The organism is Nitrobacter sp. (assembly GCF_051535235.1).
In the GTDB taxonomy this organism is placed as follows: Bacteria; Pseudomonadota; Alphaproteobacteria; order Rhizobiales; family Xanthobacteraceae; genus Nitrobacter.
On the sequence record NZ_JBPPLZ010000007.1, the window covers coordinates 1 to 56,799 of the forward strand.

The window sequence follows — 56,799 nt, forward strand, 5'->3', positions numbered from 1 at the left end:
AGTACATGTACTCGGTGCCCTTGCGATCGGTCCAGATGTTCTTGCACGCGATGCTGCAGGTATGACAGCCGATGCACTTATCCAGGTGAAAGACCATCGAAACTTGAGCTCGAATGTCCATGTGTATCTCCTTCGCGTCTTTTGTTTCTTTGTTCCCGTACCTTTGTTCGTGGCTCTTTATGATGGTATGCCTTTTCTTGATTTTGTCTCTGGGACCTTTCGTCCTTGGGTCTGTCCGCCGCTTCAAACTTTGCTGATCGCGGTCGGCCGCACGCTTTTTCTTTTGTGACAAGTTCCATCGCTACGCGGGGTTTGTCAGGGTGTTGGCGATTGTGTTTCTCTCGCGGACCGCCTCACGCGGGCCAGCGCATTTCGGCCCTAACATTAGCGTCCGCGCTTGGGTTCCTTTGGTTCCACCGAACTGCGATCACTTTTCTGAGAGGCGCGTTAGGGCGAAATTTTTTGCATCTGCGCTGTCTTAAAGGGTGACGGAAAAAATCGGAACTGACCGATCGCCAGAGGGAATCTTTTCCAGTCAGCAAGCGCAGGCGCGCAAGGAAAGCTGAATGGAATCGTAAAATGCGTTGCTGGCTGAAATTCAGAGAGATGCCATCCACGCTCTCTGCGTTGTTTGTCTCCTCGGAACAGTTGTATTGAGCGCAAACGACATCCTTATCCGAGCGTAGGATTTAAATTTCCGCGCGCAGTCAGCGAGAGATGAAATCATGATCGTACCATTCGCGTTCGATCATGACCCCGGCGATGTCCAACGCAGCGCGCCGTCGACCTTGCCGTACGGCCGCATGCGCAGCATTTGTCGGCCTACGCCCGCCTAGACCCTGCTCACGTGAGGCTGGTATGCATTGCCGGGTATGACCCCGCGATGTCGGCTGTGGCACGGTCCCGCGGGGTCTGTCGGTATTCACACAAACAGGTGACCTCCCTTCGGAGCCGGACACACTTGCTAAAGACGCCGGACAAGTTCATCTTTTTCCGGTATATCCAGATCTTGGCTACGCGATTTGCCGCCGACGGACCCCCCCGATGCGATTGACAAGTTTTTTCGACTACACCCTTCGCCTGCTGATGTATGCGGCCACCCACAGTGACCGGTTGATTACCATCGAAGAGACCGCGGGTGTCTACGGTATCTCGCGGACCCATCTCATGAAGGTCGCAAATCAGCTCACGCGCGCGGGCTATCTCAAAGCCGTGCGCGGCAGGTCGGGCGGACTGATGCTTGCCAAGCAGCCGACCCGGATCAAGCTCGGAGATGTCCTGTGCGCGACCGAGCCGGATTTTGCGCTTGTGGAATGCTTTTCAGCCAATAACCGCTGTCCGATCTCGGCGCGCTGCCGGCTGCGCTCACCCTTGAGGGAAGCGCTCGCCGCATTCACATCGACGCTCGATCGCTATACGCTCGCCGATCTGATCCTCAATCCGAAAGACTTCGGGATTCCACCGGCGGCTTGATGCAGCCCGGTCAGGCGTCGCGTTGATACGACAACAACTGCAGCATGACGACTTGACTCCGCAGTCCCTTGAGCCCGCGCACCGAGCGCTGTTGCCGCCACATCGCGTCGGCTGGTGAATTTTGTTGTTCACCGATTTTATGGACTGTACAAACATACATTTAACGTGCATGTTTATCCGTGAGTTCGATTTTCGCGGCGCGGGGCATGCGGGAAGCACCTACAAATCAACAGCAGCGTTCCAGACGCTGGTCAAAGCTGTATCTCGCTTCCTCCGTCGCTGGAGCCGCGGCCGGCATAGCGGGTGCGATCTGGTTCACGCATTTGCCGCCGCTGACGACCCATCACGTCACCGTATCGCTGAATAGCGCGGCTACTGCGCCGCCGGTGCCGCTGGAGGGCCTGTCCGATCTGCCGAAGCTGATAGCTGCGAAGGATGCAAGCCAATCCTGGGCGATCGCGGGGGGCGCGTTGCTGCAGGTTGGTCTTGCCCGGTTCAGCGTTCCGATGCTCGAGCATGCGATCAAACGTGATCCCGATAACAGCGTGCTTCACGTTGCGTTGGGGGAGGCGCTCGCGCTGGCGGACAAAGGCCTGATCTCGGATCGCGCCAAGGCGGAATTCGAGTTCGCGCTCCGCAATGATCCCAACGATCTGATCGCTCGATTCTACATAGGGCTTTGGTTGCTGCAGAACGGCAAGGCGAAGCCGGCGTTGGTCAAGTGGGTGGGTTTGATGCGAACGGTGGGAAGCGATCAGACCTGGAATGACAGGTTATGGATGGTGATGCCGGCTGCTGCGGAGGAGGTCGGTATCAACCAGCTCACGCTGCAAGCTCTCTGTGCCTCGGGAATGTAGGCTGCCCAACGCGCCAGCGATTTGGTGAAAAAAGATGTATTTAGGATGTTGCTTTATGGATCCGAAGATGGCACGAAGTCATCAGATTTGTTGGCTGGGTTTGTGCGTCATGATCACCAGGACTGTTCAGCATCATCGACGACAGCACAACTGGATGCCTGACGGATAAGAATGCCACCCGCCTCGAAGTGCCGCTGATAGCGGCCTATCAAAAAACATCAATTCGAAATGCATGTTATTCCCATGATCCCACAAACTTGTCCGCTGCGCGCATGTCTCGTCAAATTCACCTTTGCCGCAAGTGCCGCCTTATGCGTCTTCAGTCCGCCGATGGCCTCGGCGGAGACCCGCCATTTTTCGATGACTATCGACGATACGATCATAAAGCTGGTCGATAAACAGACCTTCCACACCTTCTCCTTCAACGGTCAGACTCCAGGTCCGCTGATTCATGTGCAGGAGGGGGACGATGTCGAGGTCGAGGTCGACAACCAGACGACGTTGCCGCACACGATTCACTGGCACGGCATGTTTCAACGCGGCACCTGGAAGAACGACGGCGTTCCCGACACGACGCAACCGGCTATTCCGCCCGGCGAGACCTTTACCTATCGCTTCAAGGCCGAGCCGTCCGGCACCATGTGGTACCACTGTCATGTCAACGTCAATGAGCATGTCGCGATGCGCGGCATGTGGGGTCCGTTGATCGTCGATCCGAAAGATCCGCCGCCGGCCGAAAAGGAAGTCACAAAAGACTACATCATGATGTTTTCCAGCTGGGCGTCCGCCTGGGCGAAGAAGCCCGGCTACGGCGGCGTTCCCGGTGACGTGCCGGATTTCTTTACCGTCAACGCCAAGTCCTTTCCCGACACCCAGCCGCTGCGGATCAAGCAGGGCGATGTCGTCCGTATCCGCTTGATCGGCGCCGGCGATGAGATGCATTCCATCCATATCCACGGCCATGACTTCGAGGTCTACGCCAAGGACGGCCGCCCGCTCGCCAATCCTTATCTCGCCGACACCATCCTGTTCGGACCAGGTGAGCGCTACGACCTGATCCTGCGCGCCGACAATCCCGGCATCTGGATGGTGCACGATCACATCGACAAGCACACGGTGAACGGTAGCAAGCCGATGGGCGGCATGATGACGACCATCGAATACGAGGAAATCCCGGTGAAGGACCAGGCTTTCTACAAATGGAAAAACAAAGAGTTCGTGCCCGATTTTTATTACGAGGAGTCGATGAAAAAGCCGTTCGGCATGTACGACAACCCTGCCTTCAAAGGCGATCCCGCGCCCTAGTGCCATTGAAAGGAGAGTAGATATGAAAGGGCTTTTTCTCGCCGTCGCAGGTTTGACCGCGGTTTTCCTGAGCAGCGCAATCGCTGCGGACAAACTGGATCCGAGTTGTGGAGGTTGTCATGCGCTGACAAGGCCGACCGACACGTCGCTGGACAGGCTGCTGACCCGCAAGGGTCCCGACCTCTGGTTTGCCGGCAGCAAGTTCAACAAGGAATGGCTGGTTTCCTGGTTGCAGGATCCCAAACCCATACGCCCTGCGGGTTATCCGTATTTCAAGAATATCAAGAAGGGCGCCAAGCACGATGAGATCGATCAGTCCAAGATCGCGGCGCACCCCAAGCTGAAGAAGGCGGATGCCGAAGCGGCCGCGGAGGCGTTGATGGCTTTGAAAGCACCAGCCGATCTCGTTCCGGCAGGCGCCTTCAAGGGTGACATGAAGGGTGCGCGCATGGGTGGGCTCGCGTTCATCAAGTTTCGCGGCTGTGTCGCCTGTCATCAGGGTGAAAACGGCGAAGGTGGTCTTTCCGGACCGCGATTGACCGATGCGGGAGCGCGGCTCCAGCCTGATTTCATCGCCGCCTACACCACCGACCCGCAGCGTTTCGATCCGCATATCTGGATGCCGACGTCGAATTTGAAGGATCTGGACGTCCAGCGATTGACCGCGTTCTTGGTGCAGCTAAGCCAGGGAGACAAGTGATGAAAACGCAAATGGTGGCGGCTTTCGCCGGTCTGGTCCTGCTGCTCGCGTCATCGACGAGCCACGCCGATCAATCGATCGAGCAGATCTACGGGGTCTATTGCGTGCAGTGTCACGGTCTCCAGCGCAACGGCACGGGCATCAACGTGTCTGCCCTCTCCGTGAAGCCGCGGGATCACACCGAAGCCAAGGGTATGGGCGACACTCCCGATGACGAACTGTTCAAAGCCATCAAGGAAGGGGGGCTCGCCGTCAACAAGTCGGTGCTGATGCCGACCTGGGGGCGCGTCCTGTCGGAAGACCAGATCAATGGTCTGGTCAAATATCTCAGGCAGGTCTGCAAATGCGGGAAATGAATCCAACAAGGAAGTCATATCAAATCATGAAGCGGAGAGCGATTGTGAAGGGGAGATCGATTTCAATGACGACTGCCGGTTTGAAGAAGAGCGCCATAATGGGGGGCGTTGCGTCGGCCCTTTTTCTGGCGGGCGCCGCGGTCACCGCGGCCCAGGCCAAGACGGTCAAGGTCGAACTGACGGCCAAAGAGGTCACCGTGCCGCTTGATAACGAAGGCCACACGGTCGCCGCCTGGACCTATAACGGTCAGGTTCCCGGTCCGGTGATCCGCGCGACTGAAGGCGATACGATTGAATTCACGTTGAAGAATGACGCCGCTAACAAGAAGTCGCATTCTATCGATATGCATTCCGCGCGCACCGACGTTTTGACGAATTTTGCCTCGATCAAACCCGGTGAAACCAAGACCTTCTCGTACGTTCCGGAACATGCCGGCGTGTTCTTCTATCATTGCGGTTCCGATCCGATGATCCAGCATATTGCCCGCGGCATGATCGGGGCGGTCATCGTCGATCCGAAGGACCCCAATGCGATGCCCAAGGCGGATCGCGAATATGTTCTGATCGAGCATCAGATCTTCGAGAATCCTGAAGACGTCGACAGCATGATGGCGAACAAGTGGAAGCGGGATGCCTTCAACGCGGTTCCGTTCCAGTATGATCCCGTGCATGACGAGCACGCGACGCAGACTCTCGAGGCGAAGCCCGGCGAGCGCGTGCGCATCTATCTTGTCAATGCCGGACCCAACGAGTTTTCCGGATTTCATCCGATCGCGGGCATCTGGGACAGGGTCTATCCGTCCGGCAATCCGAAAAACGTGATGGTGGGAATGCAGAATTACACCCTGGCGCCGGGTGATGCCGCAACATTCGACCTCATTTCGCCGACGGAAGGCGCCAATGCATTGGTGAACCATTCCATGCGCGCCGCACTTACCGGTGCGATCGCGGTCATCATGTTCAGCAACAAGGCCGACCCCTCGATGGGGCGCGGTGACAAGATTTTGGTGCGCTGAGACCAGCCTGACGTGGAGCGTCGTTGGCGCTCCACGTCAAAATCGAGAATGTTGAAGCGGTCAGGACCAGAGCTTGATCGGAGATCCGACGGCACCCCTGATGAAATGATCCAGTTGGCGGGGTTCAGTCCAGCCAGGTTCGATATGCGGCTGCACACGCCGCCTGACTGTTGAAAAACGCGTCCTCCGCGCGACCCCGCGGAAGGTGGCGCTGACGGTAGATATGTCACGTATCGTATTCATGTATCGGTAATAATAAGCCTGCCGAACCGGAAGTGCGGCGCCCAGTGTGGAAAGTGCTGCCTTGTTTGCGCGTTCGATTTAACCAACCTACAAGGTGCTGGAGCCTATCCTTTTCCTGCGGAAGGTCGGGGCGTCCAGTTACGTGACTTCACCCTGCCGTTGCAGACCGCGACAGCCTGAAAGTCCGGTAATTTCCCCTTTCAGAACGTGGTGAAGGTTGGGAAGTTCATGTCCGGTTCACCTGAGCGAAACGAAATTTCTGTTGTCGCGAGAGAAGGGGACCAGCAGGACGGTTTGCAAAGCGATCGGAAAGACTTTCGTTTCGACGACAATATATCTTCCAGGCTGAATTTCCTGAGCGAAGTGGTCAGATTGCTTCCGACAGGTGTGACGGTTCAGGACGAGCAGGGAAATTTCGTTCTCGTGAACGCCGCTGCCGCGGCGCAGTTCGATATGCCGGCAGACGACATCGTCGAAACGGCGTCCAGCGCGCCATTCCCCTCAAGAGAATTGAACGATCGCAGGCATATCGCTCGCCGGGCGCTTCAGTCGGCCAAGGCCAGGGTGTCCGAAGAGCTCGTTCGAACGGACCATGGGACAAAAGCCTATCTTACCACGCATGAACCCGTTCTGATTTCGAACAGAAAGCTCGTGCTTTCGAGTTCCGTCGACATCAGCCAGCAAAAGGCCATCGAACAAGAGCTGTTCCGCTGTGCATATTATGACGGGCTGACCGGTCTGCCGACCCGGCGGGTCATCGAGCAGCACGCCAACAGTCTCATCCGCGAGGGAGAGGACTCGGTCAGATTTGCGGTGGCATTTCTCGACATCGATAATTTCAAGCACATCAACGACTATTACGGCCATGCATCCGGGGACGGCCTGCTTGTCGAGGTCGCCAGGCGCCTGGGCCTCGGTCTTCGCGCCACCGATATGCTGTCCCGGATCAGCGGCGACGAGTTTCTGCTCCTTCTCAATCCCGTCCAGAGCGACGCCGAGGTTGCCGATTATATCGAATTCGTGTTGCAGCGGCTCAAGGCGCCGTTCTTTATCGACGGATCGGAGCTGTTCGCATCTGCATCCATCGGCGTGAGCATCTATCCGGATCATGGCGACAGTTATGAGGTGCTGCGTCAGAACGCCGACACCGCGATGTATCGCATCAAGAATGAAACCAAAGGCGCGGCCGCCATTTTCGATGCCGGGATGCAGCGCGAGGCGCTGGCTCGGATGGAAATCGAACAGTCGCTGCGGCTTGCGATTCTGGACAGACGCTTTTGTTGCGCGTTCCAGCCGAAGGTCGATATCAAAACCAGGCAGGTCAAGGGTATCGAGGCGCTGGTTCGGCTGCGCAATGACGAAGGCATCATCCAGGCGCCCGGAACGTTCATCGATCTTGCGGTCGAACTCGGTCTGATCGACGAACTGACGCATCTCGTGCTGGCAGAGATCATGAGGTCGATCGATCTCATCGACGATACGTTCGGAACCGGCGTCGGCATCAGCATCAACGTTGCCGCCAAGCAGGCGGGCAATGTGGCGTTCATGACGTCCTTTGCCCGGGCGCTCGAGGAGACCGGTTGTCCGACGCGTTTCATCGTTGAAGTCACGGAAGACGCATTCGTTGCGAAAACCCGTTTCCAGGCGGAGATCCTGCCGATCCTGCGGAGGCTTGGCGTCGGAATCTCGATCGACGACTTCGGGACCGGTTGCTCGTCCCTGTCAGCTCTCGCCGATATCACGGCCGATGAAATCAAGATCGACCGGTCGTTCATCGTCGATATCCACAAGCGCCCGCGCAGCCAGGGCATTCTGAAGGCGATCGAATCTCTCAGCGATGCCCTTGGAATGACGGTGATTGCGGAAGGCGTCGAAACCTTCGAAGAGCTCGCTTATCTGCAAGCCGCGACAAGGATCAAATATGCACAGGGCTTTTATTTCTCCGAGCCGGTCTTTCTCGAAGAACTCCTACCGGGCGGCCGGACGGTCAGCGACACCCGCAAGAGTCCGGTGAGCCGTCCGGTGCAGGAGAGCCGTCCGGCGTATTCTCGCGCCAACCGCTACAGGCGCTGACCGCGGCACCATGTCGCCCGTGTGGGGTTGGATAGCCATGGGCGGCGTTGCGCACCGTTGGCATTTGCCTACCCACGTGTTCCACTCACACCGAATTGTGTCCGCAAATAGCAACCGCCGGGTAAAGTGGCGAATATTGGCTAGAGCCTTTCGCTTCTGATGGGATCAGAAGCGGGTTCTTTGTTTTTTGTTGATGCGTTTTCTTCACGTGAACCGGTAGCCACTTCGCTCGAAAACGCTATAGTTCTTCCAGCCTGCCCTGCCGAGTTCGCCAATTGCCCAGCAACATCGAAGACTACGGAATCATCGGTGACGGCGAGACGGTCGCACTCGTTGATCGCACGGGATCGCTCGACTGGCTCTGCTGGCCGAGTTTCGATTCGGATGCCTGCTTTGCGGCTCTTCTGGGCGACGAGCGCAACGGTCACTGGCGGATCGCGCCTGCGGGAGAGATCGAGCGCTCGACCCGCGGCTATCGCGGAGACGGCCTCATCCTGGAAACCCGTTTCGAAACTGCCGACGGCGCCGTGACCCTGATCGATTTCATGCCGCCTCGCGGTACGACCTCTGACATCGTCCGGCTTGTCCGGTGCGACCGTGGCCGCGTGAAAATGCGCATGGATCTGGTGATCCGGTTTGGCTTCGGGAAAAACGTCCCTTGGGTTCGCCGCACCGAGGACAGGGCGCTGCTTGCGGTTTGCGGGCCGGACATGCTGGTGTTGCGCACGCCCGTCGAGACCCGCGGCCAGGATATGACGACGGTTGCCGATTTCGAGGTGAGCGCCGGGCAGACTGTTCCATTCGTCATGGCCTATGGCGCATCTCATTTCGAGATTCCCCCGCCGGTCGATGTGGCGGAGGCGCTGAAGGAGACAGAGGCGTTCTGGAAGGAGTGGTGCGGAAAGTTCGAATATGACGGGCCTTATCGCGATATCGCGATGCGATCGCTGGTCGCGCTGAAGGCCATGATCTACGCGCCGTCCGGCGGCATCGTCGCCGCGCCGACCACCTCGCTTCCGGAAAAGCTCGGCGGCGCGCGCAATTGGGACTACCGCTTCTGCTGGCTGCGCGACGCAACCTTCACGCTGCTCGCGCTGATGAACAGCGGCTATTACGATGAGGCGTCGGACTGGCACGACTGGCTGCTGCGCTCTGTCGCGGGCTCGCCTGCCGACATGCAGATCATGTATGGCATTCTCGGGCAGCGCCGGCTGACGGAATGGGAGGCCGACTGGCTGCCCGGTTATGAAGGCGCGCGCCCGGTCAGGATCGGCAATGCGGCGCATGCGCAGTTGCAGCTCGACGTCTACGGCGAACTGATGGACGTGTTTCATCAATCGAGAGAGGCGAACCTCAAGCTGAGCGAGCCGACCTGGGCGCTGGAATGCGAACTGCTCGAGCATCTCGCCAAGATATGGAATGAACCGGACTCCGGCATCTGGGAGCGAAGAGGTCCGGGCCGGCACTACGTCTCCTCGAAGGTGCTGGTCTGGGTGGCTTTCGATCGCGGCGTCAAGAGTGTGGAACATTATGGTTTCGATGCGCCGGTCGAACGCTGGCGTGAAATGCGCGACGCCATTCATCGCGACGTCTGCGACAAGGGTTTCGATCGTGAGCAAAACACATTCGTCGAATCCTACGGCTCGAAACTGCTGGACGCCAGCACGCTTCTGATTCCGTCGGTCGGCTTCCTGCCTCCGTCCGATCCGCGTGTGGCAGGAATGCTGGCGGCGGTCGAGAAGCACCTGATGCCGGACGGTTTCGTGCTCCGGCACGACCCGCGCGCAGTGTCGGATGAACAGTCGCCGATCGAGGGGGCCTTTCTGGCCTGCACGCTTTGGCTCGCCGATGCCTATGTGTTGGGGGGCGAGATTGAACGCGCCGAGGTATTGCTGAAGCGGGTGGCTGCTGTGGCGAATGATCTCGGGTTACTTTCAGAGGAATACGATACGGTTGCCCGCCGCCTGACCGGAAATTTTCCGCAGGCGTTGACGCACATTGCGCTCGTCAACACCATCCACAATCTCAACACGGCGCGAAAACCCGCGATGCAGCGGGCGAAGACGTAGAGCCGTCCAGATTCCGTGAAATCAGATGCTGGTTTTGTTATTCGAGCGCGACGATCCGGTCGATCGCCTTTGCGAAGCCGTCGTTTTCATTGGTGTCGGTGACGCAGGTTGCCTCCGCCTTCACCTCGTCGTCGGCGTTGCCCATGGCGAACGACAGGCCGCTCTTGCCGAACATGGCCAGATCGTTTCGCATGTCTCCGATGGTCGCGACATTGCGCGGAGAAATGCCGAGGCGGCTCGCCATCGCTTCCACGAATGTCCCTTTGTCCTTCCCGAACGGCGTGATGTCGAGATAGTAGCTTTGCGAACGGAAAGCCGCGGCCTTGCCGGCGAGCGCCGCCTGCATGTCGATTTCGCAACGCGCGAGTTTATCGGGATCGGCGCTGACTCCGACGATCTTGCAGGCATCATTCGTGAATTCGTCAAGATCGGAAGCGATAACGGGATCCATCCGGATCGTGCGCTGTTCGTGCGGGACGTAGCGCCCGTCGTCGCGCGTGAGCAGCCAGCGATCCGCCGTGAACAGCCAGATGTCGATCCCGGATGCTTTCAGCGCGTTGATCGCAATCCGCGCGGCGGACGCGGAAATGATGGTCCTTTGAAGGACTTCAAGTGTGGGATCGACGATCAGGCTGCCATTGAAGGCGCCGAGCGGCAATCGGAGACCGAGTGGTTCGACCAGCATCCGCATTCCGAAAGCGGGGCGGCTGCTGGTGATCGTGAAGCCGATGTTGTTTTCGTCGAGAACCTTCACTGCGTTGATCGCGGCTTCCGTCAGTTGCTTGTCAGGCGTCACCAGAGTGCCGTCGACGTCGGAGATCACCAGCGATATGCGGCTCATGGGATTTTCTGATTCAGCTTGAGCATGGTCACGATTTGGTCGGCGATGTCATCCACCGTCGCGTCGATGTCGACGATGATAGGCCGCTCGTCGGCCGTCGGCTCTTCCAGCGCGTCGAACTGGCTTTCGAGCAGACCCGGCGGCATGAAATGGGCAAACCGGGCCTTGAGCCGGCTCGCGATCAGGTCTTTGTCGCCGCGCAGGTAGACAATACGGGTGTCGCGATGGCCCTGCACGAGAATATCACGATAGGCGCGCTTGAGCGCGGAGCACGCCATGATGATGCTCGCGCCGCTTGCGCGCTTGCGTTCGATCTCGGCGGCGACGGCGTGCAGCCACGACCACCGGTCATTGTCGGTCAGTGCGATGCCGGCGCGCATTTTCTCGATGTTGCCTGCGGGGTGAAACTGGTCCGCATCTGACACGATCCATCCCAGCCGCTGTCCCAGCGCGTTCGCGATCGTGCTTTTGCCGGATCCGGAGACGCCCATGACGATCAGCGCGCAGAAGGCGGAGTCTTGATCGGCGCTCATGCTGTTCGCCCGACGGCCGCCGCATCGGTGAGCCACGTCGTGACGCCATTGGAATGGGCGCGCGCGCCGGGCAGGTCAGCTCCCGCCATGACTTTGGACAGCACGTTGCGCTTGGCTTCGCCGCTGACCAGAAACAGCATCTCGCGCGAGGATGCCAGCGCCGGAAGCGTCAGGGTGACGCGGGGAACAAAAGGCTCCACGCGCGCATGATCGACGCCGACGACCCAGCGTTCGGTTTCATCAAGCGCCTTGTCTCCCGGAAACAGCGAGGCGGTGTGACCGTCCGGGCCGAGCCCCATCAGCACGAGATCGAACAGCGGCTTCGCCGCATAAAGGTGAGGCGTGCCGTAAAAGGTCTGGAGTTCGCGCTCGTAAAGCCGGGCCGCCGTATCCGGATCGGGCGCATCGGTCGGAATGGGATGGATATTCTCGGGCGGAGCACAGCGGTCGAGGAAAATGCTTCTGGCCATCGCCATGTTGTTGCGCGGGTCGTCGGGGCTTACGAAACGCTCGTCGCCGATGAACCAGTGAACGCGATCCCAGGCGATGCGCGAGCGATAGTCCGGACTCCCCAGCAGTGCGTAGAGTGCTTTCGGACCGGAGCCGCCGGTCAGGCATATCGCCGGCCGGCTTCGCTCTTCCGCAATTCGGGCGATCAGATGCTCCGCAGCTTCGGTCGCGACTGCCTGCGCATCCGCCAGCACCTGAAACCTGCGATCGGCCTCGGCCGAAGTCATGTCAGCTTGCGCCAGTGGCGGCCGTCGCGCGCGAGCAACTCGTTCGCTTCGGCGGGACCTTCGCTGCCTGCCTTGTAGCCGACCAGGCCATCGGCGCCGGCTTTCTTCCAGGCGTCGAGGAACGGCTGCACTGCCTGCCAGCCGGCTTCCACGCCGTCCGCGCGCTGGAACAGGATGTTGTCGCCGATCATGCAGTCGTAGATCAGCGTCTCGTAGCCCGTGCTCGGCGCCGCGTTGAAGTAGTCCTTGTAGCGAAATTTCATCTCGACGCCGTCGATCGAGATGGTGGGACCGGGAATCTTGGTGTTGAATTGCAGCGTGATGCCTTCGGCCGGCTCGATACCGATAACGAGGTAGTTCTGCGACAGCCGGTCCACCGGTGTGGAGCGGAACATCGCGAACGGAGCCTGCTTGAACTTGATCGCCACCTCGGTGCGCTTCAGGCCGAGCGCCTTGCCGGTCCGCAGGTAGAAGGGAACGCCGGCCCATCGCCAGTTATCGATCGTCAGCTTCAGCGCCACATAGGTTTCCGTGGTGCTGTCGGGCTTCACCTCGGGCGTCTTGCGATAATCGCCGATCGCTTCGTCTCCGGCCTTGCCGGCACGATATTGTCCGCGCACCGAGTTGTGCAGCGCCTCCTCAAGGCTCTGGGTCTGGATCGCGGCAAGCACATCCGCCTTTTCCGAGCGCACAGCGTGAGCTTCGAAACGACGCGGCGGCTCCATCGTCACCAGCGAAAGCAACTGAAACAGATGGTTCGGCACCATGTCGCGCAAAGCGCCGGTCACGTCGTAGAAACTGCCGCGATGACCGACAGCGAGTTTTTCGTCGACGGTGATCTGGATATGGTCGATGTGGTTGCGATTCCAGATCGGCTCGAACATGCCGTTGGCGAAGCGAAGGACGAGAATGTTCTGGACGGTTTCCTTGCCGAGATAATGATCGATCCGGTAGATCTGATGCTCGTCGACGATCTTGAGCAGCTTGCTATTGAGGGATTTGGCCGATGCGAGATCGGTCCCGAACGGCTTCTCCACCACCAGCCTGCGCCAGGCGCCGTGCTGTTCGCGCAGCAGGCCGATGCGGCCGAGTTGTTCTGTGATCGGCGCAAAGGCGGCCGGCGGGACGGCCAGATAGAACAGGCGATTGCCGCACGTTCCCTTTTCCGCCTCGAGTTTTTCGAAAGCCTTGCTCAAGGTGTCGAACGAGGCAGGATCGGACGGATCGGCCTCGAGACAGGTCAGGCACCGAAGCACCTTCTTCGCAATGTCCGGATTGACGGGGCGCGTCGCGTGCTTGTTCAATCCGTCCATCAGGCTTTGCCGGAGATCGTCCTCCGACATCTGCTTGCGGACGATGCCGACGATGCAGAACTGCTCCGGTAGCAGATCAGATTCGGCAAGATTGTAGAGTGCGGGAATGACGAGGCGGTGGGTTAGGTCGCCGGTGACTCCGAAAATGACGAAGCAGCAGGGCTCCGGTTTGCGCGGCTTGTTGCTTGCGACCGTCATCAGGATCCGGTTCTCCCCTTCGCGGACGGTTCGACTTCGCCGGGCTCCTTGTGGCCGCCGAACCCTTCGCGCATCGCTGACAGGATTTTTTCGGCAAAGGTGTGTTGTTGACGCGAGCGGAATCGCGCGAACAACGCCGCCGTCAGGACTTCGGCCGGGACGGCTTCGTCGATCGCGGCATTGACGGTCCAGCGGCCCTCGCCGGAATCGGCGACGAATCCCGAATAGGCTTCGAGCGTCTCGCTGCGAGCCAGCGCCGCCGCCGTGAGATCGAGCAGCCAGGAGGGAATGACGCTGCCGCGGCGCCAGACCTCGGCGATGTCGGCGAGATCGAGCTTGAAGCGATGATCCGCGGGCAACGCTTCGCTGTCCGCGTTCTTGAGAATGTCGAAGCCTTCGGCATAGGCCTGCATCAGGCCGTATTCGATCCCGTTGTGCACCATCTTGACGAAATGGCCGGCGCCGACGGGGCCGGCGTGAATATATCCCTGTTCGACGCGCGGATCGCGGCCCTCCCGGCTCGGCGTTCTTGGAATGTCGCCACGGCCGGGCGCCATCGCGGCAAAAATCGGATCGAGTCGGTCGACGACGGTTTTGTCGCCGCCGATCATCATGCAGTAGCCGCGCTCGAAGCCCCACACGCCGCCGCTGGTGCCGACATCGACGTAATGGATGCCTTTCTCGCGCAGCGTTCTCGCCCGCCGGATATCGTCCTGCCAGAAGGTATTGCCGCCATCGATGACGACGTCATCGCGATCGAGCAGCCCGGCGAGAGTGTCGATGGTTGTCTCCGTGATCGCGCCGGCGGGCAGCATGATCCAGACGGCGCGGGGCCTTGCGAGCTTGCGAACAAAGTCCTCTAGGTCGGTCGCGCCCGTTGCTCCCTCGTCGGCGACCGTGGCGACGGTCTTGTCATTCTTGTCGTATACGACGGCCTGATGACCTCCCTTTTTCATCAGCCGACGGACGATGTTTGCTCCCATTCGGCCCAGGCCGATCATGCCTATCTGCATTGGTCCGATCCTCCATCCGCACGCCGGCAAGCGGTGCGGACATTCCACGCGCTGTCTGGAGGGTTATGATGCTTGTGTTTCAGGGTGTAGTGCAACACTGCCTCGGGAGATTCTCAGAAAGATTGGGCAGGGGCGGGACGTTCGAACGAACCGACGATCGGGACCGGACCAAAAGTATCGTGCCTACGCGCCGACGCATCATTGGTTCCCGGCGTGTTATCGCATTTGCGTGAGCATGCCGCGCTCAGCGCTGGCGTGAGCGTCCGGGAATTCGGATCAATCCAGCGCGCCGGTGACGGCGTCGCCAAGTTGCGACAGGCCGGATCGAAGATCGCCCTTGAGATGCACGCGGAGCGCGCGCCGTCCGCGACCGGTGAGCACGTCGAAATCGCCGCGCGCCTGCGCAGCCTTGATGGTGCCGAAGCTTATTTTCCGGCCAGGGATTTTCAGATCCCTTGCGTCGTCGGCGGTGATCTCAAGAAAGACACCGCTGTCGGGGCCGCCCTTGTAGGCCTGTCCGGTCGAATGCAGGAAGCGCGGACCGAACTCGGCGCAGGTGGCGACTTTTTTACGGTTGCGAATAGCGACGCGCATCCGCTGCAGATCGCCGATGTGTTCATCGTCACGCGCGAGATAGGCCAAAAGCGCAACGTAGTCGCCGGGCTCCGCGCGCGCGAAGTGCGCCTTGAGCCACGACGACAGATCGCTGTTTGCGCCCTTTTCGCGCAAGGCGCGCGCATTTTCAGCGTCTGTGTAAAGATCGAAGCCTGCGATGGAAACGGCCGGCTCCTCGTGCGGCAGCCTGCCGGTTTTCTCGAATGCCGTCGTCAGTTCACGAGTCTTGACCTTGGCGGATTCAACATCGGGCTGATCGAATGGATTGATACCGAGAATGGCGCCGGCAACGGCGGTTGCCATCTCGAACCTGAAAAACTCCTGGCCGAGTTGATCGATCGAATCCATCACGATCCGGACCACCGGATGTCCGGCATTCTCGAGCGCCTGCAATTTTTCCTCGTGAGCGTCATCCTCTTCGTCCGCGGTGCGGATATCGATGAAGAAGCGGTCGTCGCCATAAAGACTTGCATCGCCGAGTGGCTCGCCATCGATCGGGATCAGGCCCTTGCCCTCCTTGCCGGTCGATTCTGCGATCAGTTGCTCGGCCCACGCGCCGAAATCCGCGATTTTCGGAGACGACAGGATCGTGACCTTGTCGCGGCCTTCGCGCCCGGCGAGGCCCATGGCAAGGCCAAGCTGAGCGCCGGGATTATCGTGCGGAGGCACCTCGGCGCCGCAGGACCGCACCATGGCGAGGGCGTTCCTGAGCAAGTCCGTCACGTCGATTCCCGCCGTCGCGGCAGGGACCAGCCCGAAGGGCGACAGCACCGAATAACGGCCGCCGATTGCGGGATCGCCATGGAAGGTGCGCGCATAGCCGAGTTTTGCCGCTTCCTTGTCGAGCGACGAGCCGGGATCGGTGACCGCGATGAAGCGATGGCCTGCCTTGTCGGCGCCGATCGCCTTCGCCACCCGCGCGTGAAAATAGTCTTTCAGCGCATTGGGCTCGGTGGTGCCGCCGGACTTGCTGGACACGATAAAGACGGTTCTTGCGACGTCGATCGAGGCTTCCAGCGCGCGAATCTGGGCGGGATCGGTGGAATCCAGCACGTGCAGCGTCGGAAAACCCGCCACCCTCGCAAAGGTCGTCGCCAGCACCTCCGGACCGAGACTCGATCCGCCCATGCCGAGCACGACCGCATCGGTGAATTTCTGCTTCTTCACCCGTTGCGCGTAGTCCTCATAGTCGGCGGCCCGATCGAATTCGGCGGCCGGGCTCGCAAGCCAGCCCAGCCATTCACTTTCGTCCGTGCCGGTCCACACCGATTTGTCATGTTGCCAAAGTTTGCGGAGTGTGCCGGCGGCCCGCCAGTCTTCCGCCTGTTGTTCGACGGTTTTCGCCATGGCCGAGCCAAGGGACAGCATCTGCTGGCCGATGGTGGAGCCGAGGATTTTCGCGCGCTTGCGGGCGACCGCGCCGAGCAGTTTGTCGGCGGCATCGTCGAACAACTGAACGCCTTCCGTCACCAGATGCCGGGTGATCGCATCGAGCGAGATTCCCGAGCCTGCCAGCGCCGCGAGCGCCTGCCGTGCCTCGTCGAGATTTTCCTCAAGGCTGTCGCGCGATCTGCCGTGATCGCGGAAGGCTTCGAGGGTTGCCAGCGGGACGGTGTTGACCGTGTCCCTGCCGATCAGTTCCTCCACATAGAGGACGTCGCTGTAGTCCTTGTTCTTGGTACCGGTCGAAGCCCATAGCAGCCGCTGCGGCCGCGCGCCCCTGGCTTCCAGCGCCTGCCAGGAATCGCCCGCAAACAGGCGCTTGTAGTCCTGATAGGCGAGTTTGGCGTTGGCAATGGCGATCTTGCCCTTGAGCGATGCGAGACGCTGCTTTTCCGCGGGATCGTTGGCCTGAGCGATCTTCTCGTCGAGCTGCTTGTCGACGGCGCTGTCGATGCGGCTGACGAAGAAGCTGGCGACGCTGGCGACGTGTGAAGGATCGCCGCCATTTCGCGCATACTCCTGAAGCCCGGACAAAAAGGCTTCGGCGACGTCGACGTAAACCTTCTGCGAAAACAGCAGTGTGATATTGATGCTGATGCCCTCGGAAATCAGGTGGCGGATGGCCGGCAGGCCTTCCGGCGTTGCCGGTACCTTGATCATCAGGTTCTTGCGGTTGACGGATTTCCACAGCCTCTCGGCCTCGGCGATTGTCGCCTTGGTGTCGTTGGCGAGATAGGGCGAGACCTCGAGGCTGACGAAGCCGTCGGCGCCGTCCAGCCGATCGTAGACCGGCCGCAGCACGTCGGCGGCGTGCTGGATGTCCTGGACCGCGAGCTGCTCGTAGATGCTGGCGACCGATCGATCGCCTTTGTCGAGAAGCCGAGCTATCGCGTTGTCATACTCGCCGGAGCTCCCGATGGCCTTCTCGAAGATCGAGGGGTTGGAGGTGACCCCGCGCACCCCGTCATTGTCGACGAGGTGTTTCAGATCGCCCTTGGCGATGAAGCCGCGCGCAAGGAAGTCGAGCCAGATCGCCTGGCCGTGATTCTGGAGTTCTCTGACAGGGTTCATGTTGTTCTTCTATGTTTTGACGCGCGCGCCATGGGAAGGCGTTTTCCGGACCGTCGGCGAGGCTCGGCAACTTGGCCGGGAAAAAATGGCCTCATCAAGGGGAGCTTGCCACTCTAATAACGTTTTTCGCGGGATATTGATCCCGCCCGGACATTGCTGGACCGGTTCGGCGAGTCGTGGCAAATCGGACTTCATGACAAATCCAAATTCATGGCAAATCCGAGTCATGACAAATCGATGTCGTCGTACCCGCAAGCTCCGGTTGCTTCGGATCCCTTTGGCTTCATCAGGAGTTTACAAGGGGCACCAATCCTGGCGACAAGATCGCGCGGCCGACGGGTCTTGTCGTCCCATCCTGCTCTCCGATAAAGAAAATGTGTGAGAACAGCCGTTGACAGGTTTCCCCCACGCCTTTGAGGTTCGTTCATGCCCCGATATTTTTTCAACACCCGTATCGGCAGCGACCTGATCCTCGATCCGGAGGGTGAGGAGCTGCGCGACCCCGACCATGCCTGGCGCGCCGCGCGGACGACGATCAAGGAAATTCTTAAAACGGACGGCGAACAGCGCGCCATTCTCAACGCCGTGCTGGAGGTCACCGACGCGTCTGGCGAGATCGTCCTCGAATTTCCGTTTACCGAAGCCATCCTCGATTCGGTCGATCGGTCCTCGACGCGGCATTGATTTCGAAAATGGCCGGTCCCGCCATCGTCTGGTCGAAAGGTCGTCATGTCTGGTGTCTTTGATTTTTCCGCGAACACGCTGGCTGGCGATCCCTGCGCGTTGAATAGGTTCGAGGGCCAGGTCCTTCTGATCGTGAATACCGCGAGCGCCTGCGGATTTACCCCGCAATACAAGGACCTTGAGGAACTCTATCGGACCATGAAGCCGCGCGGATTTTCGGTGCTCGGCTTCCCCTGCAATCAGTTCGGCAAGCAGGAGCCGGGATCACCTGCGGATATCCAGCAGTTCTGCTCCACCAAGTATGACGTGACGTTTCCGATGTTCGAGAAGATCGACGTCAATGGCGATCATGCGCACCCTCTTTACAAATACCTCAAGCTTCAGAAGTCCGGATTGCTCGGCGCATCGATCAAGTGGAATTTCACGAAATTTCTGGTAGATCGGAGCGGCAACGTCGTCGGCCGCCACGCACCGACGACAAAGCCGAAAGCCCTGATCAACGAAATCGAGGCCCTGCTTTGACCGACCAGACCACGAACGACCAACTGCCCGATCGTTTGTCGACCGACCCGCGCAGCCCCTATTACGATGCAGCGATCCTTTCGCGCGATATCGGCATCCGCTTCAAGGGCGCCGAGAAGACCAACGTCGAGGAGTATTGCGTCAGTGAGGGCTGGATACGTGTCGCCGCCGGCAACGCCAGGGATCGCCATGGCAATCCGCTGACCATCAAGCTCACCGGTACGGTCGAGCCTTATTTCCGGACCGGAGGTTAGGCTCTACAGGGGGTGGCCGGCCTTGGTGCCTACTTTATGCAGGAGCAATGCCAGCAAAGGCGCTCGTAATTTTACCTTCGGAAATTGCGCAAAAAACAAACGGAGAGAGCGTTGGATGCGATCTGTTCTCGCCGGCTGCTGTAAACCCTGATTTTGGATTGAATCGAACAAAAATCATGAATGTGATCGATTATAACATTTCATCCCGTTCTGGCTTCGCCTGACAGCGGATAAAACTGCGAGCAATTGCCGTCTTCCCCCGGCCATTTCCGAAAGCCGAAACCATGCCCTTCACGATCCCGTCGTGGCTCCTGCCCATCCTGATGCTGTTCTGTTCGAACGTTTTCATGACCTTCGCCTGGTACGGACATCTGAAATTCAAGGAGAGCCCGCTTCCCCTGGTCATCATGATCAGTTGGAGCATAGCTTTGTTCGAATACTGGTTTGCGGTGCCGGCCAATCGCTGGGGCAGCGCGGTCTATTCGGCGGCTCAACTGAAGACCATTCAGGAAGTGATCACCCTCATTGTGTTCGCCGGCTTCTCGGTGATGTATCTGAAGCAGCCGCTGGGCTGGAATCATGCTCTCGGCTTTGCATTCGTAGCGCTCGGCGCATTCTTCATTTTCCACAAGTGGTCGTGAAGTGCAGGCGAACAGGCTAGAGTTTCAACTGCGTTGATCTTTGAGCATGATTTTTTCCTAAAACCGGTTTCCCCTTTTCGGGCTCATGCTCTGATCAACTGGACCCGCTGCAGTTCGGTGACCTCCGCTCGCTCGGCCGCCGCACCGTCGGCAAAGCCGCGCACACGCTGCTCGCAGCGCCAGGCGTCGTCTTCACGCGTGATCGAAAATAGATTGTAGGCGGCGGGCGGATACTGCCGGTAAGTTGTCGCGGACGCCGACGGCACGCCGATGGCCGGCACGCGTCCGTTGGGCCCTTCGAACCACATGGTGGAATGAATGTGATCGTGTCCATGCAGGATCAGATCGACGCGATGCCGTTTGATGAGCGCCAGCAGCGCGTCCGCATCGGTCAGCCGCTTGTACGACGCTTTTGAGGACAGCGGATGATGGATCAGCAGCACCCGAAAGTTCGGATCATCCGCGATCTGTGAAAAACCCTGCTCCAGCATATCGAGCTGGTTTGGTCCCAGCCAGCCGGTGGCCATGAACGGGGCGGTCGGCACCGCCGACGACACGCCGATCAGCGTCAGCGGCCCTCTGCGGCGCAGGAACGGAAACGAGAGCGGCGCGCCCGCCCGGGCGCCGTCGCCGTGCATATATTCGGCCCATTGGGCGGTCTGTTTTGTCGTCACGCGAACATAGGCGTCGTGATTGCCGGGCACGAGGGTGACGTCGGCAGGCGCGCCGACGCTCTCGAGCCATGCGCGTGCCTGGGTGAATTCGTCCGGGAGCGCAAGATTGACGAGGTCGCCGGTGATCGCGATATGGTCGGGCGATTGCGCCTTGATATCGGCGACCAGTGCGTCGGCGATGTCGCGCCGATGAATCCTGTAGCGGTAGCGTTTCCAGTTCACATAGCCGAGCATGCGCTTGCCCGCGAGTTCATACAGTCGCGGCCGAGGCAGCGGCGCCAGATGCGGATCGGACAGATGAGCGAGCGTGAATGCGGTCATCATGACACTGTTATCGAACGGACAAACGTCGTGGATTTTCTTGTCGCATGATCTTTCCGAGCGCGCTGCAAGTAGTGCAGGAATTTCAAGTCGGCGGTACTAGGCGCTGCCGATCAGGATTCCGGCGAGAAACACCAGCGCGCCGCCGACCGCGATCTGGAACGTCGCCTGCAACCATGGCGTATCCATGAAGCGGTGGCGCACCCAGGAGATGACGCCGAGTTCGACGATCACGACGGCGACCGCCAGCACGGTGGCCACGTAGAAATCCGGGATCAGGTAGGGCAGGGTGTGGCCGAGGCCGCCGACCGCCGTCATCAGTCCGCATACGCCGCCGCGGATCCACGGCGAGCCGCGGCCGCTCAATGTGCCGTCATCCGACAGTGCTTCGGCGAATCCCATGGAGATGCCGGCGCCGACGGAAGCCGCAAGACCCACCAGAAAGGTCTCGAACGGTTTGTGGGTCGCGAAGGCCGCCGCGAACAGCGGCGCCAGCGTCGAGACCGAGCCGTCCATGAGCCCGACAAGGCCCGGCTGCACATATTGCAAAACGAAGGCGCGGCGCTCGCTGTCGGACTCGCCGGCCTTGACCTTCTCCGTCAGATATTTCGCGGTGAGTTGGCCTGCCAGCGAATCGTGCCTGTCTTCCTCCTCGGCGAGGCCGATCAGCAATTCGCGGATCGATGCATCGCGCGTGGTTTCCGCAGCCTTGCGATAGAACCGCGCCGCCTCCTTCTCCATGCCCAGGACGTATTTGCGGACATCCTCAAGGCCGAGCGGCCGCGTCAGCCACAGCGGTTTGCGCTTGATGAAGCCCTTGACGTCATGGCGGCGGATCAGCGGCAGGTAGTCGCCGAATTTTTCGCGGTAGAGATCGAACAGTCTGCCGCGATGGCGAACCTCTTCTTCCGCCATGCCGGAGAGAACGGCGGCGGAGGCCGGAAACGGCTCGGCCAGCCCTTCGGCAAATCCGTGATAGATGCGGCTGTCCTCTTCCTCGTTGGAGATGGCGAGCGCCAGAATCTCGCGTTCCGTCAAATCCGCAAACTGCTTCACTGCTGCCTCGTGCCCCGGAATATTTCCAAGGTTTTGGCAAGAGGACCGCTTTGATGCAAGGATCATGGGGATACGAATTGCGGCGAATCGCTGCGGCGGAGGTGCGCGCGTCATGACTGTCGGGGGGGTGCGTCGCGGTTTGGAGCCCGTGCTGCGGCGGTTGTTTCACCTGTATTGGCGGTTTGCCCGCGGCATGACGCTGGGCGTGCGCGGTGTGGTGCTCGACGGCGACAACAGGGTGTTTCTGGTCCGGCACAGCTATGTGGCGGGCTGGCATCTGCCCGGCGGCGGTGTCGAAGTCGGCGAGGCGCTCCGCACGGCGCTGCAGCGTGAATTGATGGAGGAGGGACGAATCGAGATATCCGGCGAACCCGAGTTGCACGGCATTTTCCTTAACAGCCATGTTTCGCCGCGCGACCATGTCGCGGTCTATATCGTCAGGGACTTCCGGCAGGATCGCAAACCGGAGCCCAATCATGAGATCGTCGACTGCGGCTTTTTCGCCGCCAATGCCCTGCCGGCGGAGACCACGGTCGGCACGCGGCTGCGGATCGCTGAAGTTCTTGATCAGACGCCGCCGCCGCCCACCTGGCGACGCTGATCCCGGTCAGTCACCTGGACGGCGGCAGGCGATGGACCGCGCCCGTGGCAGGTGCTATCTCTCGCCCCTTCCATGTCCGATCTGTCCCTGACCATCCTGACCGAGACCGCCAACGACGCGCAGGCCATCGAGCGTCTGCATGAACGCACGTTCGGTCCGGGCCGCTTCGTTCTCAGCGCGTATCGGCTGCGTGAGCATGTCGATCACCTGCTTGAGTTGTCTTTTACCGCCCGCATCGGCACGCTGCTGGTCGGCTCGGTCAGGCTGTTGCCGGTCTGCATCGGCGATACGCCGGCGCTGCTGCTCGGGCCGCTGACGGTCGAGCCGCCGTTCCGCGGCCGCGGGATCGGCCACGCGCTGCTCGATCGCGCGCTGGGCGATGCAAAGGCGAAGGGACATCGGCTCGTGGTGCTGGTCGGCGACGAATCCTATTATGGCCGCGTCGGCTTCAAGGTGATTCCGAAAGGGCAGGTCGACATGCCGGGCCCGGTCGATCGGGCGCGGCTGTTGGTGTGCGAACTCGTCCCCGGCGCGTTCGAGGGCGTGTCCGGCATGATCCGGCCGGACTGGACGTTCGCGCGGGAGACGCCGACCGCAAGTTGAGGTCTACGCTCTTTTGCCGCCGGCAATCTGCCGTTTGTTGCTGCCGCCATGGCCCTGCTTGTCACGGGTATCCACGCCTTTAGCTAACTTAAGTAGAAAACGAAAAGGCGTGGATGGCCGGAATAAATCTGGCCATGAACAAGACGAACTCAATACTTCACGTTCGCAAACAGCCGCACGTTCAGCCCGGGCAGCAACACCTCGTCCTTGTTGTAGGCGACGGCGTTGCGCATCTGCTCATTCAGCAGATTATCTCCGACCAGACCGACGGTCACCTGCTGCGCTCCCCACCAATCGTTTTTGGCGAGAATGGTCGTGTAGCTGATCTCGGCGCGCAGCCGATTGTAGCCGGGGGTCGGCGTCTCCACGCCGCTGACGTCATTCTGCGCGAAGGCGTGGAGCAGGTTGATGCGCGCCAGCCAGTTGGCGTCGTGGTAGTAGATGCCGCCGCCCGCGCGCTGCGGCGGAATTCGCGGCACGTTGGAGCCGTCCGTGAAGGTCGCGCGAACAATATCGTACTGCCCTTCGATGCCGAACAGGCCGTTCCAGACGGGAAGGACGTCATATTGAAACTGGAATTCGCCGCCACGGAAAACGGCATCGGTCTGGGAATAGACGGCCTGGTTCAATTCCAGACCCGGCCCGGCTGCGCATCCCGTCTCGTCGCAGGTGTTGCCGGTCAGGCGCCGGTAGATGAAGCCGTTGAACCGCGTGTAATAGCCGGTCAGTTCAAAACGCAGCGGTCCGGCCGCGCGGCGCAATCCCGCCTCGATCGACTTCGCGGTCTCGATGCCGAGGTTTGGATTGCCGATGTCGAAGGTTTCTGTCGCATCGTGCGCGCCGCGTGAGAACAGTTCGGCCGGCTTCGGCGCGCGCTGGACGTATTGTCCGGTCAGGCTGGCCACCAGATTCCAGGGCAGGTCCTGGATCAGGCCGACGCTGGCGCTTGCCGGCGTGAAGTTCAGCGCCCGCGGCATTGCCGCGCCGATCGCGCCTGGATCAGTGGTGAGATCGAACAGTTCGGGGATGACGCTGGGAGTCGAACCGCTGAGGTTCACGTGTTCGATCCGGCCAGCGAGTTGCGCCTTGGTCGTCTCGCTGAACTTGAACTCGTTGAAGACGTAGCCGGCGAGCTTTGCGTTGCTGTTCGGATCCCACAGGCCGTTGAGCGGGCTGCCCGGATCGTCCGGACTCGGCGCGGTCAGGTCCTGATGTGACGCCTGCACGCCGATCGCGGTCGTCAGGGCGGCGAAACGCAGGTTGAACGGAGCGAGCTGGACTTCCATCCGGCCTTCCTGCTCCTTGTTGGTGAAGGTCTGGCGGACGCCGTCGCTGGACAGATCCGCCGCATCGGCAAGCCCGAGTTCGTTGTGCCTGTAGTCGGTTGCTCCGACCCAGAAGCGGATGGCATCGACTGCCGCCGCATCGGGGCGATATTCGCCTTTTGCGGTGAACTTGGTCTGGTGAGCGTCGATCCGGGTGCCGACCTCTTCGCCCTCGCGGCCCGGAATATGATACAGGCTGTTGTTCTGGGTGATCGCGGCGCCAACGAAACCGCCGTCGAACAGGTACGAGCCGCCGACCGAGCCTCCGTTTGAGTCGGTTGCGGAGTTCTTCTGCACGCCGCCGGGGATCGCATAGTCCTCGGTCCGGCGCGCGAAGGCGTCGGCGTGAATTGCGACGTTGTTGCCGCCCGCATCGAGCAGCACCGCGCCTTCGCGACCCTGGTCCACGCTGGACAACGCTCCCCGCGTTTCAAAGCTTGCGCAGCCGGAGGGCGTCGAGAATTGCGGCGCCTTGACGTCGTAGCCATAGGTCTGCGTCGTCAGCGGCAGCGCGCACGGCGTGGTTTCGGGAATGCGGTTATTGGTAGCACTGACGACGCCGCCGATCGCCGTCGAACCGTAGCGTAGCGTGGCTGGGCCGCGGATCACCTCGACCTGATTGGTCGAAAGCGGATCGATCGGCACGAAATGGTCCTCGCCGAGATCGGACGCGCCGTTGCTTCCGACGCCGTTTTCCACGATGCCGACGCGATTGACGTCGAGTCCGCGAATGATGGGGCGGCTCGATGCGCCGGGCGCGAACGACGAGCCGGTGATGCCCGGCTTGTTGTTGAGCAGGTCGCCCAGCGTCGCGGCTCCGTTGCGCCGAATTTCTTCGTTGGGGACCACGGTCACGGTGGCGAACTGATCTGTCACGACGGGCAACGTGCCCGGCAGATCGGCAGGGGGCGAGGGCGGCGTCGGCGCGGCGGCGACTTCGGGTTGCCCGGCGGTGGATGGAGGAAAGGTCCTGCCGCGGCGGACCGTGTGCGTGGGCTTGGTCCGGGAAGGCCGCGCGCGGTGCACGATCGGACTGGGGGCGTTGACCACGATCCCGGGCAGGGCGGTCTGAGCCGAGGCTTGATCGGGGATCGCCATGGCGAGGGCTGGAAGCGATACTGCGCCGAGGCGCGCGATCGCCAGGAAACGATTGGAAGAAACTGACATCTGTTTAGTCCTGACGTGGCCGACATTTGACCCGTAGCGGGCCGGCGGCCGTCGAAATCGATGGACGAGTGGTAAAACTCATCGGCAACGGCTGCGCCAACGCGCGGGCGTCGCCGAGTGATCGATGTCAGGAGGAGGGAGGCGCGCGCGGCTGTGAAACGATGTGCCGCGGCTTGATGTGGTTGAACTCGGCGTCGGTGGTCAGATAGAGGAAATGATACGCCTCGGGCAGCAGCAAGACCGGAGGCTCGGTGAACAGCACCGTACCTGCGAGCGCCATGACGGCGCAAATGGCACAGAAGTCGCTGTCCTGATGATGACCTGTCGCGGGCCCTGCGGGACTCTCGGCCGCCGCGCTGGCGGATTCGGTGACGGCGGCTTTGGTCGCAAGAGGCGTGGATGCGCCGCTCGGCTGCATCGCGACCGCAGGTGCCGCGAGCGCCGCAGTGCCGTGATGATGTCCGAACGACAGCACCAACTGGATCGCAAGCGCGAGCAGCGCAAGCCGCGATCCATGTTTGATGTTCGACCGGAACCACTTCATGCAGTGACAAGCCCCCGCCGCGGAATTTGTCCTCGGCGCGCCCAAGATGTTATAATGTAACATCGCCTCATTGGACCGCGGATGTCAACCGGAGTTTGCCGCGCCGAGCCCGGGCGACGTCATTGACCGGAAAGTGTGGGATCGCGGTCACGGTCGTCGAGCGTATCGGGGAGCGAATGCGGGTCGCGCCGCGTCAAGCCGGTTGCGCCGGGTTTAGCGCCCCTCGCGCAGCCACGTCGCGGCGAAGGCGCCGAGCAGCAGCAACAGGCCGATCAGCCCGGCGAACACCGGCAGCACGCCGACGCCGCGCACCACGCTGGCGTCGCGCATTCGCACGCCCATCCAGCCGTCGCCGCGAAACACGCTCGAGGCATGCACAGGAACGATGCGCGGGACGTCGATGCCTGAGCCGTCCGCGATCCGCCGGGCATCGCCGCCGCTGGCCTGCGCCAGCGGCTTGAGTTCGTCGGCGGTCGACGTCACCTCGGAGAATTCCTTCGGATTGACCGGGCCGACATTGACCAGCGCGTTCAGCGTGCCGTCGGTCGCCTGCCACAAACCGAGTTCGTCCGCTGTCAATGTCGCCTTCCACAGGCCGGGTTCGGAAGCATCCAGCGTCAGTTCGCGTTTCTTGCCGGAAGGCGACGTCACGACGACCGGTGTAACGCTGTCGGCCATGGTCTGGCGTTGCACGATGAGGTCCTTGCCGTTGACTTCGAGCCGCAGCGCCTCTTCGTCGAGGTCCGGCTGCTTCATCAGCCAGTGGGCGGTCCGCCGCAACAGGTCGAGATATGGACCGCCGCCCTCGTAGCCGCGCGCCCACAGCCAGATGTGATCGGAAAGCAGCAGCGCGACGCGGCCCTCGTCATAGCGCGAGAGCAACAATAGCGGCTTGCCGTCCGCGCCGGTCATCACCGGCGGCACCGAAACGTTGCGGGTATCGACCTCGCGAAAAAACCGGCTCCAGTGCGGCGGATCGTTCGCTGATCCTTCGAGCGCCCGGGTGACCGGATGGCGCTTGCCGGCATCGCTCAGCCGCGCGTGAAACGGCTTTTCGGTGACGCCGACGGGCTCGGCGGGCAGCACCGAGTCCAGCGGTGTCCGCCAGATGCTGGTGTTCGAGGCGTAATCGGGACCGGCCGAGACCAGCACCGCGCCGCCCGCGCGCACGTAGCGCGCGATGTTGTCGAAATAGGCGGTCGGCAGCACGCCCTGACGGGCGTAGCGGTCGAAGATGATCAACTGGAATTCGTTGATCTTCTGCTGGAACAGTTCGCGCGTCGGAAAGGCGATCAGCGACAGTTCGTTGATCGGCGTGCCGTCCTGCTTTTCCGGCGGACGAAGGATCGTGAAGTGGACCAGATCGACGCTGGGGTCCGACTTGAGCAGGTTGCGCCAGGTGCGTTCGCCCGAATGCGGCTCGCCCGACACCAGCAGCACGCGCAGCTTGTCGCGGACACCGTCGATCGGCACCACGGCGCGGTTGTTGATCGGCGTCAGTTCGTTCTCGAGAGGCGAGGCCTCGATCTCGACGATGTTCTGTCCGGCGTGTTTGATGTCGACATCGACATTGACGGTCTGCCCGCTCAGAACGGTGCGCTCGCTGATGACCTCGCCGTCGCGGCGCACGGTCACTTTCGCCCGCTCGCCGCTGACGCCCTGATCGTCGAGCCGGTAGGTGATGGTCTGGCTCTGGCCGACAATGCCGAAACGCGGCGCCGCCACGATCGCGACGCGGCGGTCGCGCTCATCCTTGTGGCCGGTGATCAGGGCATGAACCGGCGCCTTGAATCCGAGCGCGGCGACATTGTCCGGAATGTCGTGAACGCGGCCGTCGGTGATCAGGAACGCGCCGGCGACGCGGTCGGTCGGCACGTCGGACAGCGTGGAGGAGAGCGCCGAGAACAGCTTGGTGCCGTCGGTCTCGCCGTCCGCCTGGCCCGCATCGACGACGCGGACCTCGAGTCCCTTGATCTGCTTGAGGCGGTCGACCAGCGCCTCCCGCGCTTTCGCGGTCTGGTCGGTGCGGTCGCCGAAATTCTGGCTCGGGCTCTTGTCGACGATGACGGCGGCCACCGACGACAGCGGTTCGCGCTCCTCGCGGGTGAATGACGGATTGGCGAGCGCGAGCAGGATCAGCGCCAGCGCGGCCACGCGCACCGCAGCGCCCCGCGCGCGGGCGACCATGAGCAGCACCGCGATAACGATGATCGCGGCGAGCGCGACCCATAGCACGATAACGGGAACCAGCGGGGTGAAGGCGACGCCGTAGGTCATGCGCTATTCTTCCGTCGCGACAACCTGCACACCGCAGTTCCTGTCATTGCGAGGAGCGTAGGCGACGAAGCAATCCAGCCTGCACGCATGGCGCTGGATTGCTTCGCTTCGCTCGTAATGACGAATGAACGGCTCATGTTGGCCTCTACTGCCCCAGCCGTTCGATCAGCGCCGGCGCGTGGACCTGGTCGGCCTTGTAGTTGCCGGTCAGGGTGTACATCACGATGTTCACGCCCGCGCGGAAGGCGAATTCGCGTTGCCGCGGCTCGCCCGGCGAGAGCGGCAGCATCGGCTGGCCGTCGGGACGCATCGCCCATGCGCCCGCGAGATCGTTCGAGGTGATGATGATCGGCGAGACTCCGTCGCCGCCACGCGCCGGCCGTGACGCCGCGTCGTCGTCCTCGTCGCGCGGCAGCGCCTCCACCCAGGTCTGGCCGGTGGTGAAGCGGCCGGGAAAGTCGTGCAGCAGATAGAACGTCTTGGCCAGCACATGCTCGTGCGGCACCGGCTCGAGTTCGGGAATGTCGAGCGACGAAAGGATGGTGCGCAGTTCCTGCATCCCCGGCGTTCGCGATTCGTCGTCCTCGCCCGGCAGCGCATCGATCGCATCGCGGGTATCGAACAGAACCGTTCCGCCTTGCTTCATGTAGGCGTCGATCTTGTTGAGGGCGCTTTGCGATGGCTTCGGCGCGCCCGGCACCACCGGCCAGTAGATCAGCGGGAAGAACGCCAGTTCGTCGCGCGCCGGGTCGATGCCGACCGGATCGCCGGCTTCCAGCGCCGTGCGCTGCGCCAGAAACAAAGTAAGCCCGCTCATCCCGGCTTTGACGATGGTGTCGACGTCGGCATTGCCGGTCACGACATAGGCCAGCCGTGTCTGCGAGGTGGCCTTCATCGCGAATTCGTCCTTCGCGCTGTCGGCGCGCGCGGGCGAAGGCATCATTGCGATCGTCGGCAGCGCCAGAGCGAGCAACAGCGCGGCAGGGGCGGCGCGGCGACGCAGCAGCATGGCGAGGCCGCCGCCAAGCAGCGCCACGATGACGGCGTCGATCAGAAACAGTGCAAGCGCCGCTGACAGCAGGATGCCGCGGATGTCGTGCGGTTCGGCATTGGTGAAGCTCGCCCGGCGCGCCGTCAGTGTTGAAGTATCCAGCGGCACGATCCGGTCGGTGGCCGCCAGCGTATTGACCGCAATCGGGCCGTCGGCCGGTCCGTAGAATCCGGGAGGATGTTCGACGGTGCCACGGCCGCGGTAGTTGACCGGCAGGGGTTTGGCGGTAGCTGGCGGCGGCGTGAAAGCGCCGAAGCCGTCGAGCGTCCGCAGCGGCGCAACCGTTTCAGCCTTTGTGTCGGTGTCGGTCTTGCCGGTGTTGGCGGTATAGCCGGAAGCATCGACGATCCGCCGCAGCATCTCGACGAAGGTGCCCGACATCGGCAGGTCGGACCAGCGCATGTCGGCGCTCACGTGAAACAGTGCAAGCAGGCCTTTGCCGCGACGTTCGCCGGTCACGAGCGGCGTTCCGTCGACGAGCGAAGCCCAGCTCTTCGCCGCCAGCGCCGCATCCGGTTCGGCCAGCACCTGCCGGCTGACGGTGACGTCGTTTGGCACCGCAAGGCCCGCGAACGGCCCGTCCGCGGCGAAGGCGGCGAGATGTTGCGGCTTTTCCCACGTCATGCTGCCGCCGAGGCTGCGGCCGCCGTGGCGCAATTTCACCGGCACCAGATCGTCGTCGGCCTGCGCCAGGCGCGGCCCCGCGAACCGCACCATCACGCCGCCGCGGTCGAGCCAGGCGTCGATGCGCTGGCGCAGCTCCGGCGATAATGCGCCGACGTCGGCCATCACGATCATCGGCAGCTTCTGATCCAGAAACTGGGTGACGACCTGCTGCGGCGCGCCCTTGTCGCCGAGCCGCACATCGGCGAACGGCGCCAGCGCGCGCGTCAGATAGAACGTCGAGGCGAGCAGCGGCTGCGCCGTATCCGCGCTCGATCCGCTGACCACGCCGATGGCGCGGCGGCGCCAGCGCTTGTCGAGCAACTGCACCGCGCCCGAGGAGCGTTCGCCCGCGATTTCCAGCCGCGCGATGTCGTTGCGCAATTCCAGCGGCAGGTCGAACGCGGCTTCGGTTTCGCGATCCTGCGGCGGAAACGCGAAGCGCGTCTCACCGATCGGCGAGCCCTTCTGGTCGAGCGCCCGGACCACCCCGGCTTGCGGACCGTTCGCGGTGCCCCGCAACACCTTCACTGTCATTCTGGCGGCGGCATTTTCGGCTGCGGTCAGCGCATGCGCCGGCGGCGCGCCGCCCTCGATGATGGTCAGGGAACGCTCGCCGATCACCTTGCCAAGGCCGTCGACGAAGTCCGCCCCGCGTCCGCTGTCGATGCCGTCGGACAGCCACACGATGTTGCTGTCGCCGGTTGCCTTCAGGAAGCGCTCGAGCGCCGGCAGCGTCTCGACGCGCTCGACGGCGAAGGGTTTCGGTGCGAGCTGGCGCAGCGCCACGCGCGCAGTGCCGGCCGGCATCAGCGTGATGTCATGCGCCGGCTCCGACAAGGGAACGATGGCGACGCCGCGCTGATCGCGGTCGGCCTCCGTGATCAGTTCGTCCGCGGCCCGGATCCGCGTTTCCCAACTCGATGCGGCGCTCCAGCCGTCGTCGAGCAGGATCGTCAAGGGCGCGCTCGAGCGCGCCGCGCCCGCTTTGGGATTCCACACCGGTCCGGCGGCTGCGAAGATCACCAGCGCCGCCGCCGCAAGCCGCAAGGCCGTCAGCCACCACGGCGTGCGCGAGGGTGTCTCTTCCTTCGCGGCGATATCGAACAAGAGCCGCGTCGGCGGAAAATCGATCCGTCGCGGTCGTGGCGGCATCACCCGCAACAGCCACCACAGCAGCGGCAGGCTGAGCAGGCCGAGCAGCATCAGCGGCTGCAGGAACGACAGTGGAAGCGCCGACATCATGCCATGTGCCCCGCTTTGACGGAGCCCGCCGTGCCGCTCTTGCCCGCGGTCATGCCGGCATGAAGGAACAGCAGCAATTCGGCGGCGGAGCGGTCGGTTCTCTGGGTCGAGAACAGCCAGCCGAGCGCGTCGGTTTCCTCGCGGATCTGGTCGCGATGCAGCGCGACGCGCGCGACGTAGTCGCGAGACCATCGTTCGGCGCGGCCCGCGGTGATGACGCGCCCGTCTTCGGGTTCGACGAACTCGACGCGTCCCGAATAGGGGAACGTCTCCTCGGCGGGATCGACCACCTGCAGCAGCGTGCCATGCGCGCCGGAGGCCGACAGCCCGGCGAGCATGGTCTTGATATCGGCGATCGGCGACCAGAAGTCGGACAGCACCACGATCTCTGATCGCGCCGGCGGCACGAACGATGGCGGCAGGCTGGCGCGCGCGAGGTCGTCGTGCAGCATCGCCTGCGCCATCCTGTCGATGACGTTGCGGCTGGCGGTGGGATTCAGCAGGCCGGGAACGCCGACACGCTCGCCACCGGCCACCAGCAACTCCGCGAGTGCAAAGGTCACGATCAGGGCGCGTTCGAGCTTGCTGTCGCGCGCATCTCGGGAGGCAAAGGCCATCGAGGCCGAGCGGTCGGGCCAGAGCCAGACCGTATGCGCGGCCTCCCATTCGCGCTCGCGGACGTAGAGATGATCGTCGCGCGCGGAGCGTCGCCAGTCGACATTCTGCGACGGTTCGCCGGACATGAAGCGGCGATACTGCCAGAAGTTTTCGCCCGAACCCGCGCGGCGGCGGCCGTGCAGCCCATGGATCACGTTGGCGGCGATGCGACGGGCTTCCAGCACGAGACGCGGCAGCGACGCCGCCAGCGCGCGGCTTTCACCGTCGGCACGTCTGACTGCTTCGATTTCCTGCCTGACATGCTCGGCGGCTGCGACCATCAACCGATCCGCGTTTTCAGTTGTCCGATCACGTCGGAAATGGTGCGGCCCTCGGCGCGGGCCGAGAACGTCAGCGCCATGCGATGTTTCAGCACCGGCTCGGCGAGGTCGAGCACGTCGTCGATCGAGGGCGCAAGACGCCCGTCGAGCAGCGCGCGGGCGCGCACCGCCAGCATCAGCGATTGGCTGGCGCGCGGGCCCGGTCCCCATGCGATCAGTTTTCCGACGTCGCCGCTTTCCGGTCCGGGGCGCGCCGAGCGCACCAGCGACAGGATGGCCTCGACCACGCTGTCGCCGACCGGCAGCCGTCGCACCAGCCGCTGCGCGGCTAGCACGACATCGGCGTTCATCGCGGCCTTCGCCAGGGTTTCCTCGGCGCCGGTGGTCTCGAACAGGATGCGCCGTTCCGCGTCGCGATCGGGGTAGTCGACATCGATCTCCATCAGGAAACGGTCGAGCTGCGCTTCCGGCAGCGGATAGGTGCCTTCCTGCTCCAGCGGATTTTGCGTCGCCAGCACGTGAAAGGGTTTCGGCAAGTCGTGACGCGCGCCGGCAACGGTGATGTGCTGCTCCTGCATCGCCTGCAAGAGCGCAGATTGCGTGCGCGGGCTGGCGCGGTTGATTTCATCCGCCATCAGGAGCTGTGCGAATACCGGTCCGGCGATGAAGCGGAACGAGCGCTTGCCGGCGCTGCTTTCGTCCAGCACCTCGGCGCCGAGGATGTCCGACGGCATCAGGTCCGGCGTGAACTGAACCCGCTTGGCGTCGAGCCCGAGCGTGACGCCGAGCGTCTCCACGAGCTTGGTCTTGGCAAGGCCGGGGACGCCGATCAGGAGCGCGTGTCCACCGGACAGGATGGTTACCAACGTGTTTTCGACCACCCGGTGCTGACCGAAGATCACGGTGGAAATCGCGTCGCGCGCCGCACGGATCTGCTCCGCGACCTGCTCGGCCGAGCGGACGATCACGTCTTCCAGCTTCTCGACGCCCTTGTCAGCTTCCACAGCCATCCGTCACTCCTTGCGCGAGGCCGCGCCGTTTGCGTCGTCATGTCGTCAAACATATGCGAGCGCCGTGTATTCCTGGAATTAAACTCTTGCCACAATACCGGATATTCGAGCCATCGGATCACGAATTGGCGGGTATCTTGCCGGTTCCGGCATTGAACCGCAGTTCGTGCCCGGATTTTTCGAAGTTGGCCGCGTGCGCTGCGAATACGGCTTGGCGAAGGTCAAATCCACTCCACTGGCAACTCTGGTATGGTTTGGGTTCAGAACGTCGCTTGCCCGTCGGGCATGATGAAACGAATTTCTGAACCGCCAAACGAGTGGGCCTGCGTCTCTCGTTGTGCCAGAACAGGGCGACCAAGGTCGGGGTAAACCATGGCGAAGCAAGGGCGGTCCGATAGCCGGACGCTGGACGGGTTGGCGACCGCGGCGCGTGATGCCGCGGGCCCGACCGGCAAGGGGTTGCCCCCGGTGCATCTGTGGAATCCGCCGTTTTGCGGCGATCTGGACCTGCGAATCGCCGGCGACGGCACCTGGTTTTACATGAAAACGCCGATCGGCCGGCCGGCGCTGGTGCGGCTGTTCTCCACGATCCTGAAGCGGGAGGATGACAAACACTTTCTGGTGACGCCGGTGGAAAAGGTCGGCATCCGCGTCGACGACGCGCCGTTTATCGCCGTCGAGATGATTCAGGAGGGGGGCGAAAACGGTCGCCTGCTGCGGTTCCGGACCAACGTCGGCGACTGGGTGCCATGCGATTCCGGGCATCGGTTGCGCTTCGAGCCCTCGGAGAAGGGCGGATTGAAGCCCTATCTTCACGTTCGGGCGGACCTCTGGGCGAAGGTGACGCGGGCGTTGTATTACGATCTTGTTGACATGGGTGCGCAACGAATGATCGATGGACGGATGATGTTCGGTATCGAATCGGGTGGAGAGTTCTTTGCGATGGCGGATGCGGAGCAGGTGAGGGACGCAGGTTGAACGTGCCGGTGGAGGAGACGGGCCCCGCGACCGATGACGGCTCCGGCGATTTTTTCAACCGCGCGCGGGCGCGGTTGCGCTTCGACATCCCCCCCGGGCTGACCGACGCCGGCATTGCCCCCTCGACCGGTGATCAGGGCCGCGATTTCATGCTCCAGGAAATCGCCCGGGACGAGCCGATGCGGGCTGCGGCGGTGCTGATCCCGGTGGTGGCGCGCGAGGAGCCGACCGTGTTGCTGACGCGCCGCGCCGCCCATCTCAGCGATCACGCCAACGAGATTGCGTTTCCCGGCGGTAAGATCGACGCCGCCGATGCCTCTCCGGTCGATGCCGCGCTGCGAGAGGCGTGGGAAGAGGTCGGCCTTCCCCGCGACTTCGTCGAACCGATCGGCTATCTTGACCTCTACGGCACGAGCGTCGGCTTTCGAATCCTGCCCACGGTGGCGCAGGTGAAGCCTGGATTTGACCTTCGCCTCAATGCGGGCGAAGTGGAGGAGGCGTTCGAAGTGCCGTTGTCGTTTCTGATGAACCCGGACAATCACAAACAGGGCTGGAAGCTATCCCGCGGCAGAATGCGCTCGTTCTACGAGATGCCGTTCGAGGAGCGTTACATCTGGGGCGCTACCGCCGGTATCCTGCGCGTGCTGTATGAGCGAGTCTATCTCAAATGATACGTCCGGTTCTTATGGAGATCGGAATCTTCCTGGTTCCGTTCGCGATCTATGCTGCGTATCTGATCGCTAATCGTGTGGACTTCATGATCGCCGCGTCGTGGCCGGCGCACATCGTCTTGAGGCTCTCGCTTGCCGCGCTGGTCCTGGTCGTCGTCAGTTTCATCCTGCTGGCGCATTTCTCGGGCGCGCCGCCGGATTCGACCTACATTCCGGCGCATATGGAGAACGGCAGGCTCGTACCCGGAGCCGAGAGGTGAACACGGTCCGCTCGCTGCGTGAAGCGGGCTGGCTGAAATCAGGTCCCGCGGCGCGCGTTCTTGCGCTGCTCAATGAAAAAGGCGAGGAGGGGCGCGTCGTCGGCGGAGCGGTGCGCAACGCCTTGATGGGACTGCTGGTCGGCGAGATCGACTTCGCGACCACGGCGCCGCCCGAAGAGGTGATCCGCCGCGCCGCCGCCGCCCGCATCAAGAGCATTCCGACCGGGATCGAGCATGGCACCGTCACGCTGGTCGTCGAGGGCCGGCCGTTCGAGGTCACGACGCTGCGGGAGGACGTCGAGACCTTCGGCCGCAAGGCCAGGGTCGCGTTCGGCCGCGACTGGGCGCGCGATGCCGAACGTCGCGATTTCACCATCAACGGCCTGTCAGTCGACAGCGATGGGGCGGTGCACGACCATGTCGGCGGGCTCGACGACATCGCGGCGAGGCGGGTGCGCTTCATCGGCGATCCGGACCGGCGCATCGCCGAGGATTATCTGCGTATTCTGCGATTCTTCCGCATCCATGCCGCCTATGGCGCAGGCGAGCCTGACCGGGCCGGCTATCTCGCCTGCATCCGCGGCCGCGCCGGACTTGCCACGTTGTCGGCCGAACGGCTGCGGGCGGAAATGCTGAAGCTGCTGGTCGCGGAGGGTGCCGTGGAGGCGCTGATCGCGATGGAGGATGGTGGCTTGCTGCTGGCTATCCTCGGCGGTGTCGCCTATCGCGGGCCGCTCACGGCGATGATCGCCGCCGAGCATGCGCTGGAACTCCCGCCGGATCCGGTCCGTCGGCTCGCTGCGCTTGCGGTGTCGGTCACCGAAGATGCCCGGCGGATCGCGCAGCGGCTGCGGCTCTCCAATGTGGAAGCAAAGCAATTGGATTCGATGGGCCATCGCTGGTGGCGGCTCGGCAGCATGGACGAGGCGACCGCGCGGCGGCGAATCTACCGGCTCGGCGCGCCGCGCTTCCGCGACCGGCTGATGCAGGCCTGGGCACGGGCCGGTCTCGGAGCCGATCCCGCGCCGTGGCGAAATGTCGCAACCTTACCGCAGCGCTGGCAGCCGCCCGCGTTTCCATTGAAGGCGGAGGATTTCATCGCCCGCGGAATAGCGGCGGGGCCGGCGCTGGGCCATGTCCTGACGATCGCGGAAGATGCCTGGCTGGCTGCGGATTTCCCGCTCGATTCCGCGGAGCTTTCGGCGATTGCGGATCAGACCGTCGCGCGGTTCACGCGCGATCACCGGCTGTGAGTGCGGTCTCGAGATAGCTCGTCAAGGCCACTTCACCTCGGGCGGCATCGAGGACAGGATCGACTCGACGTTGCCGCCGGTCTTCAGCCCGAAAATGGTGCCGCGGTCGTAGAGCAGATTGAATTCGGCGTATCTTCCGCGCCGGATCAACTGCTCCTCGCGGTCGGCCGCGGTCCATGACGTGTTGAAGTTGCGGCGTACGAGTTCAGGGTAGACCTTGAGCAGCGCGCGTCCGACGTCCTGCGTGAAGGCAAGGTCGGCATCCCAGTCGCCGCTGTCGTGCCAGTCGTAGAAAATGCCGCCGATGCCGCGCGCTTCCTTGCGGTGCGGCAGGTAGAAATACTCGTCGCACCAGGTTTTATATTTGTCATAGTCGGCAACCGCATGGGCATCGCATGCCGCCTTCATCGCCGCGTGGAATGCGACGCTGTCGGCATCCGCCTGCGTGCGCCGCCGCACAAGCACGGGCGTCAGGTCGCCGCCGCCGCCGAACCAGGCCTTCGTCGTCACCACGAAGCGCGTATTCATGTGAACAGCGGGGATATGTGGATTGCGCATATGCGCAATCAGGGAGATGCCGGAGGCCCAGAATTTGGGATCTGCCTCGGCCCCCGGAATCTGCGCGCGAAACTCCGGCGCGAACTCGCCATACACGGTCGAACAATGCACCCCGACTTTCTCGAACAGCCGTCCGTGCATCATCGACATGACGCCGCCCCCGCCTGGTTGGCCGGTGTGGTCGGTGCGTTCCCACGGCGTGCGCACGAAGCGGCCGGCCTCGCCGGGATAGAGCTGCGCCGGCGCGTCGTCCTCCAGCTTTTCGAAGGCCGCGCAGATATCGTCGCGCAACTGCTCGAACCAGGATCGAGCGCGGGTCTTGCGGCTCTCGGCCAGGGAGGCGTCCATTGCAAATTCCTTAACAGACTCTGTCATTGCGAGGAACTCAGGGCGACGCGGAGCGTCGTCCCGACAGCCATGAAGCAATCCAATATTGTTCGCGCTTGCCGAAGGCAAACCCAAGGTGCCCGCAGTGACAAGCGGGGGTTCAATTTCCAGGCCCGAAATAAGTGCAGCTTTCGCCGCAACTGTCGCGATGCACGCTGATGCGCGTCACTTGTCCTGCGTGCTGGACATGGTCCCAGATGAAGCGCGCCAGATTTTCCAGCGTCGGCGGGCCTAGCCCCGCGACGTCGTTGAGAAACCGGTGATCGAGCTTGCTCCGGACCTCGTCCATGCCGCGTGCGAGCAGGCCGAGGTCGAGCACCATGCCGGTGGCGGGTTCGGGCGTGCCGCGGACGCTTACCTCGGCGCGGAAGGAATGGCCGTGGATTTCCATGCTCGCATTTCCCAACGTCGTTCCAGGCAGCGCATGCGCAGCCTCGAAACGGAACGATTTCGTCAACTCCCACATTCGTCAAACCTGCTCCTGATACCCCGGACGTAATGCGGCATCTTCGATGCCGCTTCGCAGAACCGGGACCGTTCCAAGCGCTCCCTTCATAACAGCCCCGGATCAGCAGGGCGTCACGGTGCTGCAGACAGCGTGGTCCGGGGCACGGATTGAGTCGCTGCGTCTGCGCAATGTTGATGAGGCTGCTCTGCCATTCCTACCTTATTCCAAGCGTCTTGTGCGTCTGCAGGCTGAGCCGCCATTGCGGATGCCGCAGGCAATAGTCGATGGCGCGCGCGGTATTGCCGGCCGCGTCAATCCCGTCCATCGGCTGCAACGAAAAACGCTCGAAGGCGAGGTCTGCGAAGTCCTCGGGCCGGGCGTCCGCCTGCGGATAGACCAGCTTGAGTTCCTGCCCCCTGGTGACGCGCAAATCGGCGCCGGCCTTGGGGCTGACGCACAGCCAATCGATGCCGTCAGGCGGTGCTATGGTGCCGTTGGTTTCGATGCCGATCTCGAAGCCGCGGGCGTGCAGCGCGTCGACCAATGCCTTGTCCACCTGCAACAGCGGCTCTCCTCCCGTCAACACCGTGTAGCGCTGGGCGGCCGGTCCGGCCCACTGCGCTGCGACGGTATCGGCCAGCGCGTCGGCGGTGGCGTAGCGCCCGCCCAGCGTCCCGTCCGTGCCCACGAAATCCGTGTCGCAGAACCGGCAGGTGGCTGAAGCGCGGTCTTCCTCACGCCCGCTCCACAGGTTGCAGCCCGAGAAGCGACAGAATACCGCAGCTCGGCCCGCATGGGCGCCTTCGCCCTGCAGGGTCAGAAAAATCTCTTTGACTGCGTAGCTCACGAGGTTCTTTCCGGCGCCGGTCTGGTTTGCCGAAGAGCCTCGCCTACCGCCATGGCGGTGGCAATGGCGACATTCAGCGAGCGTAAGCCTGACTTTACGGGTATCACCAGACGTGCGTCCGCGGCTGCTGCGACGGCGTCCGGGACACCGGCGCTTTCGCGGCCGAACAACAGGATATCGGTAGAAAAATACCGATGATTCAGGTAGGACAGGGCTCCCTTGGTGGTGAAAAGCACCAGCCGCCCGCCATCTCCGCTACGCCACTCCTGAAAGTTCGGCCAGGAATCGTGACGCACGATGGCGACCTGGTCGAGATAGTCCATTCCCGCCCGGCGGAAATGGCGATCCGAGACCGGAAAACCGGCAGGCTCGATGATATGGGCCTCGACATCGAGACAGGCGCACAGGCGCAGAATTGTCCCGGTGTTCTGCGGGATGTCGGGTTGAAAAAGCGCGATCCGCATCACCTCTGGGCTTTCATGACGGGACTTCGCGGCAGCCGGCGGTTCGTTGCAGTGCAATAATGTGATCGATAGCGCACTTGCGCTCACTCGGCGACGATGCCAATAGAACGGCCGCTCGCAAGATGCATCCCTGGAGTGGTTACACCTATAGCAACAAGATCGGCAGCGAATAAGAAGGGGTTGGAATCGTGACGACGTCGTCTTCGGCAGGACATAGCCGCCGTGATTTCCTTTTCGTAGCAACCGGCGCCGTCGCCGCCGTGGGCGCGGCAGCCGCGGCGTGGCCGCTGGTGGCCCAATTGAACCCGGATGCTTCCACGGTCGCCGCTGGCGCGCCCATCGAGGTCGATCTCTCCCCGATCGCCGACGGGCAGGACATCAAGGTGTTCTGGCGCGGCAAGCCGATTTACATCATGCACCGCACCGCCAAGCAGATTAAGGAAGCCCAGTCGGTCAACGTATCGAGCCTGCCCGATCCGCAGCCGGATTCGGCCCGCGTCAAGGAAGGCCACGACCAGTGGCTCGTCGTGATCGGCATCTGCACCCATCTCGGCTGCATCCCGATCGCACATGAAGGCAACTACGACGGATTTTTCTGTCCGTGCCATGGTTCGCAATACGATTCCTCGGGCCGCATCCGTCAGGGCCCGGCCCCTCTCAATCTTGCCATTCCGCCTTACGCCTTCCTTTCCGATAGCAAGATCAAGATCGGATAAGGCCGAAAAGACCCGAACCGAACGCGTCGTTTCATTCCTCAGGATCGCATCATGAGCGGACCCTCCACCTACCAGCCGCAAAATTCCTTCATTAAATGGATCGAGCGGAGACTGCCGATCTTCGGCCTTGTCCATTCCTCGTTCGTCGCCTATCCGACGCCGCGCAACCTGAATTACTGGTGGACGTTCGGCGGCATCCTCTCGTTCATGCTGGGGGTGCAGATCATCACCGGCGTCATCCTGGCGATGCATTACACGCCCCAGGCCGACCTCGCTTTCAACTCGGTGGAAGCCATCGTCCGCGACGTCGATTACGGCTGGCTGCTGCGTTATCTCCATTCCAACGGCGCCTCGATGTTCTTCATCGCCGTCTATATCCACATGCTTCGCGGCCTGTATTACGGCTCCTATAAGGAACCGCGCGAAGTCCTCTGGATCCTCGGCGTCATCATCTACCTGCTGATGATGGCGACCGGCTTCATGGGCTACGTGCTGCCGTGGGGCCAGATGAGCTTCTGGGGCGCGACCGTCATCACCAACCTGTTTTCCGCCATTCCCTATTTCGGCGAAAGCATCGTGACCCTGCTGTGGGGCGGCTATTCGGTCGGCAATCCGACGCTGAACCGCTTCTTCTCGCTGCACTACCTGCTGCCGTTCGTGATCGCGGGCGTGGTCGTGCTGCATGTCTGGGCGCTGCATGTCGCCGGCCAGAACAATCCGACCGGCGTCGAGCCCAAGACGCCGAAGGACACGGTGCCGTTCACGCCTTACGCAACCATCAAGGACGGGTTCGGCCTGTCCTGTTTCATCCTGTTCTATTGCTGGTTCATCTTCTACATCCCGAACTATCTCGGCGATCCCGACAACTACATCCCCGCCAATCCGGGTGTGACGCCCGCGCACATCGTGCCGGAATGGTACTACCTGCCGTTCTACGCGATCCTGCGTTCGATCCCGAACAAGCTCGCGGGGGTCGTGGCGATGTTCAGTGCCATCCTGGTGCTGGCCTTCCTGCCCTGGCTCGATTCCGCCAAGACCCGCTCGCTTCGCTATCGTCCGCTCGCCAAGCAGTTCTTCTGGATCTTCGTCGGTGTCTGTCTCGGCCTCGGCTATCTCGGAGCGAAGCCGCCGGAAGGCGTCTACGTCATTGCCGGGCGTATCCTGACGGGGTGCTATTTCGCCTATTTCCTGATCGTGCTGCCGATCCTGAGCCGCATCGAGAAGCCACGTCCCCTGCCCAATTCGATCGCGGATGACGTGCTGGGGAAGAAAGGCGTCGTGGCCTCGCTCGCGGCGGTGTTTGCCGTCGCGGGGCTATTGGTATGGGATAGCGGTTCCAGGGCTATGGCGGCCGAGCATTCGCCGAATCCCCCGTCGCTGAACTGGTCGTTCGCGGGCCCGCTTGGCAGATTCGATCAGGCCCAGTTGCAGCGCGGCTACAAGGTCTACAAGGAGGTCTGCTCGGCATGCCATTCGATGAACCTCGTGCATTATCGCAACCTGACTGATCCGGGCGGTCCGGGCTTCACGGTGGCTCAGGCCACGGCGCTGGCTGCCGAAATCCAGGTCAAGGACGGTCCGAACGACGCCGGCGAGATGTTCGAGCGGCCGGGACGTATCGCCGACAAGTTTCCGGCGCCGTTTCCGAACGAGAACGCCGCCCGCGTAGCCAATGGCGGCGCAGCGCCCCCCGATCTCTCGCTGATGGCCAAGGCGCGGGGCTATGAGCGCGGTTTTCCGCAGTTCATTTTCGATGCCTTTACGCAGTTCCAGGAAAAAGGCCCGAACTACATCCACGCCATCCTGACCGGCTTCGAGGATTCCCCGCCGCATGGCTTCACGCTGCCGGATGGTTCGTTCTACAACAAGTACTTCCCCGGTCATGCGATGAAGATGCCGAACCCGCTGTCGGACGATCAGATATCCTACAGCGACGGGACGCCGCAGAAGGTCGATCAATATGCGACGGATGTGGCCGCCTTCCTGATGTGGGCCGCCGAGCCGAAGCTGGAGGAACGCAAGCGGATCGGCTTGCAGGTCATGATTTTCATGGTCATCTTTGCCGGACTGCTCTACTTCACCAAGAGGGCGGTGTGGGCCGACGCGCATTGAGGCGCAGCCGGATTAACTGCCGAGGCGAGACCAAAAGTTCCTGCAAAGCAGCCCCGGCCTTGGCCGGGGCTTTTTATTATTGAGGTGCCGTGTCCCCGACGCGATGCCGCGCAAGCGGTGCATCGCTGATCCCGGACCGTTACGAAGGCGGTGTCTGATGCGATCCCGGTTCTGCGAAGCGGCGTTGCACGCCGCATCGCGCCCGGGACACAGGTTCGGCCCAGCAATCAGCGCTTGAACAGGCCCATCACCGCCGATTTCGCCAGCGTGTTGAAGTGAAGCTGGAACCCGATCACCGCCGCTGAGGTGTCGGCGGTGGCGTTGATGTTGCCTCCCACTGCGTGCACGGTGAAGAAATAGCGGTGCGGATGATCCCCTTCGGGCGGGCAGGGACCGCCATAGCACGCGGAGCCGAAGTCGGTGCGGCTCTGCAGCGCCCCCCTCGGAAGCTTGCCGCTGTCGGGATTGCCGGCGTCGAGCGCAAGTTCCGTCACCGATGGCGGGATATTGATGACGACCCAGTGCCAGAAGCCGCTGCCGGTCGGCGCGTCCGGATCGTAACAGGTCACGGCGAAACTCCTGGTACCTGCCGGAGCGCCGCTCCAGCGCAGGTGCGGCGACCGGTTGCCGCCCGCGCAGCCGTGACCGAAATCCGCCGACAGGATATGATCCTTGGCGAGGTAGTCGCCGTCCTTGAAACTGTCGCTCACGACCTTGAACGCCATGTTTTTCTCCCGGTTTTAGGATGAACGGGAATCTAGAGCATTTCATGTTTTGACGGAAACGCTTCAGGCATAGCCATTCAAGGAACGCCGTCGTTTCGCTCGCCCATGACGCCGGCAATCCGTCCGCTTTGAAGATGGATGGCATGACAAAGGTGATCGTCCCGAACGCTCTTGACATCGCACCATCGGAATGATGATTTCGCGGCCATGACCAGCACCGTCCGCCCGTTCCGTCTCTGGTGGCCCACCTTCTAAGGTGGCCGGTGCGATTTTGTTTCAATTCCGATCGTCGAAGGCCGTCATGCAGAAACGACGGCCTTTTTCGTTTGTCCTGTGTGGCGCTTCTTCCTCAGGTCTCGTAAGAGGACTCCATGAACAGGACCGTCTTTTCCCTTCCCGCGCAGAGCGAGTACGCGACCGCCGGCGGTCTCGCCGTCAGCCGGTCGATCGAGCATTTTACCGGCGGCAGGCGGCTCGACGACCTGATCGACCTGCTCGACCGCCGCCGTGGCCTGGTGCTGTCGTCGGGCACCACGGTGCCGGGACGCTATGAGAGTTTCGACCTCGGTTTCGCGGATCCGCCGCTCAGGATCGAAACCACGGGTCTGAATTTTTCCATCGAGGCCACCAATGCCCGCGGCGAGGTGCTGATCGCCTTTCTGGACCAGGCGCTGAGCGAGCCTTTTGTGGTGGTCTCCGAAAGCACCGCGCTCCGCATCGCCGGCCACATCCTGCGCGGCGACGCGCCGGTGGAGGAGGATCAGCGCACCCGGCGCGCCAGCGTGATGTCGCTGGTGCGCGCGCTGGTGGCGGCGTTCGCATCAGACGCCGATCCCACGCTCGGGCTTTACGGCGCGTTTGCCTACGACCTCGTGTTCCAGATGGAAGATCTGGTGCAGAAGCGCGCGCGCGAGGCCGACCAGCGCGACATCGTGCTGTTCGTGCCCGATCGTTTGCTGGCCTACGACCGCGCCACCGGCCGCGGCGTCGTGCTGTCCTACGATTTCGCGTGGAATGGCCGCACGACCGCGGGCCTGCCGCACGACACGCCCGAAAGCGTCTACGCCAGGAGGGGACGGCAGGGTTTCACCGATCACGCTCCCGGCGAATATCAGGCCACGGTGGAGACGGCGCGCGCCGCGTTCGCGCGCGGCGACCTGTTCGAGGCGGTGCCCGGGCAGTTGTTCGCCGAACCCTGCGAACGCTCGCCGGCCGAGGTGTTTCAGCGGCTGTGCCGGATCAATCCGTCGCCCTATGGCGGTCTCGTCAATCTCGGCGACGGCGAATTCCTGGTTTCCGCTTCGCCGGAAATGTTCGTACGCAGTGACGGCCGCCGGATCGAGACCTGTCCGATCTCCGGCACCATTGCGCGCGGCGCCGACGCCATCGGCGACGCCGAGCAGATCCGCGAATTGCTCAACTCGGAGAAGGACGAGTTCGAGCTCAACATGTGCACCGACGTCGATCGCAACGACAAGGCGCGCATCTGCATGCCGGGAACGATCAAGGTGCTGGCGCGACGTCAGATCGAGACCTACTCGAAGCTGTTTCACACCGTCGATCACGTCGAGGGCATTTTGCGGCCCGGCTTCGACGCGCTCGATGCGTTTCTCACCCACGCCTGGGCGGTGACGGTGACCGGCGCGCCCAAGAAGTGGGCGATGCAGTTCGTCGAGGACAACGAGCGATCGGCGCGGCGCTGGTATGCCGGCGCGTTCGGCGTCGTCGGGTTCGATGGCTCGATCAATACCGGCCTGACCATCCGCACCATCCGCATGAAGGACGGGCTGGCCGAGGTGCGCGTCGGCGCGACCTGCCTGTTCGACAGCAAGGCGGAGCTTGAGGACCGCGAATGCCAGACCAAGGCGGCCGCGCTGTTCCAGGCATTGCGCGGCGACGCGCCGAAGCCGCTCTCGGCGGTCGCGCCGGACGCGACCGGCTCCGGCAAGCGCGTGCTGCTGATCGATCACGACGACAGCTTCGTCCACATGCTGGCGGATTATTTCCGTCAGGTCGGCGCGCGCGTCACCGTGGTGCGTTACGTCCACGCCCAGGACATGCTGAACACGCAGAATTACGACCTGCTGGTGCTGTCGCCCGGTCCCGGCAGGCCGGACGATTTCGGCATGGCGAAAACCATCGGCACCGCGCTGGAGAAGAAACTTCCGGTATTCGGCGTCTGCCTCGGCGTGCAGGGAATCGGCGAGTATTTCGGCGGCCGGCTCGGTCAGCTCGCGCAGCCGGCGCATGGCCGCCCCTCACGCGTGCAGAATCGCGGCGGACGCTTGATGCGCAATCTGCCGAACGAGATCGTGATCGGCCGCTATCATTCGCTGTATGTCGAGCGCGAGAGCATGCCCGACGTGCTGGAGGTGACGGCGACCACCGACGACGGCGTGCCGATGGCGATCGAGCACAGGACGCTGCCGGTCGGCGGCGTGCAGTTTCATCCCGAATCGCTGATGTCGCTCGGCGGCGAGGTCGGCCTGCGGATTGTGGAGAATGCGTTCCGGTTGGGGAAGGGAATGGCATGAAGAGAGCGTCGGTCATTTGTATTGATCGTCATGGCCGGGCATAGCCGTTCGAAGAACGGCGTTCTATCGAACGCCTATGGTCCCGGCCATCCACGTCTGTCCGGCATCCAACACAGCGAAGACGTGGATGCCCCGTGACAAGCACGGGCATGACGCACGATTCGTTGATAGGAAAACATGAATGACCTTCGAAGACGATCTGCAGGCTTCCGTTCGCACGATTCCGGATTATCCGAAGCCGGGGATCATGTTCCGCGACATCACCACGCTGCTCGGCGACGCACGCGCGTTCCGCCGCGCGGTCGATCAGCTCGTGCATCCATGGGCCGGCTCGAAGATCGACAAGGTCGCCGGCATCGAGGCGCGGGGTTTCATTCTTGGCGGTGCGGTGGCGCATCAGGTCTCGGCCGGCTTCGTGCCGATCCGCAAGAAGGGCAAGCTGCCGCATCAGACAGTGCGGATGGCCTACGCGCTCGAATATGGTACCGATGAAATGGAAATGCACGTCGACGCCATCGCGAAGGACGAGCGTGTCATTCTGGTCGACGACCTGATCGCCACCGGGGGCACGGCGGAGGGCGCGGTGAAGTTGCTGCGCCAGATCGGCGCCAATGTGGTCGCTGCCTGCTTCATCATCGACCTGCCGGACCTCGGCGGCGCCGCCAAGCTGCGCGCGATGGATGTTCCGGTTCGGACGCTGATGGCGTTCGGCGGGCATTGACAAGTGCGGTCCTTCGGATTCAGCCGCCCAAAGACATTTCCGAATGCATTTTATACAATTTCAATAATGCCGTGATGCGTTTGGATGAACAGCCGTTTTGAGCAATTTCACCTTTTACCGCAGCTTGTGTGGCTTTCTGGGCGGCAATCATTTTTGCCGACAAGTCTGCGTCGCTCAAATTTTGATTGCGCTCTTTTAGGGCTTGAATCGCTCTTATCGTAACGGCGTGTAGGTTTGACAGGAATTTCGGTTCCGTTGCCTTGTCCACAGCATTGCAGCCTAGAGCGGCCACGCGACTGGCGAGGAAGTTTGAGTAGATTTGTACGATATCAACGCGCCCTTGTCCGAAGGAGGCGGATAGACCGCAGAAAACCCCAAGCACTGTCGCAAATGCTAAGACTTCTTTTTTCATATTCCGCCACCTCCGCGAGAGAGTTCTTCACCCCCGCTGCTGCGCCAGTCGCTGCTCGATCTCGCGGAAACTGAAATAATTGCTGCGGACCCACTGATGCAGTTCGGTGGACGTATCCTTCTCCGTTCGCAGATAGCCGGTGAAGGAAAAAGTGGGCCGCTCGATGTAGCTCTTGAGAAACGGCGGAAGCACCGCGATGCGCACCACCTGACTGTGCATGAAAATTTCTGGCAGGTCTCCGCGCAGGACGTATTCGTTGTCGACAATGACGAGCGCGTCGGGCTGCAGCATTGCCCGCAGGGTGTGATAGCCGCGCGTGGACACGCGGTCGCTGTCGGCCACGAACAGGACAACGGGCGCCACGTTGCTCCGGGCGGCTTCCTTGATGAAACCGATTTCCGCAATCATCCCGAAGAATTCGTCGAACGCGTGGTAGCCGAGGTCGATCACCTTGGCGAGGCCGTCATCGACGATCAGGCGGTCCATCAGCGCCATCTTGCCGTAGGTGTCGTCGATCTCGGCGGTCTCGGTGAGGCGCGGCAGGTAGTCGACCAGCGACGGCTCCTGGATGTTGACGTCGAACGCCAGGACATCGCCCCGCTGCAGGCGCAGAAACTCGCTGAACTGCCGCGCGATCAGCGTCTTGCCGACTTGCGGCCGTGGCGAGCAAATGATGTAGACGGGCGTGCGGGGCATGACCGATATATCGGAGAGAGCATCCCGATCTAGCAGGATGTCGAAAAACTCTCCACCGTCATTCTCGATGCGCGCTTGTGCGTCCGAGAGGTCTACGAGGTCTGCGCTATCGGCGCGAGTGGAAGCGTCCCTCGCCCGGTTCGTTCAGACGACCGTTTACTTGGCCGAGGCGCGGCTGGCTTTCTCCTTCGAGGTGACGATGTCGGTGAGCTTGATGCGGTCGAATTCGCCCCAGACATTCGCGAGCCAGTGACGGACGTAGCCGCGCAGGACGAACGAGTAGTTCGCGGACTCGTTCTTCTGTCCCTTGTTGGCCACGAATTTGAGGAACGGCACCGAGGATACCTCGACCTGCTCGTACGCCATCTCGTTGAGCTTCGGGATGGTGATCTCGGTCGCGTCCTTGATCTTGCGGAAGTAGGCGTTGTAGGTCGCCTGGTCCCACTCGAAGAAGTTCGTGTTGTTGATGAAATTCTTGACGAGGAAATATTTCGCGCCGGACATGAAGCTCGCGGTCTCCGCGATTTCGTCGAGCGAGGCGATCGAGGGGCCGAGGATATGGAACACCGCGAAGGTGATCTGCCCGGACTTCGCCGCATCGAGGAACCCGATGTCGCGAAGCGAGGCCAGCGCCGGCGACATCAGTCCGGCGCGGACGTCGATCACCGTGACGCTGGCCTTGGCCGTGTTCAGCGTGTCGAAGATCTTCATCTGGTCCGCGGTCGTCGTCATGTCGACGATCTCGGTGATGTCAGGGTGAAAGCGCTTCAGCGTGCCGCGCGGCGATTCGGTGTCGAACGCTCGGGTTGGCACGTTGTTGGCGTTGAAATAGTCGAGCACGGTGCGCGAAACCGTGGTCTTGCCGACCCCGCCCTTGTCCGCACCCACCACAATCACTGCTGGCTTGGCCATGAGATCCCTTTGAGCAAGCTGAAAGCCGAAAACCGCGCATGGTCGCGCGGACGGCATGTCCCCATGTTTGCTTGGGGCGCGACCATGGCAGAAACGAGGGAGAATTCAATTCGATATGTTAAATCCGGCGAAATTCGTCATGGCGCCCGGAAAATCGTTTCTTCTTGCGCAACTTTGCGAGTGTGAATCGACTTCGAAACGCCGAGGATCAGGAATGATTGCCCCAGGGTCCGGGAGCAGGGGGCGTCGCGGGCGCTGGCGGCGCGGGTTCGCTCCACGGCCCCGGCGACAGTTCCTGCTTGCCGGCCGGATCGGTCGCGTTGCGCTCCTCCTGAAGATGACGGATCGGGCCGGGATCGCGGCCGCCGGCATATGTCACCAGCGCACGCACCCGCGTCTCGATCGACGGATGGGTGGCGAACAGGTCGGCGAAGCCTTCGCGCGGGTTGTCGACGCACATTTCCATCACCGCGGAGGTCGCGCCCGGCAGTTCGCCGCGGTTCTCGATCTTGCGCAGCGCCGAAATCATGGCATCGGGATCCTTGGTCAATTCGACCGAGCCGGCATCGGCCATGAGTTCCCGGGAGCGCGACAGCGCCAGCCGCACCACCTGCGACAGGAACCAGGCCAGCGCGATCAGGGCCACGGCGACGATCAGGGCGACAACAGCGCCCCCGCCCTTGCTGTCGCTGTTGCCGCCTGATGATGAGGACGAGCGGGACGAGCGCCAGCTTCCGCCGCCGATCCGCGTGCCGCCGTTGAGGAAGATGCGGAAGAACAGTTCAGCAAGGAAGCTGACGCCGCCGGCGATGATGACGGCGACCACCATCAACTGCACGTCGCCATTGCGGATGTGGGTCAGCTCGTGCCCCAACACCGCCTCCATCTCCCGATCGTTGAGTTCCTTCATCAGCCCTGTGGTGACGGTGATGGCGTATTGGCGGCGGTTCAGGCCGGTGGCGAAGGCGTTGACCGCATCGGTGTCCATCACCTTCAGCTTCGGCATCGGAATGCCGCGCGAGATGCACAGATTTTCCAAAAGGTTATAGAGTCGCGGCTGTTCCTTGCGGCTGACGTCACGGCCGCCGGTGACCGCATCGATCATCGACTGATGAAAGAAATAGGCGATGACGATCCAGAGTGCCGAACCCGCCGTGGCCCAGGGAAACGCGGCGATCAGGTCATGCCAGGCCCGGGTGAAATAGAACGCCGCGGTATGGTCCGTGCCGCGCCGGACGACTTCGGCGATCAGCGCGCCGGAGAACACCATCACGTAAATCAGCAAGAACAGGCCGGCGAGCAGAAACATCGAACGGATCTTGTTCGATGCGATGTGGGTGTAGAGACCGTAAGCTGCCATGGCGTGTTCGCCTAGAAGTCGTCATTCGGGGTCACCCCCGGCGACGAATGCCTCGCGTTCGCGCCGATGGCGTGAACCCAAAATCCTGAGCTTTGCGATTGGGAGTGGATTTCGGGTTCGTCGCTGCGCGACGCCCGGGAATGACGCTGATAAACAAGCATCGCTCCGGACTCCGCGGAATCGTGATCAGAATTTCACCTGCGGCGTCTGCTCCACCGTGGTGCGGCTGGCGCCGAGGTCGAAGAACTCCTTGCGGGTGAAACCGAACGTCCCGGCGAACAACGCCGCCGGCATCTGTTGGATGCCGGTGTTGTATTCCTGGACCGCGTTGTTGAAGAAGCGGCGGCTGGCCGCAATCTTGTTTTCGAGGTCGGAAAGTTCGCTGGCGAGCTGCTGGAAGTTGGCGTTGGCCTTGAGATCGGGATAGGCCTCCGACAGCGCGATCAGGCGGCCGAGCGCGCCGCTCAACTGGTTCTCGGCGGCGCCGACCTGCGCAGGACCCTGTGCCGACATCGCCACGTTGCGCGCCTTGATGACATCGTCCAGAGTCCCGCGCTCGTGCGCGGCATAGCCTTTCACGGTTTCGACCAGGTTCGGAACCAGATCGTGACGCTGCTTGAGCTGCACGTCGATGTCGGCGAATGCCTGGCCGACGCGCTGGTTGAGTGCGACCAGCCGGTTATAGGCGACAAGCGCGAACAAGGCGATGGCGACAAGGACGCCGAGAATGATCCAGCCGGACGACATGGGGGAGGGCTCCTGAATAAGACGGGCGAAGGCGGCTACCGTAGACGAAATGAGGCGCAAACAGCAGGAACCGCCGTGAAGGGCATCTCTTGGTATCGAAAATCCTTAGAAAAGTTCAAGTTGTCGGGTACCTGGTTCTGTGGAAGCATGGATTTGCAGGAATTTTGGTGTGGCTGATCAGAATGGCGAGGGAATGATCGCGAACGAGCAGTCTTTGGGTGCAGGGACGCCCAGTGCCGTCGATCCGCACGCCACCACGCCGCGGATGATGCGCTACGTGTTTCTGGTGCTGGGTATCGGGTTCGTTGCGCTCGGTTTTATCGGCGCGTTCCTGCCGGTGCTGCCGACGACGCCGTTCCTGATCCTGGCTGCTGCGTGTTTCGCGCGCTCTTCCCCTCGGCTGGAAAAGTGGCTGTTGCAGCATCCGCGTTTCGGCTCGCTGTTGCGCGGCTGGCGAGAGCGCGGCGCGATTCCGGTCAAGGCCAAGCTGATGGCGCTTGGCGGCATGGCGATTGGTTTCACGATGTTCTGGTTCGGCAGCCATCCGGGACTCTGGCTCACGGCGGCGGTGGCGCTCATCATGCTCACCGGACTGGTCTACGTTTTCACGCGGCCATCATAGTCTTGGGCAATTATGTTCGGTCGGATTTGAGGGTGCCGCCCCAACCGATCCGTCGCACGCGCGCGTAAGCGGCCTTGTCGCGACGGGGAATTGTCACGAAGCCGGCGCACCCGTCGGTCTGACACAGTTTGATCCGCATCCCGGCCTTGGTGACCAGCGGCGGCGCCAGCACCCGCGACGGACGTTGCAAGGCGGGTGTTCGTGCCAGCGCGACGTAGCTGAATTTCTCATCCTCGAAAGGGAGCTCCGCGCCCTTGATCTGCTTGTGCGCGCGGGATCGCGGCAGCCGCTGCACGAAATGACACCAGTCCGGGGTGGCTTTCTGTTTTGACGTGTTGTCTTCAGCCGAAACAGCGCCTGCTTCGCTTGAAGATGCCATGAGCGGACATTCGCGGTCGTGCGGGCAGGGCGCGATGACGTGCGCGCCCCGCGCGACGAGCCGGCGGCGCAGATCGATGATGCGCCGGTAGCCGGCGGGCGTGCCGGGTTCGACCACCAGCAGCGCATCGCGGGTCGCCGCCCACATCAAGTCAGCGAGGGCGGCTTGCCGGTCGGCATTCATTTCGCCAATGACGTAACTCGCGACGACGAGATCGGCGCCTGCCGGCTCGTCCCGGATTCCGGCGAATATATCGCTCTGCGCATAGTGGAGACGGCGCAGCCGCGTCTCGTCGGACACGAGGTCGAGCGCGAGCGTCCGCAATGCCGTATTGGCATCGATCGCGGTGAATTCGTCGAGGCAATCGAACGCCTGTGCCGCCGCCCATGTCGCGGTGCCCGGACCGGCGCCGAGGTCGAGCAGGCTCGCCGGTGCGAATTCCGGGCGGATCTCGTGGAGCGCGTTGAAGCAGGCGACGACGGCTGCATAGGTCGCCGGCATCCGTGCCAGCGCATAGGCGAGTGCGTCGGTCTGGTTCCGGATCGCATCCGAGCCCCCGCCGCAGCGATAGGTCTGCGAGATCGCTGCCGCGCGGCCCGCGGCGTCGCTGCGGGAGAGGCCTTGCGCCTTTTGGTCGAGCGCAGTGCGCAGCGCGGCGGGAAGGGCAGGCGGGATCATGGGTTACCCTCCCCTTGAGGGGGAGGGGTCGCCTGCCGTAGGCAGGCGGGGTGGGGTGCTCCGCGTCACGATTATCAATGTGTCAGGGTCGAGAAAGACATCGGGGCAGTCACCCCACCCCGCCGCTCGTTTCACTCGCGTCGACCCTCCCCCCTCAAGGGGAGGGTACTACGCCACGTTCTGGTCGAGAATCTTCACCGCGTCTTCGAGGTCGACCGACACCAGTTGCGAGACGCCGCGCTCGGCCATGGTCACGCCGAACAGCCGGTTCATGCTCGCCATGGTGATCGGGTTGTGGGTGATGATGATGAAGCGCGTTTCCGTGGACGAGGTCATCTCGTGCAGGAGGTTGCAGAAGCGTTCTACGTTGTGGTCGTCGAGCGGTGCGTCGACTTCGTCCAGCACGCAGATCGGCGAGGGGTTGGTGAGGAACACCGCGAAGATCAGCGCCATCGCGGTGAGCGCCTGCTCGCCGCCCGAGAGCAGCGACAGCGTCTGCGGTTTCTTGCCGGGGGGCTTGGCGATGATCTCCAGTCCGGCTTCCAGCGGATCGTCGCTCTCGATCAGGTGCAGCGCCGCCTCGCCGCCGCCGAACAGCTGGGTGAACAGCCGCTTGAAATGGGTGTTGACGGTCTCGAACGAGGTCAGAAGCCGCTCGCGCGCTTCACGGTTGAGACTCTGGATGCCGGTGCGCAGCTTCTTGATGGCTTCGACGAGATCGTCGCGCTCGGTGGCGAGCGAGGTGTGCTGGGTCTCGACATCGCGCAGTTCCTCCTCGGCGCGCAGGTTGACGGCGCCGAGGCGGTCGCGGTCGCGGCGCAGCTTTTCCAGCTCCGTCTCGATCTCCGGCAGCGGCGGCAGGTCGACACCGTCATGGACCTCGGCCAGCGAGGCCACCACGCCGGGCTCGACCTCGAGCATGTCGCGAATTTCCCGTTCGGTATCCTCCAGACGACGCTTGCTGCCGTCCATGCGTTCCTCGGCGCGGGCGGTGGCCTCGCGCGCGCTCGACAGCGCCTCCAGCGAGATTTTCGCGGCGCGATCGGTTTCCGCCATAGCGGCTTCGGCGGCGGCGAGCGCATCGGCAGCGTCGCGACGGTCCTTCTCGGCGTGCTCGATCTCGCTGATGATGGCGCTGCGCTTCTCGGCGAACAGCGCCGGCGCGTTGTCAAGCTCGGCGCGCTCCGCTTTCACCTCGGTGACGCGCGCTTCGATGGTCGCGATTTGCGAGGCCGCGCTCTGCTTGCGGGTCTGCCATTCGTTGCGTTCTGCCGATATCGCCAGCAGGCGGCGGTCGGCAAGCTCGGCTTCGCGCGCCAGCGCCTGCGCCTCGGCCCGCACCTGCGCGGCGAGCCGGCGATGGCCGTCGATCTCGGTCCGAACTTCGCCGAGCTTGGTTTCGGTATCGAGGCTTGGCGGCAACTCGCCAAGCGCGGCGGTGGCGGCTTCATGGGCGGCGGCGACTTCCGTGCGGTCGCTGGTCAGGCGGTTGTGCGCCTCCGTCAGCGCCGAGCGGCGCGCCGCATGGCGATTGATCTCGCGCTCGGCGCTGGCATGGCGTTCACGCGCGGCGTCGGCTTCGCGCTGCGCCGTGCGCCAGGCATTGCGCGCCTCGCTCTCGGCTGAGGCGGCTGCGGTGACGGCCTGGCCGGAAGCAGTCACCGCCTGCTGAGCGACCTCCAGCGCCTGCCGCCGCTCGGCCACTTCCACGCGCGCGCGCTCGATCTCGCTCTCGATATCGGCAAGACGCGCGCGCTCGGCGAGCCGTCGTGCCGCGCCGGTCGGGGCATGGGCCGCGGTCACAAAGCCGTCCCAGCGCCAGACGTCGCCTTCGAGCGACACCAGCCGCTGGCCGGTTTTCAGATGCGCAACCAGCTCCGCGCCGCGCTCCCTGGCGACGACGCCGATCTGGGCCAGCCGCCGCGCCAGTTCGGGCGGCGCCTGCACATGGGCTGCAAGCGATTCCACGCCCCCCGGCAACGCCGGGTCCTCGGCCGTCACGGTTGCGCCGGTCCAGCGCATCGGCGCGGACTGGTCCACCGGTGCGTCGAGGTCGTCGCCGAGCACGGCGCCGATCGCCTTCTCGTAACCCTTGTCGACGCTGATGCCGTCGATGATCGGCGGCCACAGGTTCTTGCTTTCGCCGTTGAGGATCTTGGCGATGGTCTTGGCTTCGGTCTCGAGCCGCTGGGCGCGCTTGTCGGCCTCCTGCAAAGGTCCGCGCGCCGCTTCGACGCCGGAGCGGGCTGCTTCGAGCCGCCCCCGCGCGGCGGCATGTTCGGCCTCGCGCTCGCGGCTCAGGCTTTCCGATTGCGCGAGCGCCTGCTGTGCGCCCTCGATCGCCCCGCTCAACGCATCGAGATCGCCGAAACCGCTGGTCTGCTGCGCCAGCGCCTCGGTCTCGCGCCGCACGTCCGCGATCTGCTGGTCGATGCGCGCCAGACGGTCGCGATGGGTCCGCACGTTCGATTCAAGCTGGTTGCGCTTGGCGGTGAGGTCGGCCAGCGCGCGGGTCAATTCTGCGAACGTGGCCTCTGTCGCGGCGAGGGTTGCTTCCGCCTGCGCCACCCGCTCGTCGACACCGCTGCGGGTCTCGACGCGTGACTTGATCTCCTCCTTCAGCTCGGTGTCCTCGGCGTCGAGCCGCCGCAAGGCGTCCTCGGCATCGGAGGATTGCCGCTGCTCGCGCTCGATGTCGGATGCGAGCTGCGTCAGCCGACGGTCGAGTTCGGCGGCGCGCTCCTTCGCGCGCTCCTCCTCACGGTCGAGCGCTTCGCGCGCGCTGGTGAGGCGCTGCAGTCCGGCGGCGGCGCGGGCTTCCGCCTCGCGCAGCGCCGGCAGTTCGGACGCGCGTTCCGCCTGGACGCGGGCGGCTTCCGCCTGCTCGCGGGTGCGTTCGGCCAGTTCGCGGACGTTCAAATCGTGAATTCTGGCGGCTTCCGCCACCTCGGCCTGTGCGTCCAGCCAGCGCAGGTGGAACAGCATGGCCTCGGTCTTGCGCACTTTCGCCGCGACGTCGCGATAGCGGATCGCCTGCCGCGCCTGCTTCTTGAGGCCATCCATCTGGCCGGAGAGCTGGCCGATTACGTCCTCGACGCGGGTGAGATTGGTCTCTGCCGCCTTCAGCCGCAGTTCGGCTTCATGACGTCGTGCATGCAGGCCGGCGACGCCGGCGGCGTCCTCCAGCACGCGGCGGCGCTGCTCGGGCTTGGCCTGGATGATCTCGCCGATCTTGCCCTGGTGAACCAGCGCCGGCGAGCGTGCGCCGGTGGCGGCGTCGGCGAACAGGATCTGCACGTCGCGGGCGCGAACGTCGCGGCCGTTGATGCGATAGACCGAACCGGCCTCGCGCTCGATCCGGCGTGAAATCTCCAGCGTCTCGGAATCGTTGACGGCCGCGGGCGCGGAGCGATCGGTATTGTCGATCGTCATCACCACTTCGGCGTGGTTGCGCGCCGGGCGGTTGCCCGAGCCTGCGAAGATCACCGCGTCCATGTCGGCGGCGCGCAGCGACTTGTACGACGTCTCGCCCATCGCCCAGCGCAGCGCTTCGACCAGGTTGGACTTGCCGCAGCCGTTCGGCCCGACCACGCCGGTGAGACCCGGCTCGATCACGAAATCGGTGGGCTCGACGAACGACTTGAATCCGTGAAGGCGAAGGCGCGTGAGTTTCATGGGCACTCTGCTGTGCTGGCAAGACGCGAATCAGCCCGCAGTTACAATACCATATGTAGTATTGCCGGCAGCCCCGAGTCGCGCCTCGCGAGGCTCGACAATGACGAGGGCGCCGCGTCCGGGCAACCGTGGGGACCGGCTTTTCCAGAGGCTTTTACGGGAGTTAGGCAGAACATCGGGGCGGTCGCGCGGGGCGGTTGCGGAAACGTTCCGACATCCTCTGCGCTGGATCGTCCGCCTTCGCGGACGATGACGCCTCGGATAACCGCGGCCGAACGAGCGGTGCTTCAGCCCTTCAACAGCGGGTCGATCTTCTTCTTGAACTCCTCGAACGAGGTCTCGCCCTTCACCATCTCGCCATTGATGAAGAATGTCGGCGTCGAATTCACCTTCAGAACCTCGTTGGCGTATTTCTGGTCGGCCGCGATCTTGTCGAGCAGGGCCTGATCCTTGAGGCAGGTTTCGACCTCCTGACCGCTGAGGCCGGCCTGCTTGCCGATCTGCTTGAGCGATTCCGTGGTCTTCGATCCGGTCCAGACATCCTGCGACTTGAACAGCGTGTCGATAACGGCGAAGTATTTTCCCGCGTCGTCCTTGGCGATGCAGCGGGCCAGCATCGAGCCGGCCGCCGCCTTGATGTCGAGCGGGAATTCGCGGAACACGTAGCGGACCTTGTTAGTGTCGATGTATTCCGTCTTGATCTTCGGGAACACGTTTTCCGCAAAGCGCGCGCAGTGCGGACAGGTCATCGAGGCGTATTCGGTGATGGTGACGGCGGCATCCTTGGGCCCGAGCGCCATGTCCGGCAGCGAGACCGGTTTGGCGACGTCGGCGGCGGTGACGCTCTGGGCCATGGCCTCGCCGATCAGGCGCCAGGGCGAGAGACCTGCGAAGGCGGCGAGTCCGCTCAGCGAGAGGGCAGCGGTGAAGGCGCGGCGCGTGATGATCAAGGGTTTGCTCCCGAAACGGCGCAAGCGCGCCTGAAAGACATTTGTTCGCTAGCTTGAAACGACAATTGTGGCAATGGCGCGCTGTCGGAAGCCTATTCCATGGTCGCGTCAATTTCGCTTGATTGAGGCGCCAAGCCGCGCCAGCGCCGCGCGCAAACCGTCGTCTTCGATCGATGACAGCGTCCCGGCGACACTGGCGACATCCGTCTCGTCCGGCGGAGGCGCGGCCTTTCGCCGCCGAGTCTGGCGTGACAGCGGCGCC

The 56,799-nt window shown here is 62.9% G+C and carries 53 protein-coding genes (1 of these 53 only partly in view); 24 read left to right on the forward strand and 29 right to left on the reverse strand.

The window, feature by feature from the left end; all coding sequences use genetic code 11:
- On the reverse strand, positions 1–121 hold a 121-nt coding region (locus ACS3WA_RS10775; RefSeq protein WP_438278693.1), incomplete at its 3' end, for a 4Fe-4S binding protein.
- A gap of 923 nt (positions 122–1,044) precedes the next feature.
- On the opposite strand from ACS3WA_RS10775, the gene ACS3WA_RS10780 reads away from it, so the two are divergent.
- The 8 genes from ACS3WA_RS10780 (at position 1,045) to ACS3WA_RS10815 (ending at position 10,092) form a co-directional block, all read left to right on the forward strand.
- Entirely contained in the window at positions 1,045–1,473 is a 429-nt protein-coding gene (locus ACS3WA_RS10780; RefSeq protein ID WP_438278524.1) for an RrF2 family transcriptional regulator, read from the forward strand.
- Between the two features lie 206 nt (positions 1,474–1,679).
- Positions 1,680–2,330, forward strand: coding sequence for a tetratricopeptide repeat protein (locus ACS3WA_RS10785; protein WP_438278525.1), 651 nt, complete (start codon positions 1,680–1,682; stop codon positions 2,328–2,330).
- Positions 2,331–2,690: 360 nt separating this feature from the next.
- A complete protein-coding gene (locus ACS3WA_RS10790; protein ID WP_438278526.1) occupies positions 2,691–3,635 on the forward strand; it encodes a multicopper oxidase domain-containing protein in 945 nt (314 codons plus the stop codon).
- A gap of 22 nt (positions 3,636–3,657) precedes the next feature.
- Entirely contained in the window at positions 3,658–4,335 is a 678-nt protein-coding gene (locus ACS3WA_RS10795) for a c-type cytochrome (RefSeq protein ID WP_438278527.1), read from the forward strand.
- On the forward strand, positions 4,335–4,691 hold the full coding sequence (locus ACS3WA_RS10800; protein ID WP_438278528.1) for a c-type cytochrome: 357 nt from the start codon (positions 4,335–4,337) through the stop codon (positions 4,689–4,691). Before ACS3WA_RS10795 ends, ACS3WA_RS10800 begins: the two co-directional genes overlap by 1 nt.
- 65 nt (positions 4,692–4,756) lie before the next feature.
- On the forward strand, positions 4,757–5,707 hold the full coding sequence (locus ACS3WA_RS10805) for a multicopper oxidase domain-containing protein (protein ID WP_438278529.1): 951 nt from the start codon (positions 4,757–4,759) through the stop codon (positions 5,705–5,707).
- Positions 5,708–6,178: 471 nt separating this feature from the next.
- On the forward strand, positions 6,179–8,023 hold the full coding sequence (locus ACS3WA_RS10810; RefSeq protein ID WP_438278530.1) for a putative bifunctional diguanylate cyclase/phosphodiesterase: 1,845 nt from the start codon (positions 6,179–6,181) through the stop codon (positions 8,021–8,023).
- Between the two features lie 275 nt (positions 8,024–8,298).
- Positions 8,299–10,092, forward strand: coding sequence for a glycoside hydrolase family 15 protein (locus tag ACS3WA_RS10815; protein ID WP_438278531.1), 1,794 nt, complete (start codon positions 8,299–8,301; stop codon positions 10,090–10,092).
- Between the two features lie 37 nt (positions 10,093–10,129).
- Here ACS3WA_RS10815 and ACS3WA_RS10820 read toward each other — a convergent pair whose 3' ends face one another.
- The 6 genes from ACS3WA_RS10820 to ACS3WA_RS10845 form a co-directional block, all read right to left on the reverse strand.
- On the reverse strand, positions 10,130–10,933 hold the full coding sequence (locus ACS3WA_RS10820; RefSeq protein WP_438278532.1) for an HAD family hydrolase: 804 nt from the start codon (positions 10,931–10,933) through the stop codon (positions 10,130–10,132).
- Positions 10,930–11,466, reverse strand: a complete 537-nt coding sequence (locus tag ACS3WA_RS10825; RefSeq protein ID WP_438278533.1) for a gluconokinase — start codon at positions 11,464–11,466, stop codon at positions 10,930–10,932. Before ACS3WA_RS10825 ends, ACS3WA_RS10820 begins: the two co-directional genes overlap by 4 nt.
- Positions 11,463–12,203: a 6-phosphogluconolactonase gene (gene pgl, locus ACS3WA_RS10830; protein ID WP_438278534.1), complete on the reverse strand. Its 741-nt coding sequence runs from the start codon at positions 12,201–12,203 to the stop codon at positions 11,463–11,465. The genes ACS3WA_RS10825 and pgl overlap by 4 nt, the downstream gene beginning before the upstream one ends.
- Entirely contained in the window at positions 12,200–13,714 is a 1,515-nt protein-coding gene (gene zwf, locus ACS3WA_RS10835) for a glucose-6-phosphate dehydrogenase (RefSeq protein ID WP_438278535.1), read from the reverse strand. The genes pgl and zwf overlap by 4 nt, the downstream gene beginning before the upstream one ends.
- Positions 13,714–14,727: a phosphogluconate dehydrogenase (NAD(+)-dependent, decarboxylating) gene (gene gnd / locus ACS3WA_RS10840; RefSeq protein WP_438278536.1), complete on the reverse strand. Its 1,014-nt coding sequence runs from the start codon at positions 14,725–14,727 to the stop codon at positions 13,714–13,716. Before gnd ends, zwf begins: the two co-directional genes overlap by 1 nt.
- Positions 14,728–15,003: 276 nt before the next feature.
- Positions 15,004–17,856, reverse strand: a complete 2,853-nt coding sequence (locus tag ACS3WA_RS10845; RefSeq protein ID WP_438278537.1) for a bifunctional transaldolase/phosoglucose isomerase — start codon at positions 17,854–17,856, stop codon at positions 15,004–15,006.
- Positions 17,857–18,282: 426 nt separating this feature from the next.
- Between ACS3WA_RS10845 and ACS3WA_RS10850 the strand changes: the two genes are divergently transcribed.
- From ACS3WA_RS10850 to ACS3WA_RS10870, 5 genes are read left to right on the forward strand one after another with little or no spacing between them, the layout of a single operon-like run.
- On the forward strand, positions 18,283–18,540 hold the full coding sequence (locus ACS3WA_RS10850) for a DUF6894 family protein (RefSeq protein ID WP_438278538.1): 258 nt from the start codon (positions 18,283–18,285) through the stop codon (positions 18,538–18,540).
- Between the two features lie 45 nt (positions 18,541–18,585).
- Positions 18,586–19,062 carry a glutathione peroxidase gene (locus tag ACS3WA_RS10855; protein WP_438278539.1) on the forward strand — a complete coding sequence of 159 codons (477 nt, stop codon included), beginning with the start codon at positions 18,586–18,588 and terminating at the stop codon, positions 19,060–19,062.
- Positions 19,059–19,316, forward strand: coding sequence for a DUF3297 family protein (locus ACS3WA_RS10860; RefSeq protein WP_438278540.1), 258 nt, complete (start codon positions 19,059–19,061; stop codon positions 19,314–19,316). The genes ACS3WA_RS10855 and ACS3WA_RS10860 overlap by 4 nt, the downstream gene beginning before the upstream one ends.
- Positions 19,317–19,363: 47 nt before the next feature.
- Positions 19,364–19,540 (forward strand): hypothetical protein, encoded by a 177-nt coding sequence (locus tag ACS3WA_RS10865; RefSeq protein WP_438278541.1) that lies wholly within the window; start codon positions 19,364–19,366, stop codon positions 19,538–19,540.
- 60 nt (positions 19,541–19,600) lie between these two features.
- Entirely contained in the window at positions 19,601–19,957 is a 357-nt protein-coding gene (locus tag ACS3WA_RS10870) for a DMT family protein (protein WP_412771893.1), read from the forward strand.
- 83 nt (positions 19,958–20,040) lie between these two features.
- Here ACS3WA_RS10870 and ACS3WA_RS10875 read toward each other — a convergent pair whose 3' ends face one another.
- Positions 20,041–20,952, reverse strand: coding sequence for a metallophosphoesterase family protein (locus ACS3WA_RS10875; protein WP_438278542.1), 912 nt, complete (start codon positions 20,950–20,952; stop codon positions 20,041–20,043).
- Positions 20,953–21,051: 99 nt separating this feature from the next.
- Positions 21,052–22,008, reverse strand: a complete 957-nt coding sequence (gene mbfA / locus ACS3WA_RS10880; protein WP_438278543.1) for an iron exporter MbfA — start codon at positions 22,006–22,008, stop codon at positions 21,052–21,054.
- Between the two features lie 112 nt (positions 22,009–22,120).
- On the opposite strand from mbfA, the gene ACS3WA_RS10885 reads away from it, so the two are divergent.
- Positions 22,121–22,609, forward strand: a complete 489-nt coding sequence (locus ACS3WA_RS10885; protein WP_438278544.1) for an NUDIX domain-containing protein — start codon at positions 22,121–22,123, stop codon at positions 22,607–22,609.
- A gap of 72 nt (positions 22,610–22,681) precedes the next feature.
- Complete coding sequence (locus tag ACS3WA_RS10890) at positions 22,682–23,212, forward strand: GNAT family N-acetyltransferase (RefSeq protein WP_438278545.1); 531 nt, start codon at positions 22,682–22,684, stop codon at positions 23,210–23,212.
- Between the two features lie 149 nt (positions 23,213–23,361).
- On the opposite strand, the gene ACS3WA_RS10895 is transcribed toward ACS3WA_RS10890, so the two are convergent.
- The 6 genes from ACS3WA_RS10895 to ACS3WA_RS10920 form a co-directional block, all read right to left on the reverse strand.
- Positions 23,362–25,704, reverse strand: coding sequence for a TonB-dependent receptor (locus ACS3WA_RS10895; protein WP_438278546.1), 2,343 nt, complete (start codon positions 25,702–25,704; stop codon positions 23,362–23,364).
- 127 nt (positions 25,705–25,831) lie between these two features.
- Complete coding sequence (locus ACS3WA_RS10900) at positions 25,832–26,248, reverse strand: DUF2946 family protein (RefSeq protein WP_438278547.1); 417 nt, start codon at positions 26,246–26,248, stop codon at positions 25,832–25,834.
- Positions 26,249–26,461: 213 nt separating this feature from the next.
- Entirely contained in the window at positions 26,462–28,525 is a 2,064-nt protein-coding gene (locus tag ACS3WA_RS10905; RefSeq protein WP_438278548.1) for a hypothetical protein, read from the reverse strand.
- A 145-nt stretch (positions 28,526–28,670) separates the two neighbouring features.
- Entirely contained in the window at positions 28,671–31,481 is a 2,811-nt protein-coding gene (locus ACS3WA_RS10910; protein WP_438278694.1) for a DUF4159 domain-containing protein, read from the reverse strand.
- Positions 31,481–32,422, reverse strand: coding sequence for a DUF58 domain-containing protein (locus tag ACS3WA_RS10915; RefSeq protein WP_438278549.1), 942 nt, complete (start codon positions 32,420–32,422; stop codon positions 31,481–31,483). The genes ACS3WA_RS10910 and ACS3WA_RS10915 overlap by 1 nt, the downstream gene beginning before the upstream one ends.
- Entirely contained in the window at positions 32,422–33,432 is a 1,011-nt protein-coding gene (locus ACS3WA_RS10920) for an AAA family ATPase (RefSeq protein WP_438278550.1), read from the reverse strand. Before ACS3WA_RS10920 ends, ACS3WA_RS10915 begins: the two co-directional genes overlap by 1 nt.
- 372 nt (positions 33,433–33,804) lie before the next feature.
- Here ACS3WA_RS10920 and ACS3WA_RS10925 point away from each other — a divergent pair, with 372 nt between their 5' ends.
- Genes ACS3WA_RS10925 through ACS3WA_RS10940 form a run of 4 tightly spaced genes read left to right on the forward strand, consistent with a single transcriptional unit; the run spans position 33,805 to position 36,594 of the window.
- The gene (locus ACS3WA_RS10925) at positions 33,805–34,410 is read left to right on the forward strand and encodes a DUF1285 domain-containing protein (RefSeq protein WP_438278551.1); all 606 of its coding nucleotides are present in this window, start codon (positions 33,805–33,807) and stop codon (positions 34,408–34,410) included.
- The gene (locus ACS3WA_RS10930) at positions 34,407–35,081 is read left to right on the forward strand and encodes a CoA pyrophosphatase (RefSeq protein ID WP_438278552.1); all 675 of its coding nucleotides are present in this window, start codon (positions 34,407–34,409) and stop codon (positions 35,079–35,081) included. Before ACS3WA_RS10925 ends, ACS3WA_RS10930 begins: the two co-directional genes overlap by 4 nt.
- Complete coding sequence (locus tag ACS3WA_RS10935; RefSeq protein ID WP_412771904.1) at positions 35,078–35,341, forward strand: DUF6111 family protein; 264 nt, start codon at positions 35,078–35,080, stop codon at positions 35,339–35,341. Before ACS3WA_RS10930 ends, ACS3WA_RS10935 begins: the two co-directional genes overlap by 4 nt.
- A complete protein-coding gene (locus tag ACS3WA_RS10940; RefSeq protein ID WP_438278553.1) occupies positions 35,338–36,594 on the forward strand; it encodes a CCA tRNA nucleotidyltransferase in 1,257 nt (418 codons plus the stop codon). The genes ACS3WA_RS10935 and ACS3WA_RS10940 overlap by 4 nt, the downstream gene beginning before the upstream one ends.
- Positions 36,595–36,615: 21 nt before the next feature.
- On the opposite strand, the gene hemF is transcribed toward ACS3WA_RS10940, so the two are convergent.
- The 4 genes from hemF to ACS3WA_RS10960 form a co-directional block, all read right to left on the reverse strand.
- Positions 36,616–37,500 carry an oxygen-dependent coproporphyrinogen oxidase gene (gene hemF, locus ACS3WA_RS10945; protein ID WP_438278554.1) on the reverse strand — a complete coding sequence of 295 codons (885 nt, stop codon included), beginning with the start codon at positions 37,498–37,500 and terminating at the stop codon, positions 36,616–36,618.
- A 139-nt stretch (positions 37,501–37,639) separates the two neighbouring features.
- Positions 37,640–38,005: a 6-pyruvoyl trahydropterin synthase family protein gene (locus ACS3WA_RS10950; RefSeq protein ID WP_438278555.1), complete on the reverse strand. Its 366-nt coding sequence runs from the start codon at positions 38,003–38,005 to the stop codon at positions 37,640–37,642.
- A 196-nt stretch (positions 38,006–38,201) separates the two neighbouring features.
- Positions 38,202–38,834: a 7-carboxy-7-deazaguanine synthase gene (gene queE, locus ACS3WA_RS10955; protein ID WP_438278556.1), complete on the reverse strand. Its 633-nt coding sequence runs from the start codon at positions 38,832–38,834 to the stop codon at positions 38,202–38,204.
- Positions 38,831–39,298, reverse strand: coding sequence for a tRNA (cytidine(34)-2'-O)-methyltransferase (locus ACS3WA_RS10960; protein WP_438278557.1), 468 nt, complete (start codon positions 39,296–39,298; stop codon positions 38,831–38,833). Before ACS3WA_RS10960 ends, queE begins: the two co-directional genes overlap by 4 nt.
- 188 nt (positions 39,299–39,486) lie before the next feature.
- Between ACS3WA_RS10960 and petA the strand changes: the two genes are divergently transcribed.
- The gene (petA, locus tag ACS3WA_RS10965; protein WP_438278558.1) at positions 39,487–40,014 is read left to right on the forward strand and encodes a ubiquinol-cytochrome c reductase iron-sulfur subunit; all 528 of its coding nucleotides are present in this window, start codon (positions 39,487–39,489) and stop codon (positions 40,012–40,014) included.
- 51 nt (positions 40,015–40,065) lie between these two features.
- Complete coding sequence (locus ACS3WA_RS10970) at positions 40,066–42,126, forward strand: cytochrome c1 (RefSeq protein ID WP_438278559.1); 2,061 nt, start codon at positions 40,066–40,068, stop codon at positions 42,124–42,126.
- 227 nt (positions 42,127–42,353) lie between these two features.
- On the opposite strand, the gene ACS3WA_RS10975 is transcribed toward ACS3WA_RS10970, so the two are convergent.
- The gene (locus ACS3WA_RS10975; RefSeq protein WP_438278560.1) at positions 42,354–42,851 is read right to left on the reverse strand and encodes a YbhB/YbcL family Raf kinase inhibitor-like protein; all 498 of its coding nucleotides are present in this window, start codon (positions 42,849–42,851) and stop codon (positions 42,354–42,356) included.
- A gap of 371 nt (positions 42,852–43,222) precedes the next feature.
- Between ACS3WA_RS10975 and ACS3WA_RS10980 the strand changes: the two genes are divergently transcribed.
- Positions 43,223–45,385 (forward strand): anthranilate synthase component I, encoded by a 2,163-nt coding sequence (locus tag ACS3WA_RS10980; protein WP_438278561.1) that lies wholly within the window; start codon positions 43,223–43,225, stop codon positions 45,383–45,385.
- Positions 45,386–45,566: 181 nt separating this feature from the next.
- Positions 45,567–46,106, forward strand: coding sequence for an adenine phosphoribosyltransferase (locus ACS3WA_RS10985; protein ID WP_438278562.1), 540 nt, complete (start codon positions 45,567–45,569; stop codon positions 46,104–46,106).
- Between the two features lie 19 nt (positions 46,107–46,125).
- On the opposite strand, the gene ACS3WA_RS10990 is transcribed toward ACS3WA_RS10985, so the two are convergent.
- The 5 genes from ACS3WA_RS10990 to ACS3WA_RS11010 all read right to left on the reverse strand — a co-directional run bounded on the left by ACS3WA_RS10990 (position 46,126) and on the right by ACS3WA_RS11010 (position 50,233).
- A complete protein-coding gene (locus ACS3WA_RS10990; RefSeq protein WP_438278563.1) occupies positions 46,126–46,518 on the reverse strand; it encodes a hypothetical protein in 393 nt (130 codons plus the stop codon).
- A 27-nt stretch (positions 46,519–46,545) separates the two neighbouring features.
- Positions 46,546–47,214 (reverse strand): hypothetical protein, encoded by a 669-nt coding sequence (locus tag ACS3WA_RS10995; protein ID WP_438278564.1) that lies wholly within the window; start codon positions 47,212–47,214, stop codon positions 46,546–46,548.
- Between the two features lie 156 nt (positions 47,215–47,370).
- Positions 47,371–48,126, reverse strand: coding sequence for a hypothetical protein (locus ACS3WA_RS11000; protein WP_438278565.1), 756 nt, complete (start codon positions 48,124–48,126; stop codon positions 47,371–47,373).
- Positions 48,127–48,334: 208 nt separating this feature from the next.
- Positions 48,335–49,486: a M48 family metallopeptidase gene (locus ACS3WA_RS11005; RefSeq protein ID WP_438278566.1), complete on the reverse strand. Its 1,152-nt coding sequence runs from the start codon at positions 49,484–49,486 to the stop codon at positions 48,335–48,337.
- Positions 49,487–49,672: 186 nt separating this feature from the next.
- The gene (locus tag ACS3WA_RS11010; RefSeq protein ID WP_438278567.1) at positions 49,673–50,233 is read right to left on the reverse strand and encodes a LemA family protein; all 561 of its coding nucleotides are present in this window, start codon (positions 50,231–50,233) and stop codon (positions 49,673–49,675) included.
- Between the two features lie 268 nt (positions 50,234–50,501).
- On the opposite strand from ACS3WA_RS11010, the gene ACS3WA_RS11015 reads away from it, so the two are divergent.
- Positions 50,502–50,855 (forward strand): YbaN family protein, encoded by a 354-nt coding sequence (locus ACS3WA_RS11015; protein WP_438278695.1) that lies wholly within the window; start codon positions 50,502–50,504, stop codon positions 50,853–50,855.
- 10 nt (positions 50,856–50,865) lie between these two features.
- Here the strand turns inward: ACS3WA_RS11015 and ACS3WA_RS11020 are convergent, their stop codons facing one another.
- The 4 genes from ACS3WA_RS11020 to ACS3WA_RS11035 form a co-directional block, all read right to left on the reverse strand.
- Entirely contained in the window at positions 50,866–51,912 is a 1,047-nt protein-coding gene (locus ACS3WA_RS11020) for a small ribosomal subunit Rsm22 family protein (protein WP_438278568.1), read from the reverse strand.
- A 168-nt stretch (positions 51,913–52,080) separates the two neighbouring features.
- Positions 52,081–55,587 (reverse strand): chromosome segregation protein SMC, encoded by a 3,507-nt coding sequence (gene smc / locus ACS3WA_RS11025; RefSeq protein ID WP_438278569.1) that lies wholly within the window; start codon positions 55,585–55,587, stop codon positions 52,081–52,083.
- Between the two features lie 287 nt (positions 55,588–55,874).
- Positions 55,875–56,537 (reverse strand): DsbA family protein, encoded by a 663-nt coding sequence (locus ACS3WA_RS11030; RefSeq protein WP_438278570.1) that lies wholly within the window; start codon positions 56,535–56,537, stop codon positions 55,875–55,877.
- A gap of 108 nt (positions 56,538–56,645) precedes the next feature.
- Positions 56,646–56,799 carry the end of a DUF721 domain-containing protein gene (locus tag ACS3WA_RS11035; protein WP_438278571.1) on the reverse strand. The gene runs 329 nt beyond the window's last position, so only the last 154 of its 483 coding nucleotides appear in the window; its start codon lies off the right edge, out of view — the gene reads right to left on this strand; the stop codon is at positions 56,646–56,648.

Coding starts and splice junctions, on each gene's coding strand:
- ACS3WA_RS10970 (WP_438278559.1), top strand. CDS start 40,066: ATGAGCGGACCCTCCACCTACCAGCCGCAAAATTCCTTCATTAAATGG.
- ACS3WA_RS10785 (WP_438278525.1), top strand. CDS start 1,680: ATGCGGGAAGCACCTACAAATCAACAGCAGCGTTCCAGACGCTGGTCA.
- ACS3WA_RS10990 (WP_438278563.1), bottom strand. CDS start 46,518: ATGAAAAAAGAAGTCTTAGCATTTGCGACAGTGCTTGGGGTTTTCTGC.
- smc (WP_438278569.1), bottom strand. CDS start 55,587: ATGAAACTCACGCGCCTTCGCCTTCACGGATTCAAGTCGTTCGTCGAG.
- ACS3WA_RS10870 (WP_412771893.1), top strand. CDS start 19,601: ATGCCCTTCACGATCCCGTCGTGGCTCCTGCCCATCCTGATGCTGTTC.
- ACS3WA_RS10845 (WP_438278537.1), bottom strand. CDS start 17,856: ATGAACCCTGTCAGAGAACTCCAGAATCACGGCCAGGCGATCTGGCTC.
- ACS3WA_RS10855 (WP_438278539.1), top strand. CDS start 18,586: ATGTCTGGTGTCTTTGATTTTTCCGCGAACACGCTGGCTGGCGATCCC.
- ACS3WA_RS11015 (WP_438278695.1), top strand. CDS start 50,502: ATGCGCTACGTGTTTCTGGTGCTGGGTATCGGGTTCGTTGCGCTCGGT.
- ACS3WA_RS10920 (WP_438278550.1), bottom strand. CDS start 33,432: ATGGCTGTGGAAGCTGACAAGGGCGTCGAGAAGCTGGAAGACGTGATC.
- hemF (WP_438278554.1), bottom strand. CDS start 37,500: ATGGACGCCTCCCTGGCCGAGAGCCGCAAGACCCGCGCTCGATCCTGG.
- ACS3WA_RS10800 (WP_438278528.1), top strand. CDS start 4,335: ATGAAAACGCAAATGGTGGCGGCTTTCGCCGGTCTGGTCCTGCTGCTC.
- ACS3WA_RS10910 (WP_438278694.1), bottom strand. CDS start 31,481: ATGTCGGCGCTTCCACTGTCGTTCCTGCAGCCGCTGATGCTGCTCGGC.
- ACS3WA_RS11010 (WP_438278567.1), bottom strand. CDS start 50,233: ATGTCGTCCGGCTGGATCATTCTCGGCGTCCTTGTCGCCATCGCCTTG.
- ACS3WA_RS10875 (WP_438278542.1), bottom strand. CDS start 20,952: ATGACCGCATTCACGCTCGCTCATCTGTCCGATCCGCATCTGGCGCCG.
- ACS3WA_RS10850 (WP_438278538.1), top strand. CDS start 18,283: ATGCCCCGATATTTTTTCAACACCCGTATCGGCAGCGACCTGATCCTC.
- ACS3WA_RS10865 (WP_438278541.1), top strand. CDS start 19,364: ATGCCAGCAAAGGCGCTCGTAATTTTACCTTCGGAAATTGCGCAAAAA.
- ACS3WA_RS10935 (WP_412771904.1), top strand. CDS start 35,078: ATGATACGTCCGGTTCTTATGGAGATCGGAATCTTCCTGGTTCCGTTC.
- ACS3WA_RS10790 (WP_438278526.1), top strand. CDS start 2,691: ATGACTATCGACGATACGATCATAAAGCTGGTCGATAAACAGACCTTC.
- ACS3WA_RS10995 (WP_438278564.1), bottom strand. CDS start 47,214: ATGCCCCGCACGCCCGTCTACATCATTTGCTCGCCACGGCCGCAAGTC.
- ACS3WA_RS10795 (WP_438278527.1), top strand. CDS start 3,658: ATGAAAGGGCTTTTTCTCGCCGTCGCAGGTTTGACCGCGGTTTTCCTG.
- ACS3WA_RS11020 (WP_438278568.1), bottom strand. CDS start 51,912: ATGATCCCGCCTGCCCTTCCCGCCGCGCTGCGCACTGCGCTCGACCAA.
- ACS3WA_RS10890 (WP_438278545.1), top strand. CDS start 22,682: ATGTCCGATCTGTCCCTGACCATCCTGACCGAGACCGCCAACGACGCG.
- ACS3WA_RS11000 (WP_438278565.1), bottom strand. CDS start 48,126: ATGGCCAAGCCAGCAGTGATTGTGGTGGGTGCGGACAAGGGCGGGGTC.
- zwf (WP_438278535.1), bottom strand. CDS start 13,714: ATGACGGTCGCAAGCAACAAGCCGCGCAAACCGGAGCCCTGCTGCTTC.
- ACS3WA_RS10925 (WP_438278551.1), top strand. CDS start 33,805: ATGGCGAAGCAAGGGCGGTCCGATAGCCGGACGCTGGACGGGTTGGCG.
- ACS3WA_RS10825 (WP_438278533.1), bottom strand. CDS start 11,466: ATGAGCGCCGATCAAGACTCCGCCTTCTGCGCGCTGATCGTCATGGGC.
- ACS3WA_RS10805 (WP_438278529.1), top strand. CDS start 4,757: ATGACGACTGCCGGTTTGAAGAAGAGCGCCATAATGGGGGGCGTTGCG.
- ACS3WA_RS10915 (WP_438278549.1), bottom strand. CDS start 32,422: ATGGTCGCAGCCGCCGAGCATGTCAGGCAGGAAATCGAAGCAGTCAGA.
- ACS3WA_RS10960 (WP_438278557.1), bottom strand. CDS start 39,298: ATGCGGATCGCGCTTTTTCAACCCGACATCCCGCAGAACACCGGGACA.
- ACS3WA_RS10980 (WP_438278561.1), top strand. CDS start 43,223: ATGAACAGGACCGTCTTTTCCCTTCCCGCGCAGAGCGAGTACGCGACC.
- ACS3WA_RS10985 (WP_438278562.1), top strand. CDS start 45,567: ATGACCTTCGAAGACGATCTGCAGGCTTCCGTTCGCACGATTCCGGAT.
- ACS3WA_RS10905 (WP_438278548.1), bottom strand. CDS start 28,525: ATGACCTACGGCGTCGCCTTCACCCCGCTGGTTCCCGTTATCGTGCTA.
- ACS3WA_RS10975 (WP_438278560.1), bottom strand. CDS start 42,851: ATGGCGTTCAAGGTCGTGAGCGACAGTTTCAAGGACGGCGACTACCTC.
- ACS3WA_RS10950 (WP_438278555.1), bottom strand. CDS start 38,005: ATGTGGGAGTTGACGAAATCGTTCCGTTTCGAGGCTGCGCATGCGCTG.
- pgl (WP_438278534.1), bottom strand. CDS start 12,203: ATGACTTCGGCCGAGGCCGATCGCAGGTTTCAGGTGCTGGCGGATGCG.
- ACS3WA_RS10900 (WP_438278547.1), bottom strand. CDS start 26,248: ATGAAGTGGTTCCGGTCGAACATCAAACATGGATCGCGGCTTGCGCTG.
- ACS3WA_RS10780 (WP_438278524.1), top strand. CDS start 1,045: ATGCGATTGACAAGTTTTTTCGACTACACCCTTCGCCTGCTGATGTAT.
- ACS3WA_RS10885 (WP_438278544.1), top strand. CDS start 22,121: ATGACTGTCGGGGGGGTGCGTCGCGGTTTGGAGCCCGTGCTGCGGCGG.
- ACS3WA_RS11005 (WP_438278566.1), bottom strand. CDS start 49,486: ATGGCAGCTTACGGTCTCTACACCCACATCGCATCGAACAAGATCCGT.
- ACS3WA_RS10820 (WP_438278532.1), bottom strand. CDS start 10,933: ATGAGCCGCATATCGCTGGTGATCTCCGACGTCGACGGCACTCTGGTG.
- gnd (WP_438278536.1), bottom strand. CDS start 14,727: ATGCAGATAGGCATGATCGGCCTGGGCCGAATGGGAGCAAACATCGTC.
- ACS3WA_RS10895 (WP_438278546.1), bottom strand. CDS start 25,704: ATGTCAGTTTCTTCCAATCGTTTCCTGGCGATCGCGCGCCTCGGCGCA.
- ACS3WA_RS10810 (WP_438278530.1), top strand. CDS start 6,179: ATGTCCGGTTCACCTGAGCGAAACGAAATTTCTGTTGTCGCGAGAGAA.